Origin of the sequence: Algibacter sp. (assembly GCF_039977455.1) — a bacterium.
GTDB lineage: Bacteria > Bacteroidota > Bacteroidia > Flavobacteriales > Flavobacteriaceae > Algibacter_B.
In genome coordinates, this window is the sequence record NZ_JBDWDG010000005.1 from 1 (window position 1) to 47450 (window position 47450).

General features: G+C 32.8%; 45 protein-coding genes, 1 other RNA gene and 1 pseudogene. 22 read left to right on the plus strand and 25 right to left on the minus strand.

Annotated features, from left to right (window positions below):
* Together ABJM36_RS00615 and ABJM36_RS00620 are read left to right on the plus strand one after the other, a co-directional pair.
* On the plus strand, nt 1–1418 hold a 1418-nt coding region (locus tag ABJM36_RS00615; RefSeq protein ID WP_348448102.1), incomplete at its 5' end, for a PEP/pyruvate-binding domain-containing protein.
* A 1-nt stretch (nt 1419) separates the two neighbouring features.
* Nucleotides 1420–2679 (plus strand): serine hydrolase, encoded by a 1260-nt coding sequence (locus tag ABJM36_RS00620; RefSeq protein WP_348448104.1) that lies wholly within the window; start codon nt 1420–1422, stop codon nt 2677–2679.
* On the opposite strand, the gene ABJM36_RS00625 is transcribed toward ABJM36_RS00620, so the two are convergent.
* A complete protein-coding gene (locus ABJM36_RS00625; RefSeq protein WP_348448106.1) occupies nt 2666–5497 on the minus strand; it encodes an Npt1/Npt2 family nucleotide transporter in 2832 nt (943 codons plus the stop codon). The two genes, ABJM36_RS00620 and ABJM36_RS00625, sit on opposite strands and share 14 nt — an antisense overlap.
* 118 nt (nt 5498–5615) lie before the next feature.
* Nucleotides 5616–6542, minus strand: coding sequence for a serine hydrolase (locus ABJM36_RS00630; RefSeq protein ID WP_348448108.1), 927 nt, complete (start codon nt 6540–6542; stop codon nt 5616–5618).
* 335 nt (nt 6543–6877) lie between these two features.
* Between ABJM36_RS00630 and ABJM36_RS00635 the strand changes: the two genes are divergently transcribed.
* The 3 genes from ABJM36_RS00635 to ABJM36_RS00645 all read left to right on the plus strand — a co-directional run bounded on the left by ABJM36_RS00635 (nt 6878) and on the right by ABJM36_RS00645 (nt 9841).
* Nucleotides 6878–7492 (plus strand): DEAD/DEAH box helicase, encoded by a 615-nt coding sequence (locus tag ABJM36_RS00635; protein WP_348448110.1) that lies wholly within the window; start codon nt 6878–6880, stop codon nt 7490–7492.
* 7 nt (nt 7493–7499) lie between these two features.
* The gene (locus ABJM36_RS00640) at nt 7500–8138 is read left to right on the plus strand and encodes an acyloxyacyl hydrolase (RefSeq protein WP_348448112.1); all 639 of its coding nucleotides are present in this window, start codon (nt 7500–7502) and stop codon (nt 8136–8138) included.
* Between the two features lie 89 nt (nt 8139–8227).
* On the plus strand, nt 8228–9841 hold the full coding sequence (locus tag ABJM36_RS00645; protein ID WP_348448114.1) for a hypothetical protein: 1614 nt from the start codon (nt 8228–8230) through the stop codon (nt 9839–9841).
* 269 nt (nt 9842–10110) lie between these two features.
* Here the strand turns inward: ABJM36_RS00645 and ABJM36_RS00650 are convergent, their stop codons facing one another.
* The 7 genes from ABJM36_RS00650 to ABJM36_RS00680 form a co-directional block, all read right to left on the minus strand.
* On the minus strand, nt 10111–11661 hold the full coding sequence (locus ABJM36_RS00650; protein ID WP_348448116.1) for an acyl-CoA carboxylase subunit beta: 1551 nt from the start codon (nt 11659–11661) through the stop codon (nt 10111–10113).
* An 80-nt stretch (nt 11662–11741) separates the two neighbouring features.
* Nucleotides 11742–13184: an acetyl-CoA carboxylase biotin carboxylase subunit gene (accC, locus tag ABJM36_RS00655; RefSeq protein WP_348448118.1), complete on the minus strand. Its 1443-nt coding sequence runs from the start codon at nt 13182–13184 to the stop codon at nt 11742–11744.
* A 28-nt stretch (nt 13185–13212) separates the two neighbouring features.
* Nucleotides 13213–13701, minus strand: a complete 489-nt coding sequence (locus tag ABJM36_RS00660; RefSeq protein WP_348448120.1) for an acetyl-CoA carboxylase biotin carboxyl carrier protein subunit — start codon at nt 13699–13701, stop codon at nt 13213–13215.
* A 462-nt stretch (nt 13702–14163) separates the two neighbouring features.
* Entirely contained in the window at nt 14164–14838 is a 675-nt protein-coding gene (locus ABJM36_RS00665; protein ID WP_348448122.1) for a PrsW family glutamic-type intramembrane protease, read from the minus strand.
* Nucleotides 14835–15389 (minus strand): NUDIX domain-containing protein, encoded by a 555-nt coding sequence (locus ABJM36_RS00670; protein ID WP_348448124.1) that lies wholly within the window; start codon nt 15387–15389, stop codon nt 14835–14837. Before ABJM36_RS00670 ends, ABJM36_RS00665 begins: the two co-directional genes overlap by 4 nt.
* Before the next feature lie 35 nt (nt 15390–15424).
* On the minus strand, nt 15425–16513 hold the full coding sequence (locus ABJM36_RS00675) for a M42 family metallopeptidase (protein WP_348448126.1): 1089 nt from the start codon (nt 16511–16513) through the stop codon (nt 15425–15427).
* A 343-nt stretch (nt 16514–16856) separates the two neighbouring features.
* Nucleotides 16857–17945, minus strand: a complete 1089-nt coding sequence (locus ABJM36_RS00680) for a polysaccharide lyase family 7 protein (protein ID WP_348448128.1) — start codon at nt 17943–17945, stop codon at nt 16857–16859.
* Between the two features lie 177 nt (nt 17946–18122).
* On the opposite strand from ABJM36_RS00680, the gene ABJM36_RS00685 reads away from it, so the two are divergent.
* Genes ABJM36_RS00685 through ABJM36_RS00695 form a run of 3 tightly spaced genes read left to right on the plus strand, consistent with a single transcriptional unit; the run spans nt 18123 to nt 19923 of the window.
* Nucleotides 18123–18800: a DUF4294 domain-containing protein gene (locus ABJM36_RS00685; RefSeq protein ID WP_348448130.1), complete on the plus strand. Its 678-nt coding sequence runs from the start codon at nt 18123–18125 to the stop codon at nt 18798–18800.
* Nucleotides 18801–19427, plus strand: a complete 627-nt coding sequence (locus ABJM36_RS00690; protein WP_348448132.1) for a hemolysin III family protein — start codon at nt 18801–18803, stop codon at nt 19425–19427.
* The gene (locus tag ABJM36_RS00695) at nt 19417–19923 is read left to right on the plus strand and encodes a GNAT family N-acetyltransferase (RefSeq protein WP_348448134.1); all 507 of its coding nucleotides are present in this window, start codon (nt 19417–19419) and stop codon (nt 19921–19923) included. The genes ABJM36_RS00690 and ABJM36_RS00695 overlap by 11 nt, the downstream gene beginning before the upstream one ends.
* Nucleotides 19924–20020: 97 nt before the next feature.
* On the opposite strand, the gene ABJM36_RS00700 is transcribed toward ABJM36_RS00695, so the two are convergent.
* The 3 genes from ABJM36_RS00700 to ABJM36_RS00710 form a co-directional block, all read right to left on the minus strand.
* Nucleotides 20021–20449, minus strand: coding sequence for a DUF4268 domain-containing protein (locus ABJM36_RS00700; RefSeq protein ID WP_348448136.1), 429 nt, complete (start codon nt 20447–20449; stop codon nt 20021–20023).
* A gap of 110 nt (nt 20450–20559) precedes the next feature.
* Nucleotides 20560–21234, minus strand: coding sequence for a ZIP family metal transporter (locus tag ABJM36_RS00705; RefSeq protein ID WP_348448138.1), 675 nt, complete (start codon nt 21232–21234; stop codon nt 20560–20562).
* Nucleotides 21235–21318: 84 nt separating this feature from the next.
* Complete coding sequence (locus tag ABJM36_RS00710; protein ID WP_348448140.1) at nt 21319–22050, minus strand: methyltransferase domain-containing protein; 732 nt, start codon at nt 22048–22050, stop codon at nt 21319–21321.
* Between the two features lie 184 nt (nt 22051–22234).
* Here ABJM36_RS00710 and ABJM36_RS00715 point away from each other — a divergent pair, with 184 nt between their 5' ends.
* Nucleotides 22235–23398, plus strand: a complete 1164-nt coding sequence (locus tag ABJM36_RS00715) for a THUMP domain-containing protein (protein WP_348448142.1) — start codon at nt 22235–22237, stop codon at nt 23396–23398.
* A 129-nt stretch (nt 23399–23527) separates the two neighbouring features.
* On the opposite strand, the gene ABJM36_RS00720 is transcribed toward ABJM36_RS00715, so the two are convergent.
* Together ABJM36_RS00720 and ABJM36_RS00725 are read right to left on the minus strand one after the other, a co-directional pair.
* Nucleotides 23528–24781 carry a DUF6161 domain-containing protein gene (locus ABJM36_RS00720; RefSeq protein WP_348448144.1) on the minus strand — a complete coding sequence of 418 codons (1254 nt, stop codon included), beginning with the start codon at nt 24779–24781 and terminating at the stop codon, nt 23528–23530.
* 189 nt (nt 24782–24970) lie between these two features.
* Nucleotides 24971–25483 carry a VOC family protein gene (locus ABJM36_RS00725; RefSeq protein WP_348448146.1) on the minus strand — a complete coding sequence of 171 codons (513 nt, stop codon included), beginning with the start codon at nt 25481–25483 and terminating at the stop codon, nt 24971–24973.
* Nucleotides 25484–25605: 122 nt separating this feature from the next.
* Here ABJM36_RS00725 and ABJM36_RS00730 point away from each other — a divergent pair, with 122 nt between their 5' ends.
* Together ABJM36_RS00730 and ABJM36_RS00735 are read left to right on the plus strand one after the other, a co-directional pair.
* Nucleotides 25606–25917 (plus strand): helix-turn-helix domain-containing protein, encoded by a 312-nt coding sequence (locus tag ABJM36_RS00730; RefSeq protein ID WP_348448151.1) that lies wholly within the window; start codon nt 25606–25608, stop codon nt 25915–25917.
* 31 nt (nt 25918–25948) lie between these two features.
* The gene (locus tag ABJM36_RS00735; protein ID WP_348448153.1) at nt 25949–26422 is read left to right on the plus strand and encodes an OsmC family protein; all 474 of its coding nucleotides are present in this window, start codon (nt 25949–25951) and stop codon (nt 26420–26422) included.
* A 4-nt stretch (nt 26423–26426) separates the two neighbouring features.
* On the opposite strand, the gene ABJM36_RS00740 is transcribed toward ABJM36_RS00735, so the two are convergent.
* From ABJM36_RS00740 to rlmD, 3 genes are read right to left on the minus strand one after another with little or no spacing between them, the layout of a single operon-like run.
* A complete protein-coding gene (locus ABJM36_RS00740) occupies nt 26427–27161 on the minus strand; it encodes a DUF6048 family protein (RefSeq protein WP_348448155.1) in 735 nt (244 codons plus the stop codon).
* 28 nt (nt 27162–27189) lie between these two features.
* Nucleotides 27190–27726: a DUF6452 family protein gene (locus ABJM36_RS00745; protein ID WP_348448157.1), complete on the minus strand. Its 537-nt coding sequence runs from the start codon at nt 27724–27726 to the stop codon at nt 27190–27192.
* Between the two features lie 6 nt (nt 27727–27732).
* Nucleotides 27733–29148 (minus strand): 23S rRNA (uracil(1939)-C(5))-methyltransferase RlmD, encoded by a 1416-nt coding sequence (gene rlmD, locus ABJM36_RS00750; protein ID WP_348448159.1) that lies wholly within the window; start codon nt 29146–29148, stop codon nt 27733–27735.
* Between the two features lie 374 nt (nt 29149–29522).
* On the opposite strand from rlmD, the gene ABJM36_RS00755 reads away from it, so the two are divergent.
* The 3 genes from ABJM36_RS00755 to ABJM36_RS00765 all read left to right on the plus strand — a co-directional run bounded on the left by ABJM36_RS00755 (nt 29523) and on the right by ABJM36_RS00765 (nt 32143).
* The gene (locus ABJM36_RS00755) at nt 29523–29909 is read left to right on the plus strand and encodes a DUF6768 family protein (RefSeq protein ID WP_348448161.1); all 387 of its coding nucleotides are present in this window, start codon (nt 29523–29525) and stop codon (nt 29907–29909) included.
* Between the two features lie 485 nt (nt 29910–30394).
* Nucleotides 30395–31675: an ornithine--oxo-acid transaminase gene (gene rocD / locus ABJM36_RS00760; RefSeq protein ID WP_348448163.1), complete on the plus strand. Its 1281-nt coding sequence runs from the start codon at nt 30395–30397 to the stop codon at nt 31673–31675.
* Between the two features lie 9 nt (nt 31676–31684).
* The gene (locus ABJM36_RS00765) at nt 31685–32143 is read left to right on the plus strand and encodes a DUF5362 family protein (RefSeq protein ID WP_348448165.1); all 459 of its coding nucleotides are present in this window, start codon (nt 31685–31687) and stop codon (nt 32141–32143) included.
* A gap of 77 nt (nt 32144–32220) precedes the next feature.
* Here ABJM36_RS00765 and ABJM36_RS00770 read toward each other — a convergent pair whose 3' ends face one another.
* The 3 genes from ABJM36_RS00770 to ABJM36_RS00780 form a co-directional block, all read right to left on the minus strand.
* Nucleotides 32221–32547: a CCC motif membrane protein gene (locus ABJM36_RS00770; protein WP_348448167.1), complete on the minus strand. Its 327-nt coding sequence runs from the start codon at nt 32545–32547 to the stop codon at nt 32221–32223.
* A gap of 9 nt (nt 32548–32556) precedes the next feature.
* Nucleotides 32557–32832, minus strand: a complete 276-nt coding sequence (locus ABJM36_RS00775) for a DUF2752 domain-containing protein (RefSeq protein WP_348448169.1) — start codon at nt 32830–32832, stop codon at nt 32557–32559.
* Between the two features lie 63 nt (nt 32833–32895).
* Complete coding sequence (locus ABJM36_RS00780) at nt 32896–34773, minus strand: T9SS type A sorting domain-containing protein (RefSeq protein WP_348448171.1); 1878 nt, start codon at nt 34771–34773, stop codon at nt 32896–32898.
* A 177-nt stretch (nt 34774–34950) separates the two neighbouring features.
* Between ABJM36_RS00780 and ABJM36_RS00785 the strand changes: the two genes are divergently transcribed.
* Together ABJM36_RS00785 and ABJM36_RS00790 are read left to right on the plus strand one after the other, a co-directional pair.
* Nucleotides 34951–35142, plus strand: coding sequence for an LPXTG cell wall anchor domain-containing protein (locus ABJM36_RS00785; protein WP_348448173.1), 192 nt, complete (start codon nt 34951–34953; stop codon nt 35140–35142).
* A gap of 2 nt (nt 35143–35144) precedes the next feature.
* A complete protein-coding gene (locus ABJM36_RS00790; RefSeq protein WP_348448175.1) occupies nt 35145–35705 on the plus strand; it encodes a Smr/MutS family protein in 561 nt (186 codons plus the stop codon).
* Here the strand turns inward: ABJM36_RS00790 and ABJM36_RS00795 are convergent, their stop codons facing one another.
* Nucleotides 35706–36623 (minus strand): hypothetical protein, encoded by a 918-nt coding sequence (locus ABJM36_RS00795; RefSeq protein WP_348448177.1) that lies wholly within the window; start codon nt 36621–36623, stop codon nt 35706–35708.
* A gap of 265 nt (nt 36624–36888) precedes the next feature.
* Between ABJM36_RS00795 and ABJM36_RS00800 the strand changes: the two genes are divergently transcribed.
* Nucleotides 36889–38034: a cysteine desulfurase family protein gene (locus ABJM36_RS00800; RefSeq protein WP_348448179.1), complete on the plus strand. Its 1146-nt coding sequence runs from the start codon at nt 36889–36891 to the stop codon at nt 38032–38034.
* Here ABJM36_RS00800 and ABJM36_RS00805 read toward each other — a convergent pair whose 3' ends face one another.
* Entirely contained in the window at nt 38035–40494 is a 2460-nt protein-coding gene (locus ABJM36_RS00805; protein WP_348448181.1) for a carboxypeptidase-like regulatory domain-containing protein, read from the minus strand.
* 11 nt (nt 40495–40505) lie between these two features.
* Complete coding sequence (locus ABJM36_RS00810) at nt 40506–42194, minus strand: peptidoglycan DD-metalloendopeptidase family protein (protein WP_348448183.1); 1689 nt, start codon at nt 42192–42194, stop codon at nt 40506–40508.
* A gap of 177 nt (nt 42195–42371) precedes the next feature.
* On the opposite strand from ABJM36_RS00810, the gene ABJM36_RS00815 reads away from it, so the two are divergent.
* From ABJM36_RS00815 to rny, 4 genes are all read left to right on the plus strand, one after another.
* A complete protein-coding gene (locus tag ABJM36_RS00815) occupies nt 42372–42662 on the plus strand; it encodes a hypothetical protein (protein ID WP_348448185.1) in 291 nt (96 codons plus the stop codon).
* A gap of 15 nt (nt 42663–42677) precedes the next feature.
* Nucleotides 42678–42965, plus strand: coding sequence for a cell division protein ZapA (locus tag ABJM36_RS00820; RefSeq protein ID WP_348448187.1), 288 nt, complete (start codon nt 42678–42680; stop codon nt 42963–42965).
* A 66-nt stretch (nt 42966–43031) separates the two neighbouring features.
* A non-coding RNA gene (gene ssrS / locus ABJM36_RS00825) (6S RNA) lies at nt 43032–43161 on the plus strand.
* A gap of 102 nt (nt 43162–43263) precedes the next feature.
* Entirely contained in the window at nt 43264–44838 is a 1575-nt protein-coding gene (gene rny, locus ABJM36_RS00830) for a ribonuclease Y (protein WP_348448189.1), read from the plus strand.
* 39 nt (nt 44839–44877) lie between these two features.
* On the opposite strand, the gene ABJM36_RS00835 is transcribed toward rny, so the two are convergent.
* The gene (locus tag ABJM36_RS00835) at nt 44878–46050 is read right to left on the minus strand and encodes a PAS domain-containing protein (protein WP_348448191.1); all 1173 of its coding nucleotides are present in this window, start codon (nt 46048–46050) and stop codon (nt 44878–44880) included.
* A 123-nt stretch (nt 46051–46173) separates the two neighbouring features.
* Nucleotides 46174–47070 carry a site-specific tyrosine recombinase XerD gene (gene xerD / locus ABJM36_RS00840; RefSeq protein WP_348448193.1) on the minus strand — a complete coding sequence of 299 codons (897 nt, stop codon included), beginning with the start codon at nt 47068–47070 and terminating at the stop codon, nt 46174–46176.
* A gap of 164 nt (nt 47071–47234) precedes the next feature.
* Here xerD and ABJM36_RS00845 point away from each other — a divergent pair.
* Nucleotides 47235–47450 (plus strand): annotated as a pseudogene (locus ABJM36_RS00845) (hypothetical protein); the annotation flags it as partial.

A 47450-nucleotide genomic window follows, 5' to 3' on the forward strand; every position in this document is an offset into this window, starting at 1 on the left:
ACATTTATATATTTCAACGTCCACCAGCAGATTTAAAACCGGTTGCAGGTATTGCTACAGTTTCAGAGGGTAATATGGTATCTCATGTGCAATTATTGGCTAGAAATTTGGGAATCCCGAATGCGGCTTTGTCAGATGATAATTTAAAAAGTCTAAAAAAATATCATGGTACAAAAGTGTTTTATGCTGTATCTAATAAAGGTACTATCATTATGAAAGCTGAAAAAGACATGACAGACACCGAGCGTTTACTTTTTGTAAAAAAAGAGCGTAATGCAGAAAAAATTGAGGTCCCTGTGGAAAATATCAAGCTAACAGAAACCAATATCTTAAACATGAGGGATGTGGATGCTACGGATTCTGGACAATTATGCGGACCCAAAGCGGCTAATTTAGGGCAACTTAAAAAGATGTTTCCAGATCAGGTAGTAGAAGGTTTAGTGATTCCATTTGGTATTTTTAAAGAACATATGAATCAAAAAATGCCTAACCAAGACGTCTCGTATTGGGTGTTTTTAAATAGGATGTTTGCCGAAGCTGAGAAAATGCGAGTTAATGGTGTTTCAGAATCTCAAGTTGAAAATTATCAATTACAAGAACTAGAAATCCTTCGTAAAGCGATTAAAGTCATGCCTTTAAATCCTGATTTTATTTCACAATTGGAACGTCAGTTTACAAGTGTTTTAGGAAAAGATTTAGGAGAGATTCCTGTTTTTTTAAGGAGTGATACCAATATGGAAGATCTTAAAGATTTTACAGGTGCTGGGTTAAATTTAACCTTATTTAATGTAGCGGATAAAAATAAAATCATTGAAGGCATTAAAGATGTTTGGGCCTCGCCATACACGGAACGTAGTTTTAAATGGCGTCAAAAATATTTGTTGAATCCGGAAAACGTATTTCCATCTATTTTAGTCATTCCAAGTGTCGATGTAGATTATTCGGGGGTTTTGATAACTAAAGGTATTAGCAATGGTGAAGAAAACGATTTAACGGTGGCCTTTAGTAGAGGGGCAGGAGGTGCTGTTGACGGACAATCGGCAGAAACCTATTTAATCCATATTAACGGCGGTACGCGTTTCTTAGCACCTGCACGAGAACCTTATTATAACCGTTTGCCAATCACTGGAGGAACCGAAAAAAAATCAGCAACTTTTGAAACGCCCATTCTTAATCAACAAAATATAAGTGAAATTAGAAATCTTGCCAAAACTATTCGAGCAACGCTTCCAACGGAAACAAATTCTGATTATGGAGGTGCTTATGATGTTGAGCTAGGGTTTAAAGATGATAAATTATGGTTATTTCAAATTCGCCCTTTTGTTGAAAATAAAAAAGCATTAAGTTCAGGGTATTTAGAATCTATCACACCAGTAATCGATAACAACAAAGCCATTTTGCTTTCAAAAAAATTATAAAATGAAAAAATATATTTTAGTATTTGGTATTATAGTGCTTTGTTCTGCATTTACAACATATTCTTATTATCCAATTGATGGTTATGCACATACTGGAATTAAGCGTTTAAAACGCTTAGAACTTATTAAAAGTGGTGAAATACAAGACGGAACCAAACTTCCTGCCGGGGCATACAAATCTTATTTGGACATTAAATTGAATTTATTACCAAAAAGGAATGATAGTGTACATTGTTTCCTGAAGGTTAATGAACCTTTTCAAAAAGAGATTAGTCATTTATTTAGAGGTTTGGATAAAAGCTATTCTTTAGCGGTTTTAGATATTTCGGATATCAACCATGTTCGTTATGCGCAACGAAATGAAACGACCGGTTACCAGCCAGGTAGTGTGGGTAAAATAGCTGTTTTATTAGGTTTGTTTGATCAACTAGCAAAGATTTATCCTGATGATTTTGAAAAGCGTTTGGATTTACTCAGGTCGAAATCAGTAAAGGCAGGTGTTTGGGGATTAACCGACGAGCATACGGTTCCTATTTACAATATTGAAACTAAAAAATTGGTGAAAAGACAGGTGGTTGCAAGTGATGTGTTTACACTTTTTGAATGGGCAGACCATATGATGTCTGTAAGCAATAATGGTGCGGCTAGTATCCTTTGGCGTGAAGTATTGCTTATGCAAGCTTTTGGCGATAAATATCCTGTTTTAACTGAAGAAGAGGCCATGACTTATTTTAAAACAACTCCTAAAAAAGAAATTACAGATATAGGTAACAACGTGGTTAATTTGCCATTACGAGATTTAGGAATTACGCATGATGAGTGGCGTTTAGGAAGTTTTTTTACTAGAGGCGCAAACACCTATGTTGGAGATAAAGGTGGGAGTATAGGTACTACAATTGGTTTAATGAAATTCTTGGTACAACTTGAACAAGGGAACGCCATTGATTTTAAGTCGAGTTTAGAAATGAAACGTCTTATGTATATGACTGATAGGCGGATACGCTATGCGCAATCGCCAGCGTTAAAAGAGGCTGCGGTTTATTTTAAATCGGGAAGTTTGTATAAATGCGATAGAAGTAACGGACAAGCCTGTGGAAAATATATGGGGAATGTTTCAAATTTTATGAATTCGGTTGCCATTGTTGAGCATCCAGATAATTGTAATTATATAGTAGTTTTAATGACCAATGTTTTACAGAAAAATTCAGCAACAGATCACATGATGTTGGCTGCAAGCATTGATAAAATTATAAAGAACTAGCTAGAATGTCTATAGCACGTTGTTTTACTTTATCATTCGTTTCGGTCTGAATAACCATTTCTATAAGAGACTTGAATGTGGAATCGGTGGATTGTTCTATAAGGTATAAAACTGCTATTTTTAGTTTAGAATCTTTGCGTTTTAAAAGCGCATGAAAACATTCAATTTCACTTAATACCTTAATATTTAATTTTTTTATTTTTTCTTCTGTATTGGTTTCAAATAATATAGATTCTGCAACAGGGATTAGTTCCTTTTTAAGTTGTTTATCAAGAATATTATCTAAAAATTCAATGGCATGAATGCGTTGTTCTTCCTTGCCATTCATAATTGTATTTAAAATAGGGTCAACATCTTGAGGAGGATATTTAATTCCTAAAAAACGAAACATGCGCTGTAATTGGCGGTCTAAACGTTGTTCTAATAAATTAATTAATGCTTTTCTAGCTTGATTTTCTGGGGTTTCAGGATTCTGATTTTTCTTTTTGTATTGAATTACTATCTGAGTATGAATTACGGAAAGCGTATTTTCATATAGGTTGCATTCATCTAAAATTTTATCCACAATTAAATGATCTTTAATAATAAGATGAGGATGTTTCCATTTAAGACGTTTAAGGGCTTCGATAGCTTCTATTTTAATTACATGTTCAGTATCTTCAGTAAGTTTCATCAATTTATTAATGGCTTTTTGTGAAGCAAACTTTTCAATGACAGTTATTATATATAGGGCATCTTCTAAATCAATAGTCTCATTTTTTATTATGGAGTGTAATAGATCAATTATGGTTTCTCCAAAAAAGAAAAGCGCATCAACAGCTTGTGGTCTTAATTCCTTATTAGATAAATGAGGTACAATTAAAGTAATAAATTGTTTGTTTAATGTACGCGAAGCACTTAAAATGGCAGTGTTTAAAATTGCTGTGTTTTTTGAATTAAGTTCAGAAATTATAACGTTATAAAATCGCTCTACACGGGCATAACCTATTGCTTCAAGTATGGCTTGTATGTTATATACTTTATCAATTTCGTCTGTAGTTTTATTATACTCAATGAGCGCATTTTCTATCCGTTGCTCTAAACTATATTTATTTTGAAGCACTATGTTGTTTCCTAATTCAAGCGAAAGCCCTATAAGAGCAGCATTTTTTATGGTTTTGTCTTCACTTTTTAAATAGGTGTTAAAAAGCTCGACCGTATTGTTTTTATAATGTTTCAATAAATACCTGAAAGCAGATTTGGTGACTTCTTGATTATTATCATAGACCATTGGCTCTATAGTGTCACATAAATTCTCCGTTCTCAAAAAGTATAAGTTTTCAATTGTCAGGACTTTTACTTTAACTGATTGGTGATTTAATAGCTGTTTAATGGGGTAGAAAAAACGTTCATCTTTTACTTCTAAAGTTTTTTGAAGCATGTGTAATATTTGGTTTTCAGTGCCAGTATTCAAAACACGTGAAACCGTATCAATAATAGATGTTACTTTTATAATTTCTTTATTGTTTTTTTCTTTTTTTACATTGGACTTTTCTTCAAGTAATTCTTTAAAAGCAACAATATATTCTTGTCTTAAATGATAAATAAAATACAACCAAATTAAAATTAATACAATAATAATTAAACTAATATATGTTGATGAGATTTCTAAACCATTTATAAAAAAGATAAGAATAAAGCCCGCTAATCCTGTTGCAATACTATCAATTACCACATCGGTAAATGTTTTAGTTTTCTTTTTTATTTCAATAGGAATGGGTATTGAAAGCAATTCGGTTGCTGCTTTATTAACCGATTGTTTTAAACTGCCATCAATTATTTTAATAAATACGATTACCCAAAGTTGAGGTAAAATAAGTAGTAAAATAGAGCCAATAAGAATACCTGATGGCAACCATAAAAGCGATTTTCCTACACCAAAGGTACCAACAATACGTTTGGTTAAAAATAGCTGAATTAATAATGAAATAACACTAAGGGTAGAAAACCAAAACCCAAAAAACGAAGTTAATTCTTCTTGGTCTAAAATGAGTTTAGACGCATAGTCACTATATTGGTAATCGACTAATTTTGCAATTAAAACACTAATACCTATAACCACAGCAATTAAGCTAAGCAGCTTAGATTGTTTTATTAATTTAATTGGCGATTCTCCTTTAGGGCTTGTTCTTAGTGATACTTGAATCGAATTAAGGTCTTCCACCTCATGTTTCCATATGTACCTCGTAATAGGGATACAGCCCATTAGTAATAATGCTGCAATGAATAATAAGTCTTCTGTTCTTAAAAAATTAGTTAGTAACGACGTTAAATAGCCTCCAAAAATCCCACCTGCTATCGCACCAGCACCAATAAAACCAAATACCCGTTTTGCTTCTCTTACATTGTAAACTAGATTGGCTAAAATCCAGAATTGAGATGCTGTTAATAATCCAAATATGGCAACCCATACATAAGGAATGTATAAAAGCACACCATTTGCTAGACTAAAATTGAAGGTAATAGCAAATAAAAAAAGCGAAATGATAGAGCCAATTAGCGTTCTATCTATAATGATGTTTAATGGATATTTCTCTAATGCTTTATCATAAAAATGATAACCGAAAATGGCTAGTATAGCTGTTAAAACATAGCCTAAAGGTAGGGCGTCTGATGTGAGTTCTGAAAGAAATAATGAATTTACTGTGGGCTTTATAATTAACAGAGTCGTTATAATTATAAAAATATTTAGCTGAAGTAAAAGCGTTTTTTTCAGCTCTTCCTCTTTTAAATCAAAAACTTTAAGAATATATAATTTAATTGACCTTATAATCGACATTAGGGCGCTAAATTTATTAAAAAGCTTTGTTATATAATTATCCAAAGACATTATATAACAAAGCTAGTATATTGTAATTTCATAATGATTATAATTATCAAATAAAGCTCGTGAATTTTTAATTTAAAACAACAGACCTCGTATTCTTATTTGTTTTTAAAACCTTTTCTGCCGTTTTTACTAAGCTTCTAATAATTTGTTCTCCATTGTCATCATCAATAAGAGCTACTAAAATATAGCGTCTGTTTGGGTCATTTCCCCAGACTAAAATAGAATCTGAATGGTAGGTTCTCCAAGATCCTGATTTTCTAAAAAGCTTAGCTGCAGGTGCTATTTTTTCTATGGTATTAACAAATTTGTGGTGTAAATCTGGATTACCCATAATATCTAACATTTGTTTAGATCGCTTTTCATTTACTAATTTTCCATGAGCTAATAAATAGTAATATCTACAAACCTGATCTACACTAGCGGCATGACTTAAGTTTTTTATAGGCTCTCTATTAGTATCTCCGCCGCCGCCATAGCGTTTCCCTACCCATAAACCACCACCATTATCCTCGTCATAAAACATGTAATTTGGGTCAGTCATTACGCATTCAATTTTTTCATAGCCCAATCTATTAATCATTCTTGTAGAAGCTGCATTATTCGATTTGCTAATCATTAAGCGCATATCGGTTTTAACATCTTCAGTTTCTTTAAGTTCGCCATTTTCAATAGCATCCATAGCAGCCAACAAAATTGCTATTTTAGGTAAACTAGCTGCGTACATCATGTAATTGCCATTAACACTCATGTATTTTACTTGGTTTGGGTCGCTTAAATCGACAATACCCACTGCCATTTTTTTATTGGCAATAAGTCTTTGCCATTGTGGGTTTGCATTTATTTCTTTTTCTAAACTATTTTGTAAATGATTATCTGTTAGTGTAACTAAAGGTTTAATGTTTGAGTTATTTACATGAATTGGTAGGCCTTTTTGACTAAATAATGGCCAACTGAAACTAATAAAAGTTAACAAGAAAAAAAACGTGTTTTTCATTTAAGTTTTTAAAATTTAATTAAGTTATACAAAAGTATTTAAATTATTGTGAATTAGCGTGTTAAAGTTTTGGTGATTGCTTGTTAACGCTTTCAGCTTATACGATATAAAACTAGGATTTAGACTTTTTTAATCGTTAATTTTTAATGTAATTAGAATAATAAAATGTAGACTTTATTATAACCAATTTTATATTCAACCATGTTTATAGTTTTGGTTTAAATTTTACATTTAAATCGATAATAGAAACGAATAGGACGCTGCTATTTTTTTAAACAGTTTTAGGAGGAATTAATTAGCACTATATTTGCAATTCTATTATATTTATTTCTTCTATGTCATTTAAAAAACTTATCCAACCTTTAAAAGAGGCTTTAGAAACTAAAGGTTTTAATGAGCCTTTACCGTTTCAGAAAACTGTTTTACCCAAAATTAAAGGAGGAGCAAGCTTGTTTTGTATTGCACCACTTGGTGCAGGAAAAACTACAAGTATTGTGCTTAGTGTTATTCAAAAATTAAAAGGAGAAGCATTTGAAGATGCCCCAAGAGCTTTAATTTTTGTAAAGGACAAACAAGCCGCCTTAAATTTAGAATTAGAATTTAATGGGTTTTTAAGAGGAACAGATTTAAGGGTGTATTGTGCCTACGATCAAAAAAATATTGACGATCAGCGTAACGAAATTTATGATGGTGTAGATATTGTTATTGCAACACCTAAACGTTTAAATAAATTGTATTACCTAAACGGTATCAATTTGAATAAAATACAAATGTTTATTGTTGAAGATGCCGAGTTTTTATTTCAAAATAATAATTTAGGCGAAATAGCACGTACTCCAGAAAGTATTGGGAAATGTCAATATTTAGTATTTTCAACTAAATTTGATACCCGATTTGAGCGTTGGCAAGATTCATTTATGTATAACTCACGAATTATTTCTGCTAAATAAGAGTTCCATGAAGCAAAGAAATAAGATACTTGGTCTTATTACCATGTTTATACTGTGTTCTTTTTTGGGGTTTAGTCAAATTAAAAAGGAACATTTGCGATTAGGGTTTACTTACGGCTCTGGGTCTCAAAATAAATATCCCTTTAATGCGGACGATTATACGCACGAGATTGATTTTTATAAACTTCAGGTTAATTATAGATTTAAAGACAAGAAAAAATGGGCTTTTGAAATTAATTTGGAGCCAAGCTTTAATATCGTAGAACACCAGCTTTTAAATAGCTACTATATAAAGCCATCTGATGCAGAAAATTATCAAGAACTAACGGCCTTGTATACTCAAAAAAGAACCATAAAGGAGTATGTTTTAAATTGTGGTATAATAGCTAGATATAAAATATACAATGGCATGAGTACCTATGCTATTGGAAGTTTGGGACCCATGGTAGCTGATAAAGCTACCGAACGATTAGCTAAAGGTTTTGCGTTTTCAGATATTTTTGGCTTAGGACTTTCTTACGACATCAATAAATTAAGATTTGATTTTAGATACTCGGTAAGGCATACCTCTAACTTGGAAATGAAACAACCCAATGGAGGACACAATACAACCAATTCAGAAGTGTCTGTTTTGTATAATTTTTAAGATTATTTTGTAATACTTTACGGATTTATTTCAATTTGTGTATTTTTACATAACCTTTTGTATATTTATGTAAAAATGTAATCGTATAAATGCCGAAAAATATTCTTTCTCTTAAAATAATTAGTATTAGTCTTTTTGTTTTGGCAAGCTGTTTATTTGGTTATAGTCAGGTAGATAAAGGGTTTTATCGTTTGGTTGATTCTGCCGATGTCTATCTTGATGATAATTCTGAAAAAGCATTAAATTTTCTCGATGGTATTCCAAAACCAGTAGAAAACTATATCCCCGGTAGAGTGACTGAATATTATTCCTTAAAGGCAATAATTCATGACGATTTTAATGAATTTACTAAATACTATCAATCCGCCAATTTAGCTATTAAATTTGCAGAAACCGAAAGTGAATTCTGTATTGCAGGGGAGGTTTGTGTAGCTATGTTTTCAAATTTGTATTTTATTGATAAGCAATCGTCTGCTTATACCTATTTGGATAAAGCACGTGAGTTTTACAAAAAGTGCGATAAGGCCTATGGCATGTTTGAAGTCGAACAGGTAGAGGCATATGCAAAATTTCTTGATAGTAAACATGAGGAAAGTAATAGCTTTTTACTAAATGAATTAGAGAATTATAAGGCGGTTACTGAAGACCCATATTACCATATGTTTGCCTTGTATATGATAACTTCAAATTATATTTGGTTGAATGATTATGATCAAGCTCACAAATACTTTAAGTCTTTTAAGGCCTTAGAGGGGAAGCCCTTGGTTACAAATTTAAATTACTTTGCTTTTGAGGGAGCAATAAATAGTAGTTTTGCTGATGTTTTTTTTAAGGCTAAACAATTGGATTCAACCCGGTTTTATTTGAAAGAAACGGGGAAAGTAACGGATTATTTAAGTGTAGATGTTCTAAAGGGTTACTATCGGCTTTACTCAGATTTGTATAAACATTTAGGCCGTATTGAAACATCTAATGTCTATATGGATTCTTTGCTTACATTTCAAAATCAATTATACGAAAAAAATATTGAGCATAGTATAGAAGTAAATGATTCCTATTTTCAAGAAGAATCAAATGTATCAGAACCAAAAAATCCAAATAGTACTGTAGGCAATGTTTTAGGTGGCCTCTCTGTCGTTATTTTACTTACGTTTAGTATATACTGTTTTGTTATCTATAGAAAACAAAAAAAGAAGTTGGAAGTCAATACTCTAGAAACTAGTAAAAATTTATCTTTTTTAAAGTCTAATAATGATCAGCTTGCTACAAAGGTTTTTGGTTTAGAGACTTATATCAAAAACTTAAAAAAAGAGGTAAAACAAATTTCGATTACCGAAGGTGTAGAGCATCAAAAGGAAAAAATAAAAAAATTATACAGAGATTTACATATTAATTCTTCCACCTTATTAGATAAAACGGATAGCCATTTGGAGTTGGTTAACGAATTTAATATTGAATTTTTTAATAAGATTAAAACGAATTATCCACAACTTAAAAAAACAGAAATCATTATTTGTTTTTATCTTCTTATGGGATTTACCAATAAAGAGATAGCCGTATTTTTAAATACTAGTATTAGATCGGTTGAAAGCAGACGTTATAGAATTTCTAAAAAAATAGAATTTAATAATGAAGATGAAACACTTATGGAATTTTTGCAAAATACTTTTGCTGATACTTTAAGTGGAAACACTCCAAAATAGGCGTTTTTAATAGATTTTTATAGAATGAGTATTAATTGCGTAGTCATTTAATGCTTGAGTTTTCTAGAATTTCATGATATTTGAATTGCTATTATTAATTCGTTAGTCTTGTTAAATTCTAATTAAATATTTAGTTTGAAATACTGGGTTGGTTGTGTTTCAAAATAGTTTTAATTAATTTACAAGATATTAAATTGAGGTTAATTAAGAACTTTTATAAGTTCTTTTGATTGAAGTGAAAAGGAGCCTAGTTTATTAGGCTCTTTTTTTTATAACGGAATATTACCATGCTTTCGTTTAGGTAGCTCTACTTTTTTATCTTCCAACATAGCAAAAGTTTTTAATAATTTACGCCTAGTATTTTTTGGAAGGATAATTTCGTCAATAAAACCGCGTTGTGCTGCTTTATAGGGGTTTGCAAATTTTTCAGCATATTCTGCTTCTTTTTCAGCAAGTTTTTCTTCCCGATTATTAGCTTTAGCAATTTCCTTTCTAAAAATTATTTCACTTGCTCCTTTGGCTCCCATTACAGCTATTTCTGCTCCAGGCCATGCATAGTTAAAATCGGCACCGATGTGTTTAGAGTTCATAACGTCATAAGCACCACCGTAAGCTTTTCTAGTAATAACGGTTACCCTTGGTACTGTAGCTTCGCTAAGGGCATATAAAAGCTTTGCCCCATGAACAATAATACCATTCCATTCTTGGTCGGTTCCGGGTAAAAAACCTGGTACATCAACTAAAACCAATAAAGGGATATTAAAACAATCGCAAGTACGTGTAAAACGTGCTGCTTTTCTTGAACTATTTACACCTAAAACGCCTGCGTAAGCCATAGGTTGATTGGCAATTATACCAATACTGCGCCCTCCTAAACGCGCAAACCCAACAATGATACTTTCGGCATAATTTTCATGAATTTCATAAAACGAATTTTTATCTATAATTCCAGAAATAACCTCACGCATATCATAAGGTTTGTTTGAGCTTTCAGGAACAATATTCGATAATACATCTCGAACCTCATCAATTAGTTTGAAGTCTAGTTTTTTAGGGGTTTCTGTATTGTTTTGAGGTAAATAGCTTAATAATTGCTTTATATCTTCAAGACAAGCAATATCATTTTCTGAAGTTTTATGAGCAACCCCAGATTTTGTAGCATGTGTTTCTGCTCCACCAAGTTCTTCACTAGTAACTTCTTCATTGGTTACTGTTTTTACCACATTAGGGCCTGTTACAAACATATAGCTTGTGTGCTGTACCATAATTGTAAAATCAGTCATAGCAGGTGAGTATACCGCGCCTCCAGCACAAGGTCCCATTACAGCCGATATTTGTGGAATTACCCCAGATGCTTGAACATTTCTGTAAAATATATCGGCATAACCACCAAGCGACCGTACGCCTTCTTGAATACGCGCGCCACCAGAATCGTTAAGTCCTATCATTGGAGCTCCAACCTTTACAGCCATATCCATAATTTTACAGATTTTTTCGGCATGAGTTTCGGAAAGTGAACCTCCAAAAACAGTAAAATCTTGGGCGTAGGTATAAACTAATCGGCCATTAATAGTGCCATAACCAGTTACCACACCATCGCCATAGTATATTTGGTCTTGCATACCAAAATCTGTGGTTCTGTGTGTTACTAAAGCGCCAATTTCTTCAAAAGAACCTTCGTCTAATAAATAATCAATACGTTCTCTAGCGGTTAGTTTGTTATTAGCATGTTGTTTTTCAATACGTTTTTTACCGCCTCCCAGTTCTGAAAGTGCTTTATGGTTATTAAGGTTGTCTATTTTTTTTTGTCTCGAATCCATATTTTTATGAATGTTGTTAAGTCGTTAGTTGTTGCCTCTTTTGAGTTGAATGAGACAGTAAACTGCCAACGGAATACTGGCTACTTTATAGGTAATCGTAATAACTTTTGGTCTTCAATATATTGTTTAACAGCTATTAATGCTGCTAATTTAGCTTCGCTTTCTGTTTCAGCTTTTAAAGCTTCTGGTGAGTAATAATTCTTTACAAAATGGGTGTCGAAATTCCCAGATCGGAAGGCCTCATGTTCGCATACATATTTGCCAAAGGGTAGGGTAGTTTCTATCCCTTTAACTTTATAGTTTTCAATAGCTTTAACCATCAGTTGAATAGCTTCTTCTCGTGTTTTGGCAAAGGTGATTAATTTGGCAAGCATAGGGTCGTAGTAAATGGGAACGTCCATACCTTTTTCATAACCATTATCCACACGAATGCCTTCCCCTTCAGGTAATTCATAAATATCCAAATGGCCTACGCTAGGTAAAAAATTATTGAGAGGGTCTTCGGCATAAACACGTAATTCTAGAGCATGCCCATTAATGTTTAAATCGTTTTGTTTTATTTGTAAAGTTTCACCACGTGCAATTTTTATTTGAAGTTCAACCAAATCGACACCAGTAATTAACTCGGTAACCGGGTGTTCCACTTGCAAACGCGTATTCATTTCTAAAAAGTAGAAATTATGGTCTGAGTCCAATAAAAATTCTACAGTTCCTGCACCTACATAATCACATGCTTTGGCTACTTTTATAGCTGCTTCTCCCATGTTGTTTCGCAATTGGGGAGATATAATACATGAAGGTGCTTCTTCTACTACTTTTTGATGGCGACGTTGAATACTACACTCCCGTTCAAAAAAATGTAAAACGTTACCATGGCTATCTGCCATGATTTGTATTTCGATATGTCTAGGGGAAGTCACATATTTTTCAATAAACACCGAGCCATCGCCAAAAGCAGAGGTAGCTTCACTTATAGCACGTTTCATTTGCGATTCTAAATCGGTTTCTTTTTCAACGACGCGCATGCCTTTTCCGCCTCCGCCTGCCGAAGCTTTTATTAATATTGGAAAGCCAATGGTTTTGGCTATCTTCTTAGCTTTATTTACATTGGTAATTGCTTTATCAATTCCAGGAACCATCGGGATATTATAAGTCTTAACTGCATCTTTGGCTGCCAGTTTACTTCCCATTATTTTTATAGCCTTGGATTTCGGACCAATAAAAATGATGTTATTAGTTTCGCATAATTCGGCAAAAGCAGCATTTTCACTTAAAAAACCATATCCAGGATGTATGGCATCGACATGTAATTGTTTTGAAACTTCAATAATTTTATCCCCTTTTAAATACGATTGGCTGGAAGGTGGCTCTCCAATACAAACAGCCTCATCTGCAAATTTTACATGGGGCGCATTCCGATCGGCAGTAGAAAACACAGCAACCGTTTTAATACCCATTTTTTGAGCCGTTTTCATAACTCTTATAGCAATTTCACCACGGTTAGCAACTAATATTTTTTTCATCTATAAATTGTTTTTTTACAAAAGAGCGTTATGAATCGAACTCAATTAGGAGTTGGTTTTTTTCAACAGGATCACCATTTTTAATAGAAATTGATTTTATGATACCCGCTCTAGGTGAGCTAATGCTATTTTCCATTTTCATAGCTTCAAGTATGAATAAGGTATCGTTTTCTTTAACTTCTTGTCCAACTTCAACATGCAATTCTAATATCAAACCAGGCATTGGCGCTTTTATAACGTCTATTTGTTTAGCTTTTTTAGCAGAAAGTCCCATGTCTTTTATTAACATGTCTAAAGCATTAGAAATGCTAACATTATAAGTATGATTTCTTAAGGTTACTTGATAGGTTTTAGTTTGGAAATCGGCTTCGGTTATTTTCGCATTAATGGATTTGTTATTTTGTAAAATATGAAAGTTGTTTTCTGAAGTTTTAAAAAGATCTAGGCTAGAAAGTTCACCTTCAGTGATATTGAAATCAAAGGAGTTATTAACTTTTACTTTAAAACATTTATCCATATTAAATAAGAAATGATATTCGTTCTAGTAAATATAAGTATAAAATAGAAAATAAATAAGTACTAAAAATAGTACCTTGGTTTAGTTGTTTATTTCTTTAGAAAGCAAAAATAGGGTCTAATACATAAAATAGATGAAAATCAATTTCATTGCACTAAGATGCGTTGTTGGAAAAAATACCCTTCTATTTTTTTAGTAGTTTTTAAATAGTGTTCTATAAATTAAGAGTAGGGAATATGGAGAGTATTGAATTCTATGATGCAACGTACTGCAATTAGTAGCATCTTAATACTAAAATATAAACTTTAGTATTAAAGATTTGTTTAGTAAAATTATTGAAGTAAACTGTGTTTTAAATGCAAAACAAGTCTATTTGAGTTTTATGGTTAATGTCTTGTGTTTTCCCTAGTTTACTAACGGAAATACTAATAAGCCATAAAGTTTATTAAAAAGTAGCGTTATTTAAATTTTAAATTGAGATCTATTTTGATGGATTTTAATGGCCTTTCTAGATAGGATAATACCTATAAATAAGGATATAAAAGCGCCAACCCAAATGCCGGGAACAAAGTCTATAAACAGGAAAAAATCGTAAGCACCATGAAATAGTATGGCCGAAAATAGTCCAATTAAGTTTAAAGCTATTTTATTGTTCGAAAATTTAGCTTTACCCATAAAATACCCCATTATGATACCAAAAGTAGCATGTGCAGGAACCGCAGTAAACGCTCTGGCTAGGGCAGTAGGCAAGCCTCCTTGTGTAACGTAAAAAATGTTTTCGGTGGCTGCAAAACCCATAGATACCATAACGGCATATACAATACCATCAAAAGGCTCGTTAAACGCTTTGTTGGATTGAGCAAAATATCTGATAATGATGTATTTGCTAAACTCCTCAATTAGACCAACAACAAAGAATGCTTTTATAAATTGTTCAAATATGCTTGTTTTGTTGGTTAGCGGTAAAACCATATCAAAAGCATAATATAAAATGGAAGTGATAATAATACTCACAATGGCTCCAAGCAGAAAGTTATAAAGAAGCAGTCTTCTAGGTTCCTTTTCATATTTATCTTTAAAATAAATGTAAAGAATAATAATAAAAACAGGAGCAATGGCTACAAGTAGTAAATTCATTTTATATGTTTAGTTATTGCATTTAAAACAAACTCGTAGTACGTTTTATTTGAAGGTACAAAATGGTTGTTATTGTTACCAATAGATTTAATAAGTGCTTTAAAGTCTTCAAAAGAAACTAGTTTTAAAGCTTCAACTTCCTCTTCTTGCTTTACCAGTTTGTCTAGCGATACAGGTAATTCGGCAATGAATGTATTATGAAATTCATTGTCAATAATACCACTTTCATAAGACTGGAAACATTCAAAAACGCCTATTTTATATAAGTCCTTTTCAGAAATACTTAAACCTATTTCCTCCTTCGTTTCTCTAATAGCTGCTTGTTTTACAGTTTCGCCAGCATCAATATGTCCAGCTACAGATACATCCCACATTAATGGACAAATGTTTTTTTTAGCAGAACGCTGCGATAGTAATATTTTAGAGTCTTTGGTGTAAAACCAAATATGTGCCGTATTGTGATAATACCCTTTAGCATGGATAACCGATTTTAACTCGGCTTTCCCTGTAGGTTTTCCATGGGCATCAACAATATCTAAATATTCGTCCATAAAGATAAAAAAGCCTCAATTAAGAGGCTTAAGTTTTATTTAAAATAGCTAAACGTTTCGCCGTCTTCTATTTTAAGTAGTGTTTCGTAAATTAACTTAATGACGTTTTCAACATCTTCTCTATGCACCATTTCTACAGTAGTGTGCATGTAACGTAATGGCAATGAAATTAATGCCGAAGCTACACCGCCATTACTATAAGCAAAGGCATCGGTATCGGTTCCTGTAGCACGCGATAAAGCCGAACGTTGGAACGGAATTTTCTTAGCCTCAGCCGTATCGGTAATTAAATCTCGTAGTTTTTGTTGTACCGCTGGCGCATAAGCCACAACAGGACCTTTGCCAATTTCTAATAAACCAGCCTTTTTAGGCTCAATCATTGGAGTCGTAGTATCGTGTGTTACATCGGTAACAATAGCCACATTAGGTTTTATGGTTTGTGTAATCATTTCGGCACCGCGTAAACCAATTTCCTCTTGTACAGCGTTGGTAACATAAAGACCAAAAGGCAATTCTTTTTTGTTTTCTTTAAGTAGTCTAGCTACTTCGGCAATCATAAACCCTCCCATGCGGTTATCAATAGCTCTACAAACAAATTTATCGCCATTTAAAATATGGAATTCATCTGGATAGGTAATAACACAACCTACATGAACACCTAATTTTTCAACATCTTCTTTGGTTTTACAACCACAGTCGATAAAAATATTATCTGGTTTAGGAGCTTCTTCTTTGCTTTTATCACGTGTGTGAATGGCAGGCCATCCAAAAACACCTTTAACAATGCCGTTTTTAGTATGGATGTTAACCACTTTACTAGGTGCAATTTGGTGATCGCTACCACCATTTCTAATCACGTAAATTAATCCGTTATCCGATATATAATTAACATACCACGAAATCTCATCGGCATGTCCCTCAATAACCACTTTATATTTTGCCTTTGGGTTTATAACTCCAACTGCAGTACCATAAGTATCTGTAATAAATTCATCCACATACGGTTTTAAATAATCCATCCACAGCTTTTGTCCGTCCCACTCATATCCAGTTGGTGCTGCGTTATTTAAATATTTTTCTAAAAAGTCCATAGACTTTTTGTTCAATATGCTCTTCTTTGTCATTTATAAAAATTTTGTACTAAAATAATAATATATTATCTATAATTGTTTTTTAATCTAAAGTTTTTGGACGCCTACCTGCCGGAAGACAGGTTACCTGAAAAAGGTCGGGCTTTTATTCATGAACCTAAATGTTCTTTGCAATCCCTAACGCCAGTGTTTGTTAGCTTCAGTTTTAAATTTAAAGTTGTTTTGTGTTTGGAGTGGGGCTTTCAAAAAAGTTAACGCACGTGTTATGCGAAACCTAAAATTCATTAACAGCTTTTTTGTTTGATATTACTCGTATTTATAATTCGAATTTTTATTAGCTCTCAATGCTATTTTACTGCATTATGGCACCCTTCAATTAATCATTTTTTTCAAAATACTCTTGGTTGGATACCGAGGCATCGCTTATTCTTAAACTTGCTGTCTTAAACCATACCTCGGCGTAATTACCATCGGCATATTGTTTTTTAATGTCGCCACCATGAGTTTCGGCTCCAGAACACCAGTTTTTGTTTATTTCGGGCGATTTTCCATTGGTTTGGTTGTAACAGCCTAATTTAAAAAATAAACCTTCGCCTGTGTATGCTTCTTGGCGTTCTACACCATCTTGCCCAAGGGGTACAAATAAGTTTTGAGTCTGTTCGGGAATGTCGGCAGTTGTAGTGTATTCAGATTCTAATAAGTTTTTTGTAAACGTTTTAGTTTTATGGCCTTTACTAGAAAACCTTAGTGTCATAATACCATTTACAACTTCTATTTCATAACTAAATTCTTCACCCAAAGCAATACCGTCTTTTGGTTCTTCGGGATACGTATTAGCCTCGGTGCCAACAACAGAAAAATCGTTTCCCCAAACGGCCGATGAATAATCCCATCTTCCAGAGTTATCATCCCCAGCTGTATTAATCTCATAATGCCAAAATACCGATCCTTTTGTATGTCCTGGGTATTTTTTGTAAAATATTTTTAGCGGTTCATTTTCGTGTTTATCGGCACTATGAATTTGCCCAACTACTACTGCATGTGTAGCCGCTACACGGGCATCGCCAGTAGCAGAAACATTCATTACTTTAAGCGTAGCTTCTAATTTATCGTTAGCTGTCTCTGGGTAGAACTTCTTCAACTGGGCTAATTCTGTTCTTGTATTGTTTGATGTGCCGTGGGTATCTCCTGCATTGGGCGCCTTAAAAACAACCCAGTTCGTATTGCCATCATTTTCAGTATAGAAAAAATCGTTATTCTCAAAATTTATAGCTTTACCAACATTAGAGCCATCACCTAAAATTAAGTTCCAATCCTTAAAAAAAGGAATAACCTCGCTAGCGTAAACACTTTTTTCTGTGTCCACAGGTTTTGTTTTTTTAACACCATTGTTGCAACTGCTAAATATTAAGATAGCACTAAAAACTAAACATGACGATAAGGATGCGATAAATTTATTATTCATTTTTTTATGGATATTATGTTAAGTTAAAATGTTGTTTTAATGAAGGTTGTCGATTTAAACAAAGTTATTGTTTTTTTTTATGGGATAGCTATGTGTCAAGATAATTTCATTTTTCTAGGGTCTCAATTATGATAAAATGAGTATTTTTGGCATAATAAATGTCCCATTATTTATTGCATGATTGACTTAAAATACATACTTATATTTTTCCCTGTCTTACTCTTCGCCCAAATTGACGAAACTAAGCGAGATTCCATATCTGAAAAGTATCTAATTATTAGTGGCGACTCGGTACCAAGAACCTCTATAGATTTAGATGAAGTAATGTTGCTTCATAAACTTAAGTTTAATAGTAAAAAGGATAGGATTAGGTATTTAATTTTGCGCCGCAAAACCATAAAAGTATATCCGTATGCTAAAATGGCTGCCGAACGTTTAGATTCTATGAATGCGCGCATGATGACGCTGACTAAAAACCGAGATAAAAAACGCTACACCAAGCGGGTTCAAAAGTATATTGAAGGTGAGTTTTCTGAAGAATTAAAAAAAATGACACGTACCGAAGGACAGATTTTGGTTAAACTCATTCACAGGCAAACCGGTGTAACGGCGTTCGAACTTGTTAAAGAGCTGCGAAACGGTTGGCGTGCCTTTTGGTATAATACGACGGCAAGTATGTTCGATATTTCTTTAAAACGTGAGTACGATCCGGAAAACGAAAAAGAAGATTATTTAATTGAAGATATTTTACAACGAAATTTTCAAAACGGACGCTTGGAACGTCAAAAATCGGCAATCGAATTTGATTTTTACGATTTAACCAATAAATGGGTGCATCAAAAAACTCCGGAATAAATGCGTGTTCAATCGCCATTAGAAGAAAAACTAAACAGTATTACCCATGCCTTTGGGGCATTGTTTGGTATCGTGGCCTTGGTTTTGCTTTTAACAAACAATACTAATAAAACAGATTGGAGTTTATTTAGTGTTATACTTTATGGGCTTTCTATTATTATTCTATTTTTAGCCTCTACCTTTTATCATACTGTAATAGAAGGGTCGTATAAACACTATTTTAGGATTGCAGATCACATTAGTATTTACTTCTTAATTGCCGGAACCTATACACCGGTTTGTTTAATTTCTTTAGAGAGAACTTTAGGGTGGACTCTTTTTTTTGTTGTTTGGGGTATTGCAGCTTTTGGTGTAATTTTAAAGTTGTTTTTTACAGGAAGGTTCGAGGTTTTCTCAACGTTACTATATTTAGTAATGGGCTGGCTAATTGTATTCGATTTTTCGAACCTTGCCACACAAATTGGAGAACCGGGCATTTTTTGGTTATTTGCAGGTGGTCTGTCTTATACGGTTGGTATTGTTTTTTATGTTATTGACAAAATACCGTACAATCATGTCATTTGGCACTTATTTGTTTTAGCGGGTGCTGTTTTTCACTTTTTAATGATTTTTGGTTATGTTATTTGATAAAATTAAAATTGTAGAGGCTAAATCCATAAAGGATTACCTTCAAATTGAAACCTTGGCAGATGTTATTTGGCGTGAGCATTATATTCCTATAGTTGGAAAGCCACAGATAGATTATATGCTAGAAAAATTTCAATCTGTAAAACCTATTTCAGAGCAAATCGAAAAAGGTTTCGCTTATTTTATTATACATTTTGAAGGCGTTTCAGTTGGTTATATCGCTATTAAAAAGGAAACGGATGCTTTGTTTTTAAGTAAGATTTATGTTTTGAGTACCCATAGAGGAAAAAAAATAGGTAAGGTAGCCATGGCATTTGTTGAGGATAAAGCTAAACAGTACAAGCTTAATAAAATACGGCTAACTGTTAATATTAATAATACTAATTCGATAAAAGCCTATGAAAAATTAGGGTTTTTAAATATAGGCTCCCTAGTTGCAGATATTGGAAACGGTTTTGTTATGGACGATTATGAGATGGTTAAACAAATTCCTTAGTAGATAGGAATCTCATCAAAAAAACTTAAATTTAATTTTTTAAGTAGGTATTGTATACGTGTTTTACATTTATCAAATTCCTGACTGCGCCGGAATATTACCCCTCAATAACCTCCTTGTATTCTTCAAAAAAGGCTTCAAACAAACTCATGTTTGTATTAAAGAATTCCATAACATCGCGCCAAGAATTTTTGTTATGTATGGATACTTTTTGCTCTAAAGGCACATAAATTCTAGAAATTTCTTTTTTATTTTCTAAAAAATATTCCTCGTCATAAATAGCTTCAGGAAGATAATCATCTAACAGAATCGATTTTAAAGCCACTAGTTTTTCCCAATATTTAATGCGGTGTTCCAAGTCGTCCTCAAGGTCTAGAGCTACCAAAGCGGTTCTATTATCAAAATGAAATTTAAAACTAAAGCCTTTTAATTTGGTATCATATAATACCCATTTCCGTGGAAACGATTTTCCAAAGCTAGTCCAAAATTCTTCTCGTAAACGTCTTGATTCTTCTTTACTAAACATTTAATTGGGTACTTGATACTAGTTAATTGTTTTTGATTACTGAGTTGTGCTTGCTAGTTACTGGTTATTTGGTATTAATAAACCAAAAACAAATAGCCACCAACTAATAACTAAATTAAGTATGCCACTGCAACACCTAATATAATCGAAATAAACTTCGAGAAATTAAACTTATGTCCTTCGCCACTTTCAAACAAAATGGTTGTCGAAATATGGAAAAATATACCAATAACTACAGCATTTATCATGTGAGCATAATCGACAAGAAATGTTGAGTTATGCGAAATCCAAGTTCCTAACGGGGTCATAAAAGCAAAAGCTATTAAAAAGCCACCAATATGTAATTTCGTATAGTTAGACTGCAATAAAAACATGGTAATTAAAGTCGCAATAGGTATTTTATGTACTAAAACGCCATACACCATATCATTATGGTCGTGAATAGAAAACCCTTCTAAAAAGCTGTGTATACACAAACTAATAAATAACAACCAAGGGAAAACGGTTTCGTTTTTATGTATGTGTACATGCCCATGTTCGGCACCTTTTGAGAATAATTCCAAAACTATTTGCAGCATAATACCGCACATAATAAAAAGTCCAGCAAGTTTGGTGTCTAAATGATGGTATACCTCCGGAAGTAATTCAAAAAGTGTTAACGCCAATAAAAAAGCACCACTAAAGGAAAGTAATAGTTTGGTATTCCACGATTTTTGCTTTTTGGTTATAACAGCCAAAATAAAACCTAAAACTACCGCCAATAAAGGTAAAAGAAACTTATTCATTCAAAGAAAATACAATACAATTTAAAATTCAATCTATAATAATGTGTAATAGTAAAAGTGATTTAGTGTCGATTATCGACCCACTTACTTAAAAATCATTACTAACCGTTCCGATGTTTTAGCGCTAAACTTTTTTAATTTATAGTCCCCAAAAACTTCCAATAAATACACGCCAGCCTGCTCAAAAAGCACTTCGAATTCGGCTAATGTAAAACCACGAACGCGCTCCTGGAAATTATACAATTTATCATTGGCCGTAAAAGTAATATCTTTTATAATATATCCATCTTCAACAAAGCGTTTTAAATGAAAATCTATACCATCAACCGTTTTAATTTCTTCGGGCACCAAATTATCAATAACAAACTCACTATTCATAAAATCTATAACCCCAAAACCAAATTCGTTTAACTCAGCTTTAATGGCTTTTATAGTTTTTAAATTATCGGCATCATCCTCAAAATACCCAAAGCTAGTAAACAAATTAAAAACCGCATCAAACTGCTTATGGTAAGGCTTACACATATTGTGTACATCAAATTTAAGCCGGTGGTTTTCAAACTGTTTAGCAAAATTAATGCTGTTTTCGCTTAAATCTACTCCCGTAACATCATACCCGATTTTATTAAGGTATAAGGCATGTCTGCCCTTGCCGCAAGCCAAATCAAGTATAGTGCCACCCTCCGGAATATTTAAATAATCCGTTAAAGTCTCCATAAAAGCTTGCGCCTCTGTATCGTCCCTTTCCTTGTATAAAATGTGGTAATATGGCGTGTCAAACCAAGAAGAAAACCAAGTCGTAGTGTTGTTAGTCATAGTATTATTTAGGGGTTACCACGCCCAAAAGCGTGGTCAGGCTTTTCGTTACAAGTCCGCGCACCAAAAAAGGTGCTGTGGGCTATCCACTTCAATCCTTAACCCGGATTTATCAATAAACGTTATGTTTGCCGCAAAATTACGTTATTTTTGCAATCTATTATTAGTAGAATAGACGAAAAAAATGGGAGAAAATTTCAATATGGTTGCCAAAACCTTATTTGGCTTTGAAGATTTATTAGCTAACGAGCTTACACAATTAGGTGCCATGCATGTAAAAAAGGGCGTGCGTAACGTTGCTTTTTCTGGCGATAAAGGCTTTATGTACAAGTGTAATCTTGCTTTACGTACCGCAGTTAAAATTTTAAAACCCATTCATTCGTTCAATGTAAATAACGAGCAAGATTTATATAATAAAATTTATGCTATGGATTGGTCGCAATATCTAAAGCCTACAGGGTCTTTAGCTATCGATGCTACTATTCATTCCGATTTGTTTACGCACTCGCTTTATATAGCGCAAAAAACAAAAGATGCCATAGTTGATAAATTTAGAGATACCGATGGCCAACGCCCAAACGTAGATCTTAAGTTTCCAGATGTTAAAATTAACGTGCATATCGACAGGCGTCGTTGTACTATTTCGTTAGATTCATCGGGCGATTCTCTGCATAAACGTGGTTACAAAACGGCAACCAACATTGCACCAATTAACGAAGTATTGGCAGCCGGTTTAATTATGTTATCTGGTTGGGATGGTCAATCCGATTTTATGGACCCTATGTGTGGTTCCGGAACCATGTTAGTGGAAGCGGCTATGATAGCCTGTAACATTCCGCCAAACCTAATGCGAAAAGAATTTGCTTTTGAGCGTTGGACAGATTGGGATGTGGAGCTTTTCGAAAAAATTGAAGAATCCTTACTTGGTAAAACCCGAGATTTCCATCATAAAATAATAGGGTATGATAAAGCACCAAGTGCCGTTTCCAAAGCCATAGATAATATTAAAAATGCCCAGTTAGAAGATTTTATCGAGGTACGCCACGAAGATTTCTTTAAAACGAAAAAACCGGGCGAAAACAAACTACACATGGTATTTAACCCGCCTTACGGCGAGCGTTTAAATATCGATATGGAAGAGTTTTATGCCAACATTGGCGATACCCTAAAACAAAATTACCCAGGCACCGATGCTTGGTTTATTACCTCAAACCTAGATGCTTTAAAACATGTAGGCTTACGTCCATCAAGAAAAATACAGCTTTATAATGCGAAATTAGAATCGCGTTTAGTAAAGTATGTTATGTACGAAGGCAGTAAGAAAGGTAAATACATGAACAAAGACTAAATTCCTGCGAAAGCAGGAATCTGTTAATGTTTTAGCTTGCCCAATGCGCTAGTAGTAGATATTAGAGGTGGCGTAGGGACGTTTCTTGTGGCCATTAAGCTAGAGCATAGTGATAACAGGACTTGTTTTCTAATTACTGCCAAATATTTTTGCGCTTATATCATTCGGCATTGCAGGGCCGGAATCGCCTTTTAACAAACCTGTTTCTGCTCTACTAAATAAAGATTGCATTATCAAGGACTTTTCTTTATCGTCAACGGCTGAGTCTTTAATTAATGATAGATAGACGTATGTCAATTGTTCTCTTTCCTCAGCATCTCTTGAGAGATGAAAAGAACTAAAGGCAACTTTATTTAATGCTCTTATGCCAAAGGCTAGAAATGAAATAAACGTAACATAGATAATAGACCATTTTATTGCACTTGTTTGTCCTTCTATAAAACTTAATAACATGCCTTCAGGTGTTAGCCATAATAGTAGGTACAATGTTACACAGGCAAATGATACTAAACCAACTAACCAATAAATTGCTTTCCAGCCTTCTCTATTTAATTTCGTGGCTCTTGTACTCCAATATTCTGCAGGTTTTTTTAATCTTAATAACTCCTCATAAGTATGTTCTAAATCATTAATTTTCTCTTTAGAAGCATTATCGAATTCAGTAAATTCTTGTTTAGAATTACCAAACCATTCTTGAAAATTTGTTTCTTTTTCGGTTTTTAATTGGTCAATTTTTTCAATGTAAATTTTGAATTCATCATTAGCAGATTTTAGATGTTCTGATAATTGAATTTCGCTTTCAGACAATTGGCTTCTTATATCATTTCTTAAACGACCAATTGATGATTTTTCCTTATTTCTTCGTTTTGTTAGTTCTGTATAATCTTTTAGTTCGAATTCATAAGCCAAAAGATTTCCAATCATAGAATCTTTATTGGAAATATTGTAATTTCCTGCAATAAAATTGTAAGCTCCCGAGTAATATTTAGGAACTTCTCTATAAGTTTTAATTAAAAAATCAGTTTGTGGTGCGTCGTATACAAAAAGTGTTTTACTATTCTGTATTTGATTTTTTTCCGAATTCCAAGAATTTTTTAATTGGCTTTCATCATAATTTGAACTAGCATATATATTAATGTATTTTTCTAGTTTTTTTCTGTATCCTATAAATTGTTTTTTGGAATCCTTTAATTCACTAGGAATATCTTCTCCAAACTTTTCCCATCCATCAATTTGTTGTTCAAAAAATTTGAAAATACTACTAAACCCAGTTAAAGTTTGGTCGAAGTCCGAATACGGATATTGAATATGTAAGTTTACTGAATTAAACCAATCAGAATGTTCGGAATCAGCAATTGTCTTTCTTATTTCTGTTGTAGTCATTCAGCTACTGTTTTTTTTGTTTTGATAACTTTATTAAATGCAAGTTAGAATTTTCCCACTAAATAATCAATACGTACTTATGCGTACTTATTAACAATAAAGAATCGTTTTTAGCTCATTATGTTCGCTTTACAAAAAAAAAGTGTGGCATAAACCACACTTTTAAAACTAAAATAATCTAATTAATGTCTACTTCGCATAAGCTCCCGAAGAATACGTTAACTCATAACTATGTGTATAAATTTCAAAAACAATCCCAAATGGGTCTTCGACATAGCACATTTTAAAAGGTTTGTCTTCAGGGTAATATTCTCTAATAGGCATACGTTGTTTACCACCGTAAGCTATTATTTTTTCTATTAGGTCTTCAATATTTGGGTCTTGTATACAAAAATGGAAAAGCCCTGTGTTAAAAGGATTAAATTCTGGCGCTTCTTTAACGCCATGCGGAAACGAAAATAATTCAACGCCAATACCATCGGAAGTTGCTAAATGCGCAATTTCAAATTCGGTCCAATCGTCGCCAAAAACATCAATACACATTTGGCCAATGGCGGTTTCTTTTTCTTTTTTAATTTTTGAAGGTTCCATAATAACATACCAACCCATAACTTCCGAATAGAATTTTACAGCTTCTTTTATATTTGGTACGGTTAAGCCAATATGCGAAAAGGACTTAGGATAATCTTTATTTGTTGTCATAATACATAATTTAGATTGCAAAAATATTCTATATTTGCTTAATAGGCAATAACTTACCTAAATGTAATATACGTTACTAAAAGAGTTAATTGTTGATTTTAAGTTAATTAAATGATTAAATATTGAAAAAAGAAATTAATTGCCCATTAAATTATACCATGAATTTAATAGGCACAAAATGGAAACCACTAGTTTTATTTCATTTACTAGAAGGTGGGTTGCGATCGGGCATATTACAAAAAAAAATACCTGGCATTTCTAATAAAATGTTTACTCAAACCTTACGACAGTTAGAAAAAGACGGACTAATTAACCGAAAAGTATTTCCGGTAGTGCCACCTAAAGTGGAGTATAGTTTAAGCGAAAGAGGGGCATCGTTAGAAGCAATTTTGAGGAGCTTAGATGTTTGGGGTATGGAAGATTGTAAACGCTAAGTAAAGGGCTGTAATATTAATAAAAGGAATTATGTCTTTTAAACACTCATTTAAAGCCGCCGTACATTGGAATCTTGGCGACAATGAAACCACAGCTAACCCAAAAGGTTTTAGTAGAAACCACGAGGTATCTATAGCTAATAAAAACACAACTTTAGAAGTATCGGCTGCCAAACCCTTTCGAGGGGACGATACGCGTTATAACCCCGAAGATTTATTGTTGTCGGCTTTAGCCTCGTGCCACATGATGTCTTATTTATATGTGTGTGCACAAAACAATATAGAAGTTTTAAGTTATGCGGATACTGCCGAGGCTATTTTGGAGGTTGAGCCATCGGGTAGTGGACATTTTAGTAAAGTAATCTTAAAACCTGTGGTAACTATAAGGCATGCTTCGCAATTGGAGTTGGCCAAAACGCTACATGCCAAAGCCAATAGCTTATGTTTTATTGCTAACTCTTGTAATTTTCCTGTAGAGCATCAAGCCCAAATAATAATAAAATAGGGGATTATGGTCTGTTTCTTGGTGGTGGTCTTGAGTCTTTATCTGGCTTAGTAAATTCCGTAGGTTTAGATTGTTTAACTTTTTTAAACAACGGAATTCTATACGCTAAAAAGTAACTGTAACTGGTGCCAATTCTACCGCTATCATAGGTTTTTCCGAACCCTGGAATGAATACGTTTTCAAAATTATCAGGAACCGTTTCGCTAACTAAAGCTTTTAATTGCAAATTTAAACCTATGTAAAAGTTGTTGAACAATTCGGCTTTCATACCTAAAATAATTTCTGCCCAAAACGCGGTTAACCCATTATATTCTTGATTTTCTTCAGAGGTGTATTGCGGCGCCCAATATTGATCGATACTATAAATAGTAAAACTATTTAAATCGTGACTAAAAGTACTTGCTCCAATACGAAAACCGGTATAAATCATGTTATCCATGTCCAACCAATTATCGTACATATTAAAATCAACACCGCCTTTAATATAGCTTCCGGAAGTTGTAATATCTAAATAATCGTTTATGGTGTTTTTTTCTTCAAAACCTAATTCGGCTGCTAGGTACATTTTTTCTTTTAAGCGATAATCGGCCATAATTTCAAAACCACTGTAATCGTCATCAAAAAAAGAACGCGCTAATTTACCTATGTCTCCACCTAAACGCAGTCCGTATTTTAGCTTTATTTTAGTGGTATCGTTTGCAGTACTAACAATGCTATCGTTTTGTGAATTTCCAGACACACAAAATAACAAAAAGCATATTAGGGTACTAATGCGAAATATTAAAGTGTGTTGTTGTTTCATCTTCTACAGATTGATTATCGGTTAAAGGTTGTCTAGAAAGTATCCAGTTATCGTCATCCTCAACTATGGTAAGGGTTACGTTTTTAAAAATAGTTTTATATCCACAGGCACGCGATACGTATACTTCCTCTCTGCTATAGTTTATAATGATTCGATCTTGATTGCCGTCAACATAATCATCCGTATCATCATCGGGTGTATCATTATCATTCACCGAAGCATCATTAATAAGTATATATTCAGTGGTATTATCGGTTGTTTTTAGGGGTAAAACAACATTGTCGGTATCTGTAAAAAAATAATCAGACAAAATTTCATCATTATCGGCTCCAATAACTACTAAATCGAACACATTTTTTTGAATGTCAGAATCAGCAGCATCTAAAAAATCAATGATTAACCGTGGAGTTGTAGGTGTAGCATCCGGACAAATATCATCGCGTTCGCAACTATAATTTCCAACTATAATTAGAATAATAAAAAGCAGGCTTATTTTTTTCATTGAAATTTATCTTCTTTCCAAAAGTACAACATTTTCCACGTGAAAAGTTTGTGGAAACATATCTACAGCTTGGGTTTTAATCACCTTATATTGGGCGTCCATTAAAGCTAAATCTCTAGCTTGCGTAGCGCTATTACAACTTACGTAAACGACGCGCTTTGGAGCAATGTTTAATATTTGTTGTACAACATCTTTATGCATACCATCCCTTGGCGGATCTGTAATAATAACATCTGGCTGCCCGTGGGTTTCAATAAACTGGCTGTTAAAAACCTGTTTCATATCGCCAACAAAGAATTCAACGTTATTTATGTTATTTAATTGTGCATTTTCTTTAGCAGCAGTTATAGCGTCGGGTACAGATTCTACACCAACAACTTTACTGGCTTGTTTAGCAACAAATTGAGCAATGGTTCCGGTACCAGTATATAAATCGTAAACCAATTCGTTTCCTGTTAACCCCGCAAAATCTCTTGTTATTTTATAAAGCTCGAAAGCTTGGTTAGAGTTGGTTTGGTAGAACGATTTAGCATTAATTTTAAACCTTAAGCCTTCCATTTCTTCAAAAATATGATCGTTACCCTTGTAGCAAATCACCTCTTGATCGTAAATGGTATCGTTAGCTTTTCCGTTAATGACATATTGTAAAGACGTAATCTGCGGAAAGGTTTCTGCTAAAAAGTCTAGAATTAATTCGCGTTTAGCTTTGTCGTCCTTAAAAAACTGAATCATAACCATAACATCGCCAGTGGTAGATGTTCTAATCATCATGGTTCTTAATAATCCGGTTTGGTTTCTAGTATTAAAGAACTCTAAGTCGTTATCAATAGCAAAGGCTTTTACCGCGTTTCTAATGGCGTTTGAAGGATCGGCTTGTAAATGGCATTTTTTGACATCTAAAATTTTATCCCACATTCCCGGAATATGAAAACCTAGTGCGTTTCTATCGCCTAAATCTTCATCAGATTGAATTTCCTCAAGTGTTAACCAACGGCTATCACTAAACGAAAACTCCATTTTATTTCTGTAAAAATACTGCTCTGCCGAACCTAAAATAGGTGTAATCGCTGGCAACTCAATATGTCCAATACGCGTTAAGTTATTAGTTACTTCTTTTTGCTTATAAAATAACTGATGCTCATAGGCCATATTTTGCCATTTACAACCACCACAAGTTCCAAAATGAGAACATTCTGGTTCAGTTCTTTTATCTGAAAGTTTATGAAATACCGTGGCTTTACCTTCGTAATAGGCCTTGCGTTTTTTAAACGTTTGTACATCTACCACATCGCCAGGTACGGCATTGGGAAGGAAAATTACTTTTCCGTCTGGTGCTTTTGCTATTGTTTTTCCTTTAGCGCCAGCATCAATAACTTCTACGCTTTCAAAAACTTGTTTTCTCTGTTTACTTCTTCTTGACATGCTGCAAAAATAATAATAGCACGTTATAAAATCGGATTTATTTATATTAACTTTAAAGGAAATAATAATTCTTTTAAAATAAAATGAACCTATTTGGTTTTTTAAGGCCTTTAGAGAAGTATAAATAGTGTAAACGCACCAGAAAGAATTATGAACTAAAGGAAGGATAACTTAGGCTTTTTGATTGAAATTTTATTATTCAATGCAATTCAAAGACATCCAAAACGGAAACAGGTGCTTAGTAGGCTATTTTATGAGTAGAAATGTGCGTTAAGAGAGATTGGTGGGGTATTAAATGTTTCTAGAGGAATTATTAAATTGAGACTATTTCAGGCTAGAGAAACACTAAAACAAATTTTAAAATCTTAGAACTTATGAAAAGTGATAAAGAAAATATTGATGCGTTAATAAAAGAAAAATTAACCGAAGAGGAAGCCAAATTCTATGAAGATTTGGATGAGCAGAATGTTATTGAAATGATTTTTGGCTTATTTCAAGGAAAAAATAAATGGCTTTTAATTTTAATGAATGTGGTTACGGTAATATTCTTTGGGTTTTTTATTTACTGTATCGTGCAATTTTTTATTGTTGAAACTACAAAGGAATTATTAAAATTTGGATTGGGAAGTATAGTTTTTTTACTAGGGATAAGCATGTTAAAAATATTTGCTTGGATGCAAATGGATAAAAATGCAATTATTAGACAAATTAAACGATTAGAATTACAAGTATCCTCATTAGCTGGACGAATTGCTGATTAAAGTTGTCTAGTTAATACCTATGTGAAAAGCTATTTATGTTTTGGATTGAAATAGGTAGCCCACAGCCTAACGGAGGAAGTGGGAGGACATGCATTGAAACATTAATGTCTATAAATTCAAAAATTTAAAATAAATAAAAGCCCGACCATTATGGTAACCTGCCTGTCGGCAAGCAGGCGCCCAAAATAAGGTAAACTAAGGGCAAAAGAAAAGCCGCTAAAGTTGGGGTACTAAGCAGCTTGCCATTAAATAGAGGTTAAGTATTTATATATTTTTAAATTTAATAAGTGTTTTTCTAATGATTTAATTATTTCTAGATACTTATAAGACACATAAGCATTTGAAAAGTCACATATTTTGTTTTTTTTTAATTAATTTCGCTACTCCTAGGGATGATTTCTCTCCCACGCTGAATTTTCGAGACTTTTCGAAAGGATAAAGGTGCAGAAGGAATTGCATATTTTTAATGTTTAAATTTTTTTAAAATGGCAATTTTAGACCAATTAACTTCGCAACAAGCGATAGATTTAGAAAACAAGTATGGTGCACACAATTACCATCCGTTACCTGTAGTTTTAAGTAAGGGAGAAGGTGTGTATGTATGGGATGTAGAAGGCAAGAAATATTACGATTTTTTATCGGCATATTCAGCAGTAAACCAAGGGCATTCTCATCCAAAAATAGTGAATGCTATGGTGCAACAAGCGCAAACTTTAGCTTTAACTTCAAGAGCATTTCATAATGATATGCTTGGTAAATATGAGAAATTTGCTTGCGAATTTTTCGGATTCGACAAGCTTTTGCCAATGAATACGGGGGCTGAGGCTGTAGAAACTGCTTTGAAACTTTGTAGAAAATGGGCGTACGAGGTAAAAGGGATTGATGAAAATAAAGCTGAAATAATTGTTTGTGAAAATAATTTTCATGGACGTACAACGACTATAATTTCGTTTTCAAACGATCCTGTGGCACGTAAAAATTTTGGTCCATATACCAACGGTTTTATTAAAATTGAATATGATAATATTGAGGCTTTAGAGGCGACTTTAAAAGCCAATAGTAATGTAGCTGGTTTTCTAGTAGAACCTATACAAGGTGAAGCAGGTGTATATGTTCCTAGCGAGGATTACCTAACAAAAGCAAAAGCACTTTGTGAAAAGTACAATGTATTGTTTATTGCTGATGAAGTTCAAACTGGTATTGCCAGAACAGGACGTTTGTTAGCTACTTGTGGTAACTGTAGTTGTGAAACTAAAAATTGTGATAAAACACCAGATGTAAAACCAGATGTTTTAATTCTTGGAAAAGCCATTAGTGGTGGTGTGTATCCTGTATCTGCTGTTTTGGCAAATAATAATGTAATGGACGTTATTAAACCAGGAAACCATGGTAGTACTTTTGGAGGGAATCCGGTGGCTGCAGCAGTAGCTATGGCGGCATTAGAGGTTGTTAGAGATGAGAATCTTGCAGAAAACGCGTATAAGCTTGGGAATTTATTTAGAAGTGAATTAAATGACTATATAAAAACCAGTAACATTGTTAATTTAGTTCGAGGTAAAGGCTTGCTCAACGCCATTCTTATTAATGATGATGAAAACAGTGATACGGCTTGGAATATATGTTTAGCCCTTCGCGATAATGGCCTACTTGCCAAACCGACTCATGGTAATATTATTCGCTTTGCACCACCGTTAGTTATGACTAAAGACCAACTATTAGAATGCGTTAGTATTATAAAGAAAACATTAAAACAATTTGAGAATTAATAAATATTTATGGAGCAAAAATCGGCTTTTGAAAGCTTTGAATTAGAAATAGGCGACGAAATTAAAGGACTATTAAAGGAAACATCGTCATGGACATATTTTTTATCAATGCTAGGTTTTATAGGTATAGGTTTTATGGTAGTTTTCGGGTTGTCTTTTAGTGCTATAATGAGTAGTGCTGGTGGCTTTGGAGAAAATAATCCTTATGAAAGCTTAGGGTTTTCAATGGGGTATTTTGGTTTAATTTATTTAGTTTTAGGGCTAGTTTATTTTTTTCCAGTGTATAATTTATTTAATTTTTCAAGAAAAATGAAAAGTGCAATAAAAAGTACTAACAACGATGATTTTAAAGTTGCTTTCACAAATTTAAAATCGCATTATAAATTTATGGGGATTTTTATGTTAGCCATTATCTCAATTTATGTGTTAATATTTATTGGCGCCCTTTTTAGTACAGCATTTTTATAATACGTGTTTTTTAAATGTTAAAAAAGAAAAGCGACCAATTGGTCGCTTTTTCTTTTTTCGCTAAGTTTTATTTTTAATTATTGGTTTTGGTATTGATCCATCATCTCTTGCGATTGTCTCAACATTTCGTCCCAACCAATTGTAGATATTTGATAAGCCGTATAAAAAAGGTATAGAATGTTTATTACTAATATTACTAAAGCTACTGTTTTTGCGGTATCCATTGCTTTTACACTTGCAGGGTCAAAATTTTCAGGGTTAAGTTTTGCTTCTTTTAATTTGCCAGCTGCAATAAAAAAGGAGATACCTGCTAATATAAATCCAAAACCGCCCATACAGCAGCATAAAAGACCTAAGATTGCTAATACGTAAACTAGTGTTGGATTTAGTTTTTGTTGTTCCATGTGTTAATTTTAATTAATTATTTTTATAAGGTAACTCGTTATAATTGTTACTACAGTTAAAATGGCTAGAGTTCCAATTATTTTATTTGAATGTTTAAATTTAAAGAAAATATTTATTCCTATGATTAAAAACAAAGTAATTAAACTATAAATTGCAGGGTACATGTGGAAAGCCTCAACAAATTCACCTCTAAATATTAGTGCTATTGCACGTTGCATACCACAACCCATACAGTCTACTCCTAAAAGTTTTTTATTTAAACATGGTAACATGTACTCTTCCATAAATTATAGATATAATAAGGCTAAATTACTAAAAAAGCGATTCAAGAAAACGCGTAGGCTTATTTAATTTCTGTTATTAACCACAATTCTTTTGCTTATTATCTGATTTCCTAATAAGTCAATTTTAACAACATAAACACCATTGCTAAGTCCTTTTGTAGAATAGCTGATTTCTGATATGTTTGATGAAATAATGTGGTGTATAACTTGTTTTCCAGATACGTCATATAGGCTGAAAGAATGCATGTTTAAACTGGTTGGGTTTAGTACACTTAGTTTTGAAATGTTATTATTTTGGGATACCTTAAATTCGTTAAGTCTCTGTTTTGAAGTGCTTAAAACCGTATTAGTCTTTGTGAATGTCACTTCAAAACGATGGTTGTAAACGCCTTTGTTTAAGTTTACATTAAAAGTGTCTTTTACAATATTGGTATAGGTTTTAGTTTCATTATCATAGATAAAGATAGTGACATCCTCAGGAACATCTTTTAATTCGTGTATAGTTATGTTGAAAATGGTATTGTTTTGTGAAGCTTTTAAACCTAAAGCTAACCTTGTGTTTTCGTTGTAATTGATGGATTTAATAACTAATTCTTTTTCACTTGAAATTAGATAAGCATCGTCAGCCAAAGTGTTTATATTTTCGCCATCAAAAAATTTATTAAAAACATTGTTATTTGGTGTGCCTGCTCTAAAAGCTATAATGTTTTCTTTATAAAATGTATTGTTTATAAATGAGTGCAACTTAATTTCTGGAATTATAGTGGGGTTTTCAAAAATAGATTTATAATCTACACCATTGTGCGATATCGGAATGACCTGAGAACTACTTTTGTTTTTTTTAATTGAATTTTTATAAAATACAGCACCGTTTCCTGAAGTATTAGAATCTTCAGGGAAATATATACGCATAGAATTATCAAAAGTTACATTTCCACCACCAGAAGTTGGGTCACTTTGTATTAAAAATCCTTGACCAACCGCTGCATAGCGTCTAGCGTTATTTGATCCATAATCTATTGTGCTTATTTTAGTTGTTGTGTTATCACTACCATCGTTAACATTGTAAGTTTTAAAAGTAGCTTTTACATAAGTCCCGTTATCTGCAAGGTCGCTTAAATCACCAGGTGTATATGTGCCATATCCACCTTCATAATCGGCTAAGTAATGTGTATTTGTAATTTCTTGCTCCCAAAAAAATATTTGATTAGTTAAATTTGCTCGGTTGGTAGGAGAGTTTACAAAAAATAATTTTAAATCTAATGCCGAGGGATAAGGGTTTCCTGTTAAAGTTACAACAGTACCAGGTGCTCCAGAAGCTTGGTCGTCATTACCATCAAAATCACAACTTACAGTAATTGTACCATTGTTTGGTCTACCTCTAAAATCTAAAACATTATTTGGATTAGGGCTTCCTTTTAAAGTAAAACCATAACCCGTTTCTGCATTTCCTGTGTCAAGAATTTGTTTCCAACTCCAGTATCCTTCACCATCACGTAATGTGTAAAGCCAGACCTTAGACAACTCAGTTGCCGTGGCTTCGTAAGCTGTTGTAAATGCATAAGGTGTTGAAGTTACATTTTCTAGAACTGTTTCATCGGCTGGATCATGAATATTACTTCCATTAAAATTTACATTGTTGTTTATAGAGGTATCTGATACTCCAACTGGCGAACAAAAATAATTGTATTCATATACACCGGTTGTTTGGTTTTGATAAATAGAAAGCTTCCCTAAACCTGAGTTGGGGTTATTTGTATCTTGAACCAGTTGAGCGTTTCCTCTAAAATACAAGTTTGAATTTGCAGTTTCTAATTTAATATCGTCGGTAACAAATACCACTACATCTTTAGCAAAAATGGCGGTGTTATCATCAACATATAAATCTTGTGCAAAGGTAGAACTGCAGAAAAATAAGAATAAAAATAATTTTTTAAACATTAGTTTTTGGAGGTAAACTTTTTACAACAAATATATGTTTTTTATCATTTTACAAAGCCAACCATGTTGGTTTTTAGTACGATTAATTTAAATTAAGGTGTTTATAACCTGTAATGTCTGTGGTGAAATGTTTTTTTTAATGTAATATTGTGGGTTAAATTATAAAACTTAAAAGGCATGAAATATATAAATTACATTTTAATAATTATTGGTGCTTTTGTTGCTATGTATGCTAAAACAGGAACCAGTCAAAATCAATATATTTTAATTGGTGGCATTGTTTTACTTATGATTGGCGTGTATAGAGTGTCTAGAAATATACCTAGTAGGAGTAATGAAGAACAAGACAATAACGATGAAAATAATTAGTCATGGCATTTAAATTGGGTGATTATGTTTTGGTTTTAGATGAAGATTTATCTGGTGTAATAACGGGTATCAAAGGAAATACTATTTCTATTGAAACTGAAGATGGTTTTTTACTAGATTTTGAAGCTCATGAATTGGTTAAACAAGATAAGCAGGAGTCTATAGACAATCAGATATTTTTAAATTCTAATATAGAGGCAGTAGTTTCAGAAAAAGAAACGGCTAAAAGAAAAAATCAACCTAAAATAAAAGCTAAGGATAGGTTTCAACCCACTATGGAAGTAGATTTACATATCCATCAGTTGGTAAAATCATATCGCGGTATGTCTAATCACGATATGCTTACTCTACAGTTGGATACAGCAAAACATAAACTGGAATTTGCTATTAAAAACCGCATGCAAAAGGTTGTTTTTATACACGGTGTGGGTGAAGGCGTTTTAAAAATGGAGCTCGAATATTTATTTGGCCGATATAGCAACGTAAAGTATTATGATGCCAATTACCAAAAATATGGTTTAGGAGCTACCGAGGTTTATATTTACCAAAATGTGGTTAAGTAATTAAGGGAAATCTGGTGTTACTGTTCTAGAATCCGTTGTGTTACTATCGTCTAAGGCGCCAAAATCAAAAACATCTAAAGAGATTAACTCTAAATCAAAATTAGATATTTGTAAGGTTACCAAGTAGGTTTGATCGATGGTATGCTCTCTGTAAGCAGTGGCAGGAACCGAAGTTTTTATTTCAGCATTTAAGTAATCGGCTATTTCACTCGTTGTGAAATCGTTGGCTGGATTTTGATCTTGACTATCATTTTCTTCATCTCTTGTGTTAACGCCATCGCCATCATCATCAGGATCTAAATAATCTGGAGTTCCATCGTCGTCGGTGTCTTGTGCATCACTTAAATCTTCATCGCCATTTGGGTCTGGGGCTTCGTTTTTAGTTAAAATATTATCGCCATCATCATCGGCATCAATATAGTTTGGGATACCATCGCCATCGGTGTCATCATCCTCATAGTCGCCATTACCATTTAAGTCTTCTAATTCAGCAGGTATTCCATCATCGTCATCTTCTGTTAACACCGTTTTTAAATAGGCGCTTCCACTTGTACTTTCAATGTCCTGAGTTATTTTTACTTCTGAGCTAGGTATCACTTCACAAAACAAATCGCTTGGTAGCGAAGCGTTGCTGTAAGTCCTGTAATTAAAAGGGTTTGTAGTACTAATAGTATATGTTTTTTCAAATACACCAGTTTCATCAACAGCTAGTATGTCATCAATACTAACATTAGTTAATTTTAATGATAAAGATTCCGAAGGGTCGTCTTTAGTTTTATAAAAAACCAAATCGTCGCCACCTTCACAGACTTCAAAACTATCTTCAAAATCTAATTCGACTGTTATTATATCTCCATCATCACAACCATTTAGGGCTATTAAGCTTGAGGCGATTAAAACAAAAAATAACTTACGCATGGTATCTAGGTTTTTAGGCAAAAATAATAGAATTGATATTTATAACGTAGCAATCCGAAATAAAGTTCAAAGCAATATCTAAATTTTGTTGTTAGGATTTTGGTGTTTTATCTTAAATGTCTAAAAATAAAAAGATTAGATTAGTCTTTAGATTGGTTTTTAAAGAAAAAATTATTTGCTTTAAAAACCTTAAAACCTAAACTTTAAAAGTTATGATTGCTAATCGTTTTATTTCAAGTATTTTTGAATTTTAATTTACAGTTTAATGAAGTCAGTTTATTTTGATAATGCAGCAACTACACCATTGCGTGAAGAGGTAATTCATGTAATTTCGGAAGTTATGAAAACTAATTTTGGAAACCCATCATCTTCCCACAGTTTTGGTAGGGCATCAAAAGCATTAGTTGAAAAATCAAGAAAAGCAATTGCTCAGAGTTTAAATGTTTCGGCGGGAGAAATTATATTCACTTCTGGCGGTACCGAAGCCGATAATTTAGTTTTAAATAGTGCGGTTAAAGATTTGGGGGTAACCCATATTATAACCACTAAAATTGAACATCATGCCGTTTTGCATACCGTTGAAAAATTACAAGCGGAAAATGATATAACTATTAGCTATCTGAACATACAACCAAATGGCCAAATCGATTATAATCATCTAGAACGATTGTTGCAAAAAGATGTTAAAACCTTAGTGAGCTTAATGCATATTAATAACGAAATTGGAACTGTTTTAGATATTAAGCAAGTAGCCGATTTATGTAAAATGAATAATGCTTTATTTCATTCGGATACTGTTCAATCTATTGGTCATTATAACATCGATTTACAGGAGCTTCAGGTTGATTTTATGGCTGCTGCCGCACATAAATTTCATGGGCCGAAGGGCGTTGGTTTCGCCTTTATTAGAAAAAACTCAGGGTTATTAAAACCATTGATTGTTGGAGGCGAGCAAGAGCGAGGGCTTCGAGCAGGAACCGAAAGTGTGCATAATATTGTTGGCATGGAAAAGGCATTGCTAATGGCCAACGATAATTTAGAAAAAGAAACACAATATATTAAAGAATTAAAAAGCTATTTTATTGAGAAGTTAAAGGAGACTATTCCTAATGTGAGTTTTAATGGGAGTTCTAATGATTTTGATAAAAGTACCTATACTTTAGTAAATGTGTGTTTGCCAATTGGTCCTAAAAAGGCAGCAATGTTGCTGTTTCAATTAGACTTAAAAGGTATTGCTTGCTCTAAAGGAAGTGCCTGCCAAAGTGGAAGTTCGCAAAAATCGCATGTATTATCGGAAATTTTAAGTGATGAGGATTTAGAAAAACCTTCTATTCGTTTTTCTTTTAGTGTTTTTAATACAAAAGAAGAAATCGATTATGTTGTTGAAGTTTTAAATGCTTTTATAGACTAGTTAAAATTTCATAGTCGTTCTGACATTAAAAACTCTTGGTGTTAAATAATTGGGAATTGCAAATTGAGATTTACTACTAATATCTCTCACCCAAGTGTTTGTTATAGAGTTTTGTACATCAAAAAGATTGAATATTTCGAAACCAAAAGATAAGGCTTTAAATGATTTTTTCCATCCTTGATCAAAACGTTTATTAGTATCAACTAAAACATATTGAAGTCCAAAATCTGCACGTTTATATGACGGTAATCTGCTTTGATATAAATAAGGATCTGCATAACTAGGTGAACCACCAGGTAGGCCAGTATTAAATACCATATTAAGGTACATTTTTAAATTTGGCATATTAGGTACATAATCTTGAAAAAGAGCAGCGAATTTTAGTCGCTGGTCTGTTGGTCGCGCAATATAGCCTCTATCATCAATATTTTCTTCGGTTTTTAAATACCCAAAACTAAGCCATGATTCTGTACCTGGAACAAACTCCCCATTTAAACGTAAATCTAAACCATAGGCATAAGCTTTGGCGTTATTGTTTGCGGCATAACGAATTCGAACATTTTCTAGGGTATAAGCATTAACATCGGTTAAATGTTTATAATAGACCTCAGAGGTTAATTTAAAAGGGCGATCCCACATTTTAAAGCTATAATCGTTTCCTAAAACCAAATGAAATGATTTTTGTGCCTTTACATCTGGTTGTACAACGCCACTAGCATCACGAAGTTCTCGATAAAAAGGTGGTTGGTAGTATAAACCTCCTGCGACTCTAAAAAGCATATCTTTTTTCCAAGATGGTTTTATGGCAAATTGAGCACGTGGACTAAAAACAATTTGATTTGATGCTGAAATACCATCTCCACTTACAGACCAATTATGGGCACGAACACCTGCATTATACCAAACATCACTACTTCCTAAAGTGCTACGTTTACTCCATTGCCCGTAGGCTTGCAAACGGTTTATTTGTGTGTTGTTTGTTGCCCTAACATTTTGAAAAGGTACTAACGGACCAGTAAAGGGCTCGTAAGGCTGCTCGTTAGTAGTTGCTTTTGGAGGTCTTAATGAAAATCCAGCAGAGTCAATAGTTTCCCATTCTACCAATCGGTCTCTAATGTCTTCATTAGTAAATTTTACAGACCATTCAAAACGGTTATCGTTCACATTAAAATCCCCTTTATGCTCAATAGTGGTTATTAATGCATCTAAGTCATTTCTTCCGTGGTTTAATTGGCTACCAATACCTTGGCTAAATTCAACTTCACCTAAATTTTCATCTCCAATATTGCTATTTACTTCTCCTAGGCTATATTGCGCTAAAATGTCGAAATATTCTTCTTCTGTTGTATGGTATGTGGAGGCTATTAATTGTAATGTTAAATCGTTATTTACAAAATAAGATCCTTTAAATGCGCCAAAAAGTGTTTGGTACCTGTCTTTTTCTTGCCCATCATAAAATACTAATAAGGCCACAGGTTCGCTTAAGGTTCCGAAGTTAGTTTGACGCGTTTGTGGTTCAAAATCATATTTATTTATGGAAGCACTACCTAAAAAACTTAAATGAAATTTATTTGAAAATTTATAAGTAAAATATCCTTGTGCATCAGCAAAAGTGGGTTTAAAATTGGTTTCGGTTTCTTTAGCGTTAACAAGTAAACTGTTATCGCGGTAACGAACACCAACGATACTCGTTAATTTTGAATTTTTACTAATATTTTCAACTGAAAGACCTCCACCAAGTAAACTTAAATCGGCATTAATTTCAAAGTCATACGGGGTTTTATAGGTAATATCTAAAACCGATGATAATTTATCACCATACTTAGCTTGAAAACCACCAGCAGAAAAATCGACGTTTTGCACCAAATTTGTGTTTACAAAACTAAGACCTTCTTGTTGTCCTGAACGGACTAAAAACGGGCGATACACTTCAATACCGTTAACGTAAACTAAATTTTCATCATAATTTCCACCACGAACGGAATATTGTGTGCTAAGTTCATTGTTATTACTAACTCCTGGTAAGGTAAGTAGTAAGTTTTCTACACCAGCATTAGCTCCAGGAATTTTTCTAATAGCATCTGGTTTTAAGGTTATTATGCCTTCCACTTCTTTGCGTCTATTACTATTTACAATAACCGTTGCTATTTGTTCAATAGTTGTACTCATTACGGGATTAAACTCTAAGTTTTCACCATTTTTTAAATTGAAAGTGCTTACTATTTTTTTGTGAGAAATATGGGTAAAGGCTACCGCTATATCTATACCAGCAGGAATTGTTAAAGTATAAAAACCATTGGCATTTGTTTGTGCGCCAGAAGTTTCTGTTTTTATATTTACGTTTTCAATGGGCTGATTTTTTTCATCTAAAATAACACCTCTAAGCGTTGCGTTTTGGGCAAAACTAAACGCTAAGGTTAGAAAAAATAGGATAGTGGTTAGTAGTTGTTTAGCCTTCAATTGTATAAAATTTATTTTCTGTAAAAGAACGTTTCAAAAGTAGAATTATTTCCAACATTATCGGTAACAATTACTTTTAAATTGTTTTTAGTATCTGTAATTATGCTATCATTAAAATCATAAGTAAGCGTATTTTTTTTGTATTCATACTCCATTAAAATCCATTTTCCGTTTATAGAAGCCCTAAATTTCGATATGCCAGAGCCTTCATCAATAATTTTTATTTTTAAATAACGATACTTACTTAACCATTGTTTGTCTTTAAAATTTACTGCAGAAACTTTAGGCTTTATAGTGTCCATGGTTAATGCAAAAGTGCCAAGTTTTTTTGTGCTTGCCGTAAGTAAATCACCTTTTCTTTTTGTAGACGTGTAAGCAGGATAATTTTTATAGCCAATTAATCTGGCAATATATAGCTTGTTTTTGTCTTCGTTTGTAAACCTGCTAACATCATAAGTAATATTGAAATTCTTTTTGGTAGGTTTAATATCCTTATGAAGTTTCAGGGTATCGTTTTTTACTTCAAAATCCATATAAAAATCCTCATAAAAGGTGTCTTTATAAAAATCGACGGTTACGTTTCCTGCTTTTAAATTAGTGGATTGATTGGCTTTAATGTAAAAAGGTGTTGTATGTTTTTCTTTTGGTTTAGAAACGCTTTGTTTGGTACCTTTAATATGTACAGTTATCCAGGATTCATTATTTTTAAAATCGGCTACTCTAATTTTATATACCGAATAGGTGCTGTCTTCTATTTTAATAACGCCATCATTTAACACCGATTTAAAAAGGCTTAACGGATTGTTTTTTTTGAATAATTTTTGAACCCGTTGCTTTTTGGTTGTAAAATGTTCGTAATCTATAAACTGGTTAATATGTTTGGTTTCATCGAAAGAAAAGCGTCCGAAATCTATTTCAAAATTTCGATTTCCATTTATAAATGTTTGAATGTTATAAACGCCATTAGAGTTTGGGGCCAAATCTTGCCTATCAAAAGTATTAAGAGCAAAACCAATATTTCCTATGGCTTCAACATTTTCGGTGGTATAATCACCGTTTTTAAGAGGTGTTAATCGTAATTTCTGTTTCGTATTGGATTTATTAATAAACGCATGTTCATCCAAAGGATAAGCGTAAAGTGATTTAATAGTTGGGTAGGTTGTGTCTTTTATATCCATCCCAAAAAGCATGGGGTTTATTGGGCGTTCTTCCTTATCTCTAATTTCGAAATGTAAATGCGGTCCGCCAGAACTTCCTGTATTTCCACTGTAAGCAACCAGACTGTCCTTTAAAAGCGGTAATTCTTCCGCCTTAGGAAATAATTCAATTTCATAAGATTCTTGCTCGTATTGTTGCTTTTTTACATAAGCCTCAATTTCAGGTGAGAATTTTTGAAGATGCGCATACACCGAGGTGTAGCCGTTAGGGTGGGTTATATACAGTGCTTTTCCGTAACCGTAATGTGATAGTTTTATTCTGCTTACAAAGCCATTGGCTACGGCCTTTATTTTTAAACCCACGCGTTGTTGGGTTTTAATATCGACACCAGAGTGAAAATGATTGGAACGTAATTCGGCAAAAGTTCCAGCCAAAACTAATGGTATATCTAGAGGTGAACTAAAATAATCTTGAGGATAATTGTTTTGAGCATTAATAATGGATAATGAAAAAACTAAAATGAGGGACAGTATAAATCGCATAAGTATGTATTACGGCTAAAATATTAATTTGATATGAAAGAGCAAAAAATAATACAATAATCAAGCCATGTGTTATTTGATCTCATCATAAATAATGAAAGTGAAATTTTATGACAAAACAATTGTAATTTATGGCTAAGAATGTTAACTTTGTAAGGTAAGTATTGAATTTTGTAAATGAGTAATATTGAAGATATTGTAGATTCTTTAGAAAACAAGATTAGTAAAGTATTACACAAACTTGAGCTTTTAAAACTTGCTAATTTGAAATTAAATGAAGAATTAGAGATTTCACGGCAAGAAAATTTAACACAACAAAAGCACATTGCTAGTTGGGAAGAAAAGTACGAAGCTCTAAAAATGGCAAATACAATACTTGGTAGTGACGAAAATAAAAGAGAAACTAAGCTTAAAATAAACGCATTAATTAGAGATATTGATCATTGTATTGCTCAACTCGCTGATTAAAGTTAATTACATTAAATGTCAGAAAAGCTTAAAATAAAGCTGTCTATAGCTAATCGCGTATATCCTTTAACAATTGATTCAAGTCAAGAGGAAGGATTGCGTAAAGCGGCTAAAAACATTGAGGTAATGATAAAGCAATTTGAGCAAAGTTATTCTGTTCGAGATAAACAAGATGTATTGGCCATGTGCGCCTTACAATTTGCGTCTCAGGTTGAGCAGAAATCTATAGATACAGCAACTGTAAGCGAGCATGTAGAAGAAAAACTAAATGCTTTAAACGATTTATTACAATCGCATATATAGTCTCTAAATACGTTCTTTAAAATAAACTAAAAAGTTACTGCCTACATTGGTTATTTTTTTTGATAAACTCAACGTTAATTCTTTAAAAAGGGTGAGTTTAAGTTGTAAAAGCAAGCTGCTAGTGCCAAATTTATTTTGGTTACTCGAGCAGATCCTTGATCAGCTTGTTAGCCCTAAACTTGTTTTTAAGGAGTTTATACAAAACTTTATACTGGTGTAGGCTTTTTTGTATACCAATTTGACTAAAATGATTAAATAGTCAGAAGGGAATTTTATATTATAATCAACTAAATTAACGATGGATAACTCAATTATATTTGCAGTAGGTGGTGTTATATTAGGGCTAATAATTGGCTTTGTAATAGCAAAAACACTAGAGAAAAATAATGCTTCTAAACTTGTAAAAGAAGCGAAAAAAAATGCAGCTTTAATACTTAAAGAAGCGAATAGTGAAGGAGAAACCCTTAAAAAGGACAAGATTCTTCAGGCTAAAGAAAAATTTATCGAGCTAAAATCTGAGCATGAAAAAGTCATTTTAGGACGCGATAAAAAAATTGCTGAATCAGAAAAAAGAACACGAGATAAAGAATCTCAGGTCTCTAGTGAATTGGCTAAAAGTAAAAAGCATAACGAAAGCCTTGAAAGCAAAATTAAAGACTACAATCACAGACTAGACGTGCTTGACAAAAAGCAGGAAGAAGTAGACAGATTGCATAAAAGTCAAGTGCAGCAATTAGAGGTAATCTCAAGCCTTTCTGCAGAAGAAGCTAAAGAACAACTTATTGAATCTTTAAAAGGTGAAGCTAAGAATGATGCCATGGCATACATTCAAAGTGCAGCAGAAGAGGCTAAATTAACAGCTGAACAAGATGCTAAGAAAATTATAATAAACACCATACAGCGTATTGGAACGGAAGAAGCAGTTGATAACTGTGTATCTGTTTTTAATATTGAATCTGATGATGTAAAAGGTCGTATTATTGGTCGTGAAGGCCGAAATATTAGAGCTATAGAAGCGGCAACAGGTGTTGAAATTATTGTCGATGATACGCCCGAAGCAATCATTTTATCTTGTTTTGATTCTGTACGAAGAGAAGTAGCACGTTTATCTTTACATAAATTGGTTACCGACGGCAGAATTCATCCAGCTAGAATTGAAGAGATCGTTAAGAAAACACAAAAACAAATCGAGCAGGAAATTATTGAAGTTGGTAAGCGTACCGTTATAGACTTAGGAATACATAATTTAAACCCTGAGTTAATTAAAATGGTAGGTCGAATGAAATACCGATCGTCTTACGGACAAAACTTGTTACAACACTCGCGTGAAGTGGCTAAGCTTTGTGGCGTAATGGCAGCAGAATTAGGTTTAAATCCTAAAATGGCTAAAAGAGCAGGTTTATTGCACGATATAGGAAAAGTTCCAGATGCAGAAGCGGATATGGAAACACCACACGCTATTTTAGGTATGCAATGGGCTGAGAAATTTGGTGAAAAACCAGATGTTTGTAACGCTATTGGTGCTCACCACGACGAAATAGAAATGAAATCATTATTAGCGCCTATTGTTCAGGTTTGTGATGCTATTTCGGGTGCAAGACCAGGAGCAAGACGTCAAGTTTTAGATAGTTATATTCAGCGATTAAAAGATTTAGAAGATATTGCTTTTGGCTTTAATGGTGTTAAAAAAGCATACGCTATTCAGGCAGGTAGAGAATTACGTGTTATTGTTGAAAGTGAAAAAGTAGACGACCAAAAAGCGGCAGATTTATCATTTAGTATTTCGCAAAAAGTACAAACTGATATGACTTATCCAGGGCAAGTTAAAGTAACGGTTATTAGAGAAACAAGAGCGGTTAATATCGCTAAATAAAGAGGAGGTTAATAACCCTAAAATAAAAAAAGTCCAGTTTTAAACTGGACTTTTTTTATTTGGTATAGTTACGGTAAAAGTAGTGCCAACATTTACAGTGCTCTCAACCGATATTTTACCTCCATAACTCTCAATTTGGTTTTTAATTAAATATAAACCAACGCCTTCTGAATCTTTATTGTTATGAAATGTTTTGTATAACCCAAAAATAGAATCACCATATTTTTCTAAATCTATACCAATACCATTGTCAGATACTATTACTTGAAGGTTTTGTTTATTAATAATGGTGCTTACTGTAGCTATAGGGTCTCTTTCTGGGTGTTTGTATTTTATAGCATTAGTAAGTAAGTTTTGAATAATGCTTTCCAGGTAAACAGAATTGTAATAGATATATAATTTAGGGTTTATATTGTTAATTATTGTAGCTTTATTTTCAGTAATAACAAGATTTAACATGTTTAAAATCTTATCCATTTCTTCTGCCAAATATAGTTTTTTTAAGGTTGACGATTTATGGTTTTGTATGGATACAATATCATTTAAATTGCTAATTGTTTTAGTTAACGAAGAGGATAAGGTTTTGAGGTACTGTAATAATTCTTCTTTCTCTTTTTCAGACTTAGATTCGTCATGAAATTTTAATAAACTTTCAAAGTTACTGGCATGTTGCTTTAAATTATGAGTAACGATATGGGCAAAGTTTTTGAGTCTATTATTTTGTTTACTAACAAGGCTTAGTGTATTTGATATTTTAATTTCATTTTCAATAAGGTTAGTAATATCAATATGCGTTCCTAGAAAACGTAAAGGCTTGCCTTCATCATCCCATTTTATTACTTTGCCTTTGTCTAGAATCCATTTGTAAGAGCCATCTTTACATTTTATGCGGTGCTCATTAATATATAGCGGTTTTATGCCTTGAACATGATCTTGGTAATCTTTGTAATATTTTTTTCTGTCTTCAGGGTGTACTCGGTCATTCCAATCGTTTACATTACTTCCAAATGTGGAGTCATTTTCAAAACCAATAATTCTTTTTGAAGATTCAGAAAAATATACTTTATTCTGTTCAGCGTCAAATTCCCAAACACCAATATTAGAAATATTTACTGCTAACTCCCATTTTTTATTTTCTAGGTCAATATTTTTAGAAGCATAGTTAGTTTTTTCAAACTTTAATAACCCTTTTACTTTGTTAAATATTGGCATTTATAAAAGTTTTTAATGCGTTAATTTAATAAGATTTAGGGGCATTATGTTCTATAAATTTACAATTATTTAGCTTAAAATGAAAGGAATAGGTTCAGTAGAGCCCCATTTTCTTTTATTTTTTTATTTTCTAGGATGGTATTTTTCAATAACCTTGCTTAAGTGGCTTTTGTCTAAATGCACATAAATTTCAGTAGTAGTAATGCTTTCGTGCCCAAGCATAAGTTGAATAGAACGCAAATCGGCATTATTTTGTAATAGGTGAGTGGCAAATGAATGTCTAAATGTATGAGGTGAAATACTTTTTTCTAGACCGATTTTTACCGCTAATTGCTTAATTATTGTAAAAATCATAGCTCGAGTTAACTGTTTTCCGCGTCTGTTTAAAAACAAAGTATCCTCATGTCCAGGTTTAATATTTAAATGAACACGGATGCTGTTCCTATATATATTGATATATTTTTTAGTAATATCAATTATAGGTACAAATCGTTCTTTATCGCCTTTACCTGTAACTTTAATAAAACCTTCATCAAAGTATAAATCTGATATTTTTAAGTTTATTAACTCACTTACTCTTAAACCACAACCGTATAAGGTTTCTAACATGGCTCTATTGCGTTCGCCCTCTGGTTTACTTAAATCAATAGCTTTAATAATAGTGTCTATTTCGGCTTCTGACAAGGTATCTGGAAGTTTTCTGCCTATTTTAGGAGATTCAATAAGCTCTAAAGGGTTGTCTTTTCTATAATCTTCAAAAATTAAATAGCTAAAAAAACTTCGTAAACCAGAAATAAGTCGCGATTGCGATCGGGCATTTACAGTCTTAGCCGTTTCATAAATAAACTGTTGTATGGTTTCAGTAGTAATTGCAATTGGGGAAATATTTATATCATGTTGTTCTAAATGCGCCATTAACTTGCTTATATCGAGACTATAGTTATCAATCGAGTTTTTAGATAAACCTCGTTCTATTTTTAAATAGAGTTGAAAATCTTTAAGTGCGTTTTTCCATTTCATTTGATGTAAAAATAAGGTAAACATTTTTATACCTTGAAAATATTACAATATAAATATTGATGTTTTATGTGTTTTGAATGTGTACTGAAGCTTATTGATTTGCTGTTGTAAATAATAATGTTTACTTTAAAGTGCTATTAACCAATTATTTAAAACTAACAATTATGAAAAAACTATTCTTATTTGTTGTTGTTGCTGTATTTGCAATTAACAGTATGAATGCCCAAGGACAATTTAACGCTAGTATTTCTGGTGGAATACCTACTGGAGATTTAGCAGACTTTACTACATTTGCTATTGCAATAGATTTAGGTTATTTATTTGAACTATCTGAAGACTTTAGTTTAGGACCGGTTTTAGGTTTTAATACCTCATTCTTG

What these genes read in the sequence shown, in the direction of transcription:
- ABJM36_RS00670 (WP_348448124.1), bottom strand. Translation starts at nt 15,389, where the DNA reads ATGGACGAATATTTAGATATTGTTGATGCCCATGGAAAACCTACAGGG.
- ABJM36_RS00680 (WP_348448128.1), bottom strand. Translation starts at nt 17,945, where the DNA reads ATGAATAATAAATTTATCGCATCCTTATCGTCATGTTTAGTTTTTAGT.
- rocD (WP_348448163.1), top strand. Translation starts at nt 30,395, where the DNA reads ATGGCAATTTTAGACCAATTAACTTCGCAACAAGCGATAGATTTAGAA.
- ABJM36_RS00705 (WP_348448138.1), bottom strand. Translation starts at nt 21,234, where the DNA reads ATGAATAAGTTTCTTTTACCTTTATTGGCGGTAGTTTTAGGTTTTATT.
- ABJM36_RS00640 (WP_348448112.1), top strand. Translation starts at nt 7,500, where the DNA reads ATGAAGCAAAGAAATAAGATACTTGGTCTTATTACCATGTTTATACTG.
- ABJM36_RS00755 (WP_348448161.1), top strand. Translation starts at nt 29,523, where the DNA reads ATGAAAAGTGATAAAGAAAATATTGATGCGTTAATAAAAGAAAAATTA.
- ABJM36_RS00695 (WP_348448134.1), top strand. Translation starts at nt 19,417, where the DNA reads ATGTTATTTGATAAAATTAAAATTGTAGAGGCTAAATCCATAAAGGAT.
- ABJM36_RS00810 (WP_348448183.1), bottom strand. Translation starts at nt 42,194, where the DNA reads ATGCGATTTATACTGTCCCTCATTTTAGTTTTTTCATTATCCATTATT.
- ABJM36_RS00630 (WP_348448108.1), bottom strand. Translation starts at nt 6,542, where the DNA reads ATGAAAAACACGTTTTTTTTCTTGTTAACTTTTATTAGTTTCAGTTGG.
- ABJM36_RS00650 (WP_348448116.1), bottom strand. Translation starts at nt 11,661, where the DNA reads ATGGATTCGAGACAAAAAAAAATAGACAACCTTAATAACCATAAAGCA.
- ABJM36_RS00800 (WP_348448179.1), top strand. Translation starts at nt 36,889, where the DNA reads ATGAAGTCAGTTTATTTTGATAATGCAGCAACTACACCATTGCGTGAA.
- ABJM36_RS00685 (WP_348448130.1), top strand. Translation starts at nt 18,123, where the DNA reads ATGATTGACTTAAAATACATACTTATATTTTTCCCTGTCTTACTCTTC.
- ABJM36_RS00780 (WP_348448171.1), bottom strand. Translation starts at nt 34,773, where the DNA reads ATGTTTAAAAAATTATTTTTATTCTTATTTTTCTGCAGTTCTACCTTT.
- ABJM36_RS00675 (WP_348448126.1), bottom strand. Translation starts at nt 16,513, where the DNA reads ATGACAAAGAAGAGCATATTGAACAAAAAGTCTATGGACTTTTTAGAA.
- rlmD (WP_348448159.1), bottom strand. Translation starts at nt 29,148, where the DNA reads ATGTCAAGAAGAAGTAAACAGAGAAAACAAGTTTTTGAAAGCGTAGAA.
- ABJM36_RS00665 (WP_348448122.1), bottom strand. Translation starts at nt 14,838, where the DNA reads ATGAATTTACTACTTGTAGCCATTGCTCCTGTTTTTATTATTATTCTT.
- xerD (WP_348448193.1), bottom strand. Translation starts at nt 47,070, where the DNA reads ATGAAATGGAAAAACGCACTTAAAGATTTTCAACTCTATTTAAAAATA.
- ABJM36_RS00745 (WP_348448157.1), bottom strand. Translation starts at nt 27,726, where the DNA reads ATGAAAAAAATAAGCCTGCTTTTTATTATTCTAATTATAGTTGGAAAT.
- ABJM36_RS00765 (WP_348448165.1), top strand. Translation starts at nt 31,685, where the DNA reads ATGGAGCAAAAATCGGCTTTTGAAAGCTTTGAATTAGAAATAGGCGAC.
- ABJM36_RS00710 (WP_348448140.1), bottom strand. Translation starts at nt 22,050, where the DNA reads ATGACTAACAACACTACGACTTGGTTTTCTTCTTGGTTTGACACGCCA.
- ABJM36_RS00715 (WP_348448142.1), top strand. Translation starts at nt 22,235, where the DNA reads ATGGGAGAAAATTTCAATATGGTTGCCAAAACCTTATTTGGCTTTGAA.
- ABJM36_RS00775 (WP_348448169.1), bottom strand. Translation starts at nt 32,832, where the DNA reads ATGGAAGAGTACATGTTACCATGTTTAAATAAAAAACTTTTAGGAGTA.
- ABJM36_RS00690 (WP_348448132.1), top strand. Translation starts at nt 18,801, where the DNA reads ATGCGTGTTCAATCGCCATTAGAAGAAAAACTAAACAGTATTACCCAT.
- ABJM36_RS00725 (WP_348448146.1), bottom strand. Translation starts at nt 25,483, where the DNA reads ATGACAACAAATAAAGATTATCCTAAGTCCTTTTCGCATATTGGCTTA.
- ABJM36_RS00820 (WP_348448187.1), top strand. Translation starts at nt 42,678, where the DNA reads ATGTCAGAAAAGCTTAAAATAAAGCTGTCTATAGCTAATCGCGTATAT.
- ABJM36_RS00795 (WP_348448177.1), bottom strand. Translation starts at nt 36,623, where the DNA reads ATGCGTAAGTTATTTTTTGTTTTAATCGCCTCAAGCTTAATAGCCCTA.
- ABJM36_RS00635 (WP_348448110.1), top strand. Translation starts at nt 6,878, where the DNA reads ATGTCATTTAAAAAACTTATCCAACCTTTAAAAGAGGCTTTAGAAACT.
- ABJM36_RS00620 (WP_348448104.1), top strand. Translation starts at nt 1,420, where the DNA reads ATGAAAAAATATATTTTAGTATTTGGTATTATAGTGCTTTGTTCTGCA.
- rny (WP_348448189.1), top strand. Translation starts at nt 43,264, where the DNA reads ATGGATAACTCAATTATATTTGCAGTAGGTGGTGTTATATTAGGGCTA.
- ABJM36_RS00815 (WP_348448185.1), top strand. Translation starts at nt 42,372, where the DNA reads ATGAGTAATATTGAAGATATTGTAGATTCTTTAGAAAACAAGATTAGT.
- ABJM36_RS00790 (WP_348448175.1), top strand. Translation starts at nt 35,145, where the DNA reads ATGGCATTTAAATTGGGTGATTATGTTTTGGTTTTAGATGAAGATTTA.
- ABJM36_RS00735 (WP_348448153.1), top strand. Translation starts at nt 25,949, where the DNA reads ATGTCTTTTAAACACTCATTTAAAGCCGCCGTACATTGGAATCTTGGC.
- ABJM36_RS00720 (WP_348448144.1), bottom strand. Translation starts at nt 24,781, where the DNA reads ATGACTACAACAGAAATAAGAAAGACAATTGCTGATTCCGAACATTCT.
- ABJM36_RS00700 (WP_348448136.1), bottom strand. Translation starts at nt 20,449, where the DNA reads ATGTTTAGTAAAGAAGAATCAAGACGTTTACGAGAAGAATTTTGGACT.
- ABJM36_RS00645 (WP_348448114.1), top strand. Translation starts at nt 8,228, where the DNA reads ATGCCGAAAAATATTCTTTCTCTTAAAATAATTAGTATTAGTCTTTTT.
- ABJM36_RS00770 (WP_348448167.1), bottom strand. Translation starts at nt 32,547, where the DNA reads ATGGAACAACAAAAACTAAATCCAACACTAGTTTACGTATTAGCAATC.
- ABJM36_RS00785 (WP_348448173.1), top strand. Translation starts at nt 34,951, where the DNA reads ATGAAATATATAAATTACATTTTAATAATTATTGGTGCTTTTGTTGCT.
- ABJM36_RS00660 (WP_348448120.1), bottom strand. Translation starts at nt 13,701, where the DNA reads ATGGATAAATGTTTTAAAGTAAAAGTTAATAACTCCTTTGATTTCAAT.
- ABJM36_RS00835 (WP_348448191.1), bottom strand. Translation starts at nt 46,050, where the DNA reads ATGCCAATATTTAACAAAGTAAAAGGGTTATTAAAGTTTGAAAAAACT.
- accC (WP_348448118.1), bottom strand. Translation starts at nt 13,184, where the DNA reads ATGAAAAAAATATTAGTTGCTAACCGTGGTGAAATTGCTATAAGAGTT.
- ABJM36_RS00625 (WP_348448106.1), bottom strand. Translation starts at nt 5,497, where the DNA reads ATGTCGATTATAAGGTCAATTAAATTATATATTCTTAAAGTTTTTGAT.